Origin of the sequence: Kistimonas scapharcae, assembly GCF_039540975.1 — a bacterium.
GTDB lineage: Bacteria > Pseudomonadota > Gammaproteobacteria > Pseudomonadales > Endozoicomonadaceae > Kistimonas > Kistimonas scapharcae.
The window spans coordinates 1-52,205 of the sequence record NZ_BAABFL010000471.1 but is presented as its reverse complement, the minus strand read 5'-3'; the positions used below and the strand labels follow the sequence as shown (position 1 = coordinate 52,205).

Sequence of the window (52,205 nt, the reverse complement as noted above, 5' to 3'; positions counted from 1 at the left end):
TCATCTCGTTCTCCGTTTGACTCAGTGTAAGTCGGAGAACTCTAATTCGAAATGCCCCTAGTTTAGGGGATGATTACAATATTAGGAGTAGGAATGGCCGTTGCAGCAGGTGGGCGCATTCCTGACAAGGAAATAGAAGGCGTATTCAACTGCCCTACTATATTCACGCCTGAATTAGGATTGGGAAGCAAAACAAAACATATAACCTGATTATTTTGTGCTGGAAAATTGATTATATTCATCATAAACATCCTTATTACGAATCAATTAAGCTATAGATACAAAAGCATAAAATGATTACAAGTAGATACCAGCAGACAAAAGTAGTCACTAACAGTCCTGTTAATAACAACAACATTGCAAAAATAGAGGGGGGGGGGAATCCCCCCCCTACAACAGCGAAGGTAGCCTTAATATAATTCATTGACTACAGAGACAACAGAAACCGCCTCAACATCATCCACATCATAAACTGCCATGAGGCCCAAACATTTCATAGTGAATTCTGTCATTTCCAATCCCCCAGTCAGTCAATGTTTCGTTGACCATTTTCATGAAAGGCATTGGACCACAACAATAGAAATGAGCACCAGGCACATTAATCAACTCACGGACTTTATCCAGCGACATTAATCCACTGAAATCATAATCTTCTGCTGGCCTGTCAACGGTTGAGGGATGGTTATACCAAATCCACGACTTCAACCGTTCATGTTGCTTTTCCTTAGCTCGGATATCATCAGAAAATGCATGTACCTGACCATTTTCACAGGCGTGCAACCAAAACAATGATCCATGATGGCCATTCTGCAACTGTGTGTTCAGCATTGACAGCATGGGCGTTAACCCAACACCAGCGCTGATCAGAATAACAGGCGATTCCTCTTCAACACTCAGGAAGAAGTCACCAGCAGGCGGCATCACTTCCACCACATCACCTTCACTGACGGCATCATGCAACCAATTGGAAACAACGCCATCAACGTCACCGGTTTCACGCTTGACGCTGATACGGTAATCGCGTCCATTCGGCGCATCAGACAAGGAATACTGACGAATCTCTGCATAGCAGCTGGTCGTCGGCCTTAGCTTAATGCCCAAGTACTGCCCAGGCTTGAATGCCATGACCGGCTTGCCATCAACCGGCTCAAGATAAAATGAAGTAATCAGCTCACTCTCGCGGGATTTACGCACAACCCGGAAAGGTCGCAGCCCACGCCACCCCCCCTCAGCATCTTCATTGATCTGGTAAATCGCTTCTTCCCGCTCAATAAAGACATTGGCCAGCAGCTGGTATGCTTCTGTCCAGGCCTGCAGCACCTCATCTGTCGCCGCTTCGCCCGCAAGCTCACGAATGGTTTCAATCAGGTGATGACCAACGATCTGGTACTGATCTGGCGTGATCAGGAAGCTGGTGTGCTTCTGGGCAATACGTTCAACAACAGCACTCAATACCGAGAGATTATCAATATTTCTGGCATATCCGAGAACGGCTTCAAACAGTGCAGCCGGTTGTCCACCGGAGTGCTGATGACTCAGGTTGAACACATCTTTCAGTTCCGGGTTGTGGGAAAACATCCGCTGGTAAAAATGGCGAGTCAGTTCCGTACCGGCAGACTCAAGCAGGGGAATCGTCGACTGAACAATCCTGATGGTTTCTGAAGATAACATAACAACCTTAACATGCATTTTAAATACCTCTTTATAATCTTGTATTTTTAATGCATGTTCAAGTTAAAATACCCATGTTTTCTCAACCTGTACAAAGCGGTGCCCGATGCGTCTTACCACATTCACCGATATTGGCCTGCGTGCCCTGATGTACCTGGCCACTCGTCCTGAGGGGTATAAATCCAGCATTACGGAAGTGACCGAGGCTTACGATCTCTCACGCAACCATGTGGTCAAGGTGGTTCACCAACTGGCGCGTGCCGGCCTGATACACAGTATTCGAGGTAAAGGGGGTGGCATCATGCTCGGGAAACCGGCGGATGAAATACGCATTGGCCAGGTCGTGATGGCGCTGGAAGAATCCCTGCAGGTGGTGGACTGCACCAAACCGGTCTGCAAAATTCTGCCGGCCTGTCGGCTCAAAGGTGTTTTAAAGGAAGGGGTGGATGCATTTATTGGTGTGCTGGATCAGTATACCCTGGCGGATCTTATCGGTAACAAGAAAGACCTGATTCCACTACTTATACAGAACTGAGCGCTCACTGGCAGTAGCTCATGCTGATCCACAACCACAATCGGTTATCAGACTCGGCCTTATTCACTGTTGGATTTAGAAACTGACATAATAAAACGCTGCATGTATCACGCCACAGCTACAGGTGAAGCCATTGTAGGCAAGTGTTTTTGCCACCATTAACCACCAAGTTTTCTCAACGAACCGAGCTAACCGTATTCACACAACGTCTCGTACTGTCAGCTCGGTAGTTAGAATAAACTACATCAAGTTCCCTTTTTGCCGGGCTTCCTCATCCCATTTCGGTAGCACATTTTCCTTAAACGCTTCTTTGTCTGCCTTGAGCTTCTCCACATTCAGACCAATATACGTCTGGGCTTTTTCCTTGGTTGACAGGTCCGGCATGGCCACGGGATCGGTCACACCATGTTTCGCCAGCACGCGGGCAATTTCCAGCCGGGCCTCACCGGCTTTCTCAACCGCCGTTCCCAGCACCCGCAATGACTCTTCCGGCGCGTGGAAGGACGCGCCATGGGATGCAATGGCATAATCCCAGCGCCATTGTGCATGACGGATCAGAGTCAGAGCCTTTTGCATTTCCTGTTCGCCCGCACCGGCTTTCCAGGCAGCACCAGCCTCAATGTGCGCCTTGACCAGCACGTCTTCGGCCCGGATCTTCATCTCACCGATTTTTTCCTGATAGCTTGTCACCATACCGACCAGATATTCCTTCGACTGGGTATGACAGCTTTGACAGGTGCCCTCAATATTGGCCAGTGGACTCATTACCCGGTGATCGGTAAAGGTAATGCCTTTGTCGCGCTTCTTGGGCATGTGGCAGTCTACGCAGGCCACATTGTACCGTGTACCCCTTCCTGCCAGGTTTCCCAGCCCGGATGCTGGGCTTTCAGCATCGGCGCACGGGAAATCGCATGGGTCCAGTCACTGAACGCGCGATGATCAAAATACTGTTCCATCTCTTCCGCTTTTGTACCTTCCGCCCATGGGAATACCACTTCCTTATTCGGGCCGGCAAAGTAGTACTCTACATGGCACTGGGCACACACCAGCGATTTCATATCCTGCTGTGACGCATTCGCGTGGTCGTAGCCCAATGCTGCCAGACCATCCTCCAGATAGGGACGGGAAATGGCCAGTTTCATGTCATCACTGTTAGTGTCATGACAGTCGGCACAACCAATCGGGTTGACGATCTCAGAGCCTTTGGACGCCCATTTGCCGGCAAAATAGTCATCTTTGCCCTGTTCATCAATCATCCGTGCGACATCCGGGCTCTTGCAGCTCCAGCAGGCATTCGGCATCGGTCCGTCATCCGGGCCGGAAGGCGAGCCGGTTCGCAGGGTGTTACGCACATCGGTCACGGCATACATATGCCCCCGCGGCGCATTGTAATCCTTGGAAAAGCCGTAACCTGCCCATAACACGACCAGGCGCGGATCTTTTTCCAGCATGTCCTCAAACTGGTTGCCATTATGCGCGCTTTTGAAATCCATTTTTTCCGTAGCTTTCCAGGACTCGTATTGCCTGGGAAAGCCGTCTTTAAACATTTCGTTCCTGGCCTCAACGCGACTCTCATCGGCCTGCAGCCCCGCCGTCGCAAACAGTAATAGTGTCAACAGGCCAGTACGGCAGGCCGTCAGCCCATACGGTTTTGACACAGAACCCTGATTCTTCATAACTCCCCCCATTCATCAGACCGCCAGACCGGATTGACCGGAAGCCCGTAGACTTTCTGTCCCCTGCCTATAGCGCCACATTCTCGAACCCACTGCCCAGAATCCTGCCAACACCATCAACCCTCCCCCCAACCAGAGCAGGCTGATAAACGGTTTGACCTGCAAACGGACGGACCAGGCCCCCTGTGCCAACGGTTCTCCCAGCGTGATGTAGAGATCCCGTCGCCAGGTACTGTCCACTGCGGCTTCCGTCATCACCACATCAGGCCGGGCATACCATCGTTTTTCCGGATGCATGTCGGTACGTCGTCCGGCATCGTCAGTGACCGAGAAAAAGGCGTAATCTGCCAGGTAATTCGGTCCACGCACCGGCGTCGTTCCCATAAAGACAAATTGATAACCGCCCAGGGTTTCCTGTTGTCCCGGACGCAGGCCAATCTCTTTTTGCACGAGCCCGGCATCCGACAGGCAGGCACCGGCCATTGCCAGCACCAACCCAATGTGCGCCATTACCGCACCCGCCTTATTAGGCTGATGTCGTACGTAACAGAGCTGTGACCACACGGTCCACAGCATCATGGTGAGCACCAGCCACGTCATCCAGCCAATCCCCGCAACCAACCAGGACAACACCAGGCCAGCCAACACAAACAGCGTCGCTTCACCGACGATCGCGATAAGACTGACCTGACGTATATGGACCGAAAAGCCCGTCAGAATAGCTGCCAGCAGTAGCGCTAGAGGAATAAAAAACGCATTGAAGTAAGGCGCCCCTACAGAGATCCGCCCAGATCCAAAGGCTTCAAAGCCGATAGGGTATAAAGTCCCCAAAAGAATGCTGCCGCAGGCCACCAGCAACAGCATCACAACGCTCAGCAATACCAGAGACTGGCCAGACAGTTTGCCTGTGGCATTAGCTGGCGCCCGCAAGGCATACAGAACCAGCGAAAAACCAGCGACAACGACAATAAAACCGAGTATCGCCACACCCGTTGCCGGCTGCATGGCAAACGCATGCACCGACGTCAGCACACCGGATCGCACCAGGAAGGTACCCACCAGAATCAGTGCCTGCGTTGCTATCGCCAGCAATACCAGGCTACCGGAGCAATGATTGCGAGCTCGCACACGCCATAACTGATGGAGCATTGCGGTAGCCGTCAACCACGGCATCAGTGACGCATTCTCCACGGGATCCCAGAACCACCAGCCTCCCCAACCCAGCTCGGTATAGGCCCACCGGCTGCCAAGCACAATCCCCAGTGTCAGCCATGACCAGGCCACCAGCAGCCAGGGGCGACAGGCAAACAGTTTCCCCCCATCCGAAGACAGTAACGATGACATCACCATGCCAAACACGACAGTTAAACCGCCGTAGCCCAGGCACAACGCCGGAGGATGGAAAATCAGACCGGCATCCTGCAGCATCGGGTTTAATCCTGAACAATCAGGCGACAAGGCTGAGGCCACTGGCGCAAATGGAGAAGACACCAGTAACAGACCGACCAACCCGGAGCTGATCATCGCCATAAACGACAACGCGATGTTTTTTTGAGCCACGGAAAACGGGCGGCAAAACCGGTAAAACAGCCCCATCCAACCCGCCTGAAGCATCACCCAGAACAACAGAGAACTACCATGTCCGCCCCAAGCCGCACTGATTTTATAAATGAGAGGGAGGCTCGTTTCGGAGTGCGACACCACGTAACTGACCGAAAAATCATCCGTGACAAGGGCGTAAACAAGGATCAGAAAGGCAGCCTGTAAACTGGCTCCATGGGTGATGAGCCACAGGCTGGCCGGTATACGACGCAAACCACTCAGCACCGGATAAAAAACCAGTCCCAGCCCTGTCATCAGCGCCAGCATGGCCAGACTGTTTCCGGCATTCAGCATGAAGTAACCCTTAGTCAACCAGCGGCTTCTTCATCAGCCGGGTTTCCGGCAGCTTATGGGCGATTCCCTGGTGACAGTCGATACAGGTCTGTCCGTTCTCGATCGCCTTTTCATGGTTCATGCGCGCCCACTGATACTGCTGATCCAGCGATGTCTCGATATTCATGTGACAGGCCCGGCAGGCGGCCGAGTCATCTTCACGCATATCTGCCCAGACCCGTTCCGCCATGACCAGACGATGGGCTTCGTATTTTTCCGGCGTATCGATAATACCGGTGAACTTGCCGTAGACTTCCCGCAGCGCCTCGATTTTTCGGGCCACCTTACCGGGTAAGTCATGGGGAACATGGCAGTCGGCACAGGTCGCACGGGTGCCGGTACGGTTGCTGTAATGAATAGTGTCCTGCAATTCAACATAAGCATTGTCACTCATTTCATGACAGCCGATGCAGAAGGACTCGGTACTGGTGGCCTCCAGGGTATAACTGGCCGCTCCCCAACCCAACAGGCCAACGACAATGCCAGCCAGTAATAAAACACCGGCAGAGTACTTGACGGACGGTCTGGAAAGAAACCGGAGAATTGCGGTCACTGCGTTCATAACACCTGCCACATGCCTGTTGTTTTTTATCTGCAAGTCCAACAAATAAAACCTAACAGGAAGGCGACGTGCGGCTTGTGACATGCATCAATGATCAACCGGAGTCTTATATTTCTTATCGTTATTCCGACAAAAATCCCTTGATTACAGAGACAAAGATCGGGAGTGGACGACCTATAACGTCAATCAATCCGACCGGGACAGGATGATGACATCATTACCGCAGCATTCCATGGCAAAGTCATAAGTTGAAGCCAGCCACCGGAATGTTTCTTCAGAATAAAAACAGATATGGGTTGGATCCCGGATATAGTGCCAACGGGCAAAGGCCTGGCGATCCTGCACCCTCTTGGTCATAACACCAAGACAGCCCCCCGGCCTGAGCAACCCGATCAGCTGCTTCAATACCGTACCAGGGCAGGCCAAGTGCTCTATCACTTCTGTTGCCGTCACAAAATCATAGGTTTGTTCCAACACTTCGGGCTTATGTGCGTAATAGATATCGTAAACCGCCATCCTGTGACCCGCTTCACTGAACATGGCAGCAAGCGCAGGACCGGGGCCACACCCGAAATCCAGCCCTTCTCCCTGACTCAGCCCCTGCTGGGCCAGATGCTCAACGACAGGGTCAAACACCCGGGAAAGAAAACGGCGGTATCCGGCATCATCGACGCGATTATCATGTTGATCGTAAACCGCTTTCTCCTCCTCATTGGATAAGTGAAAGGAAGACGGCACAAACACCAGCAGGCAGTTATTGCAATGAAGGTAATCCCTCACTTTGTCCCGATGGTAGTGGCGCGTATCAAAACTGCCACAAAGCGGGCATATGTCGTCAGTCAGCATGGTGTACGATGTCCCGAAAACAAAGAACGCGGCTTGTGCCGCGTTCAGAGTGTACCGGAAAATCGGTGAATTACAGCTGGGGACCCGCCGCAACCAGTGCCTTGCCGGCGTCATTATCGGTGTATTGTGCGAAGTTCTTCACAAAACGCGCCGCCAGATCCTGCGCACGGCGCTCCCAGGCCTCGGGATCATCATAGGTATTACGGGGATCCAGGATGGACACATCATCGACACCGGGTACCGCCACCGGCACTGCCAGATTGAAGTACGGCAACATCACGGTATCCGCCTCATCAATGGAACCATTCAGAATTGCATCAATAATGGCACGAGTCGCCTTGATGGAAATGCGCTTGCCCGTACCATTCCAGCCGGTGTTAACCAGATAGGCTGTCGCACCGGATGCCTGCATTCGCTTGACCAACGTCTGGGCGTATTGCGTCGGATGCAGCATCAGGAAAGCTGCACCAAAGGCCGCGGAGAAAGTCGGTGTCGGTTCAGTGATGCCACGCTCAGTACCCGCCAGTTTAGAGGTATAACCTGACAGGAAGTGGTATTGAGTCTGTTCAGGTGTCAGCCTGGAAACCGGTGGCAAGACACCAAAGGCGTCTGCTGTCAGGAAGATAACCCGTGTCGCATGACCGCCACGAGAGACCGGTTTGACGATATTTTCAATATGGTAAATCGGGTAAGACACCCGGGTGTTTTCTGTCTTACTGCCATCGTCGTAATCAATCTTGCCTTCCGCATCAACAGCCACATTTTCCAGCAGGGCATCGCGACGAATGGCATTGAAGATATCGGGTTCGTTTTCCTGGCTCAGGTTGATGCACTTGGCGTAACAACCACCTTCGAAGTTGAACACGCCATCATCATCCCAGCCGTGCTCATCGTCACCGATCAGTTCCCGGTTAGGGTCAGTGGATAAGGTCGTTTTACCCGTTCCGGATAAACCAAAGAAAACGGCCACATCACCTTCTTTACCGATATTGGCAGAGCAATGCATGGAAGCAATGCCTTTCAGCGGCAAAAGGTAGTTCATGACGGAGAACAGCCCTTTCTTCATTTCACCGCCGTACCAGGTACCGCCGATCAGCTGCATGCGCTCGGTCAGGTTGAACGCAACAAAATTTTCGGAATTCAGTCCCTGCGCCTGCCAGTCCGGATTGGTGGTCTTGGCGCCGTTCATGACAATAAAGTCAGGCTCAAACGTTTTCAGTTCCTCGGCAGAAGGCCGGATGAACATATTCGTGACAAAGTGCGCCTGCCAGGCCACTTCGGTAATGAACCGAACACAGAGACGGGTATCCGGATTGGCTCCACAATAAGCATCAACAACGAACAGGCGTTTACCGGATAGCTGCCGTGTGACAACGCCTTTCAGGTCGTTCCAGACGGATTGATCAATCGGCTTGTTATCATTACGTCCCTGGTCAGCCCACCAGAGCGTATCCCGGGTCGTATCATCGCGGACAATGTACTTATCTTTTGGCGAACGGCCAGTGAATATGCCGGTATCCACAGCCACCGCACCGGATTCAGTGACCACGCCGCACTCATAACCATTCAGGTCGTCACGGGTTTCTTCTTCGTAAAGGAGGTCGTAGGAAGGGTTTCGCAGGATGTCGACGGCGCCGGCAATGCCGTAGGGGGTCAGGTCAAGGGTATCAGTCTTGGCACTCACGTTTTTTGTCTCTCACTTCTGGCGTTTATCCAGGTGCTGAAGGCCGCCCCCTCCCCATGGATGCATGTTCGGAGCCGGCTGTTCTCCCTGACAGTTGAATTCATTGGTATCAGGGCCTTCATCCAGGCACTCATCCTTCGAGGCTGAATTGACGATACGGAGGGGCATTTTCCCTGAAGATGGAAACAATTACCACACCACGATACGTATATTTACCAATTCGAACGCTCTATAACCGGACCTGGTAATGATTAGAGTCAACATACCCAATAAGGTTCACTCGTTTCCCATAGGTACCAGGTGACTGGTGGCCACCAGGTGTTGCAGCGGTTTCCGTTGATTGACCGCCCGGAGTATCTGTTGCCACTGGGTACGTGAAAAACTGTGGACCCCCCGCAGACGGACACCATCATTCACAGGGCTTTCATCCATCAATAGCCGCTCATGAATAACCGCTGAATTCTTGTACCGGCAGGCCACACAGCACACACTCGAGGCAACCTGTATAGGTCTCCCGCCCTGTTCCAGCCGCAGGTCATGTGCCAGCTGACGAACAGTGTCCGCCAGCCGGTGGCAACTACCCGCCCGGGAGCAGCGAACACCGCTGCAGACCACGATCTGGTGGCTGCCCACCTGATCGGGCTGATGTCGTCCGGCATACCCTGGCTCAGACGACGCCATTGCATGATGTTCAGGAATTCTGCAAATCACCATGCTCACCGTAGGCCCACCCGCCTGCAGGCAAAAGGTCGATTCCGGCACCAGAATCGTCGTAGCGCCACTGCTATGGCGGGCAGCTGCTTCGGCCACGGAAAAGCGACCGCACTCCCACAAACGCTTCATCTCATCAACCGGACGTTCGGGGTCCGCTCCCAACAATTCTTCAATACTGTAAGTCAGCAGGGGAATGTCATGGATGATCCCGAAGTCATTCAGGGCAGGATGATGGCGCTGCAGGTCCAGACCCGCCAGGTAGCGCACACTGTCAATCGACAAGCCGTTATCATCCAGAAACTGCACCAGCCCCTGCCCGACCACTTCCAACGGAGTATCGCGATGACAGTACACGCCTACAACCAGGCTCTTGGGCCGCCAGATAAGGGTCTTGTCACTGTGCAGGGCCAGTTTTTCGCTGCTACCACGATGCTGGTCTGAAACCAGCACCAATGCCTGAAAAGCATCAGGATTGATGGTATCCAACGTGTCATGGCAAACAACACTCTCGGACAATGCCCCTTCCCTCAGCCAAACCGGCATGGAGCCTGATGACTGCACCCAGGCCACCGGCTGTTTCTGAAACAACGCGGTTGAGACGCGCTGGATTGCTGCACCTGATGCAGACTCCAGCACCCAGCCATGACGCAGTCCCAGTGATAACAGATATTGCCGTACCTCATCCTTCGAGCCGGGAAATGATAAGACGGGTTGAAGCCCCAGTAGCCAGGCAACCTGCTCCGTTAACTGATGCTGCCGTCCAACCTCGTGTTCAACATAAACCGGCAGACAGATACCGGCCGACATATCCACCGCAATCACTACAACCCGATGCGGCTGAGCATTTAATGGGAACATGCCGGTCAATTGCTCCCCGCTTTGGCCGGATTGCAGAAAGATAATATGGCATTCGTAATGATTCAGATGCGCGCTAAGGAGGGTCTGTACAGGACGCTGAAAGGAGCAGACAAAATCAGGCAAGGGTATACGGACACCAGCTTCGACAAACAGGTCAACCTGATCCAGGTACCGCTCCAGTTCTATCGCGCGTCTGGCCCCCAGACTGTCCGTGGCATACAACGCGAAACGCCCGCTCACTGCGCCCATTCACACTCCCCAACCTGTAATAGTAGAATTACCCCGTCACACCGAAGACAGTTCTGCCCGGATAAAGGGTAATCATGGCAGCATCAAAGATAGCTAACCCTCCATGATGGAACGGGCTTTTTGATAATCGGGATAAGTTTGTGAATGAATGGTTAACGACTCAGGAACAGCCACAGAACACATCAGGCATCCAGCCTGAAAACAACCGGTACCCGCACACGGCTGGCCAGCGCCACACCATCACGCACCAGCGGCCGGAAAGACCACCTGCGCACGGCTTTTTCCGCCGCACGATCCAGTAGGCTGAAACCGGAAGAATCCACCAACGTCACCGACTCAATATGTCCGCGTTTATCCAGGAAAACCTCCAGGAGTACCGTTCCCTGTTGTCCGCGCTTGCGTGCTTGGTAAGGATAAGCCGGTTTGCGCTGGGCACCATTAAACAGGGGCTCCGTCACCAGGGGGCGTTGATCCGTCAAACCGGCCACATCAGCAGTACGGCTCATATCCTGGGCTGTATTTCCCTTTGAGACTTCCGTAACGGGCCGTTGGGATTCGGTGGTTTCCTTTTTTGCTACCAACTTTTCAGGTGGCAATGTGTCAGGCTTCTTCTCAGGTTCTGGCGGCTTGGGCTTCCTGACCGGCCTGGGGCGTTCATCGTCGGTTTTTACAACCGTTTTATTGGGCGAGTCACCGCGGGTCGTGACGACAGACTCCGGCTTTTTAACCACTTGTGGTTCTGGCTCATCAGCGGGTTTGTTTTGATCATCCTTCTCCGGCTCAGCCTTCGAGCTTGATGGGCTCGCCAGGGTGACATTCACCTGCAAGGTCTGCCCACCCTGGGGCAACGCCAGCATATCCAGACGGGTTTCAGGTTTTCCAACAAAGCCGACAATCGCGGCATGAATCGCCAGCGAAATCACGATTGTCACCAGGATGTCAGAATGCATCATCAGACAGGCACACTCACCATTAGCAAAGACCTGACCAGGACCGGGCACCAATCAGGCATAAGGGGGTCTAATCATACGGCATAGGTCTGTAAACGCTAATCCGTACAGGACGAAAGGCCTCGCAGGGATTATTCAGGCATATTGCCGGACAAAAAACCGGGTTATTGCCTGCTCCCGCACATATACGGATTGACCCGACTAAACTGCAATTGATACTTTGCGCGCGTTTTTGATGTCGGCCTCACCCACTTGAGGCCCTCAGTTACTGAGTAAAACCAGCCTAAACGGAAGCCCCATGACCCAAGAAAACATCCTGATCATCAACTGCGGCAGCTCTTCACTGAAGTTTGCAGTGATCAACCCACAGGACGGTGACGAGAAAATCAGCGGTGTTGCTGAGCGTCTGTCCACTCCGGAAGCTTTTGTCCGCTGGAAGTTCCAGGGCAACAAGGACATGGTCGAAATGCCGGCTGCCGGCCACTTCGAAGTCTTTGGCAAGCTACTGGACGTCCTGAAAGAAACCAACCTGTTCGACACCATCGGCGGCATCGGTCACCGCGTGGTTCACGGTGGTGAAACCTTCAAAGAATCCTGCCTGGTCACTGACGAAGTGGTTCAGGGCATCGAAGACTGCATCCACCTGGCACCGCTGCACAACCCGGCTCACCTGGTCGGCATCCGTGCTGCCATCGAATACTTCCCCGGCCTGAAGCAAGCCACTGTATTCGACACCGCGTTCCACCAGACCATGCCTGAGCGCGCCTACATCTACGCCGTACCTTACGAGTACTACGAAGAGCAGCGCCTGCGTCGTTACGGCATGCACGGCACCAGCTACCGTTACGTCAGCGCCAAGGCCGCTGAAATGCTGGGTCTGGACCTGAGCAACAGCGCCATCCTGGTGGCTCACCTGGGTAACGGCGCCAGCGCCGCGGCCGTCCTGAACGGTGAATCCGTGGACACCACTATGGGTCTGACCCCGCTGGAAGGTCTGGTAATGGGCACCCGTTCCGGCAGTCTGGATCCGAACGTATTCAGCTTCCTGAACAAGACCTACGGTTACACCCTGGAAGAAATCACCGACATTCTGAACAAGAAGTCCGGTCTGCTGGGTATTTCCGGTCTGAGCAACGACTGCCGCGCCATCGAAGAAGCGGCTGCTGAAGGCAACCGTCGTGCGCAGCTGGCCCTGGACGTATTCTGCTACGTTCTGGCCAAGCAGCTGGCCGGTCTGGCTGTTGCCCTGGGTCGCATCGACGCACTGGCGTTCACCGGTGGTATCGGTGAAAACTCCGACCTGATCCGTAAGAAGGTTCTGGAGCTGATGGGCGTATTCGGCTTCGACATGAGCGACGAACTGAACGAGAAGTTCCGTTTCGGCAACGAAGGCGTTATCACCAACGAAGGCAGCACCGTTGCCATGGTGGTTGCGACCAACGAAGAGCTGATGATCGCTCAGGATACTGCCGCCCTGATCGGCTAATCCTCATCCGGCCTGCAGCACCCGCTGCAGGCCGCCTTGATTTCTTCCCCAATTCTTGCCTTTTTTCCTGTTCCCGAACCCCAAAGTTCGCTAGCATGGAAACCCTCACCTGCCATAAATTCCCTAAGGTTATCTGATGACAATCTCTGACCAGAAAGCGGTACTGATCCACTACACCCTGAAAAATGATCAAGGCGAAGTCCTGGACAGCTCCGCAGGTCATCCGCCCCTGGCTTACCTGCACGGCGCAGGCAATATCATTGAAGGTCTGGAAAACGCTCTGGTCGGCAAACAGGCCGGTGACAAGCTTCAGGTAACCGTTGAACCCGCCGAAGCTTACGGCGAATACGATGAAAACCTGGTGCAGGAAGTCCCTATGGAATCTTTCGCCGGTATCGAGACCATTGAGCCCGGCATGCAGTTCCACGCGGAAGGCCCCTTTGGTCCCCAGATCGTGACCGTCACTGCCGTCACCGAAGAGAGCGTTGTTGTTGACGCCAACGCTCCGCTGGCCGGTGAAACCCTGCACTTTGACGTAGAAGTCGTAGAAGTCCGCGATGCCACCAAGGATGAGCTGGAACACGGCCACATCCACGGTGAAGGCTGCAACCACGGCCACGAAGAAGCGCACGCACACGAAGAGTAATAGCCTCTGGGTCGGGGTTGTATACCCGACCCATTCCTTTTAAGCCGTTCTCCCTTCCCGCCTGAAACTCCCCCTGCTTTTTTCTGTCTAAACTGCATGCGCTGCTGAAAAGAACGCGGTTGGTATCATCCGGTTCGCAGAAAGACTTTGGGTGGAATAAGGGGTAGCTGACGTGAAGTACTGGTTATATATTGCCATTGCTGGCTTGTTTGAATGCGTATGGGCTGTGGGCCTGAAATATACCGAAGGATTGACCCGGTTACTGCCCACCGCCGGTACCGCGGTCGCCATCATTATCAGTTTCTACTTTATGGCACTGGCCCTGCAGAAACTGCCCATGGGAACCGCTTACGCAGTCTGGACAGGCATTGGCGCCGTTGGTGTCGCCACCTTCGGCATGCTGTTTCTGGGTGAATCCCGGGATATCCTGCGAATTTTCTGCATTCTTTTGATTGTCGCCGGGATTATTGGTTTAAAGCTGGTTTCTGGCGCTGTTGAATAATCATAACAATCGCTATTTCAGAGCCATTGTTCAGGCTGCTGCACGTGGGGGTTCATCATGATGTTCATCATTGATCGGTGTCCGATTGACAACCTTCCGGTCTTTCACCAGCATCACTGACAGGACAGAACATAACCCACAACCTGCAATGAGTGCCGCCATGGGAACCGCTGTGCCATTGTGAAATACACCGGCAAGCCCTGCGGTAATGCCACCAATCCCAAAACGCAGGATCCCTGCCGCTGCATTAGCCGTACCCGCAATACCCGGAAAATAAGACAATGCCAATGCATTGGAGTTGGGACCAGTGAAGCCCAGCATACCGACAAATAAAACGACGGGGATCACGATACCCAGTAAGCCACCGGCGCCCGTCACGGCCATGAATAACAGAGTAAGGCCCGAAAGGGCGGCAAACACCGTTCCAAAACGCAACATATTCAGTAACGGAAAACGCCCGATCAGGCGCATGTTAATGATATTGCATGCGCCCATCGCCACGATGTTGGCCGCAAAGAGAAAGCCGTAATACTCCGGCGCTATACCGTAGAGTTGGATATAGACGAACGGTGACGCACTGATAAACGCAAACAGGCCACCAAAGAAAAAACCATGGCCCAGAATACAGCCCATGGCATTACGATGGGTAATCACTGACACGTAATTTTTGGCCAGCTGTTTTGCCGTAAGAGCCTGACGGTGCTCTTCCGGCAGGGACTCTTTCAACATAAACAACGCCAGCACCAGCGCCGCACAGCCAAAAAGTGCCAGAGTTATAAACAGAGAACGCCAGCCACCTAACAGAAGCAACTGCCCACCCAGCAAGGGAGCAATCAGCGGCGCTACCGTCATCACCAGCAGAATGGACGACATGATCCGGGCGCAGTCTTCCCGATCAAACATGTCACGCACCATCGCGGGAATCGTGACCATCACGGCAGCCCCGGACATGGCCTGCAGAATACGGGCTACGATGAGTTCATTGGCAGTATTGGTAAAGGCTGAGAGCAGAGTGGTGGCGATATAAAACACCAGGCCGGGCACCATTACCCGTAGCCGCCCGAAACGATCGGCCAGCGGCCCAAAGATCAGCTGGCCCAGGGCAAAGCCCAGCGTATAGGCGCTTAGCGTCAGCTGGATGCTACCCAGAGGTTCGTTCATGCTCTCGGCAATGGCAGGCATGGCAGGCAAATAAAGATCAATTGCCAGTGGCCCCAGGCAGGTCAGGATCCCCAGAACAAGTATGAGTAACTGCTTATCCCTGCCAGACATAGAATGCGTATTATTCATTGATGCGACTGCTGTTAAAGCGTAAGTGCCCCCTAAATTGCGGGGGAAGAAACACGATGAACGGTTAGGCTGTGTAATGGATATACATCGCCCGGACAGGCACTTCCTGAAGGGTCACAAGCACCAGTCGATTACTGTGCCATTGTCTGACAGTAAGTGAAATACGCTTTACTAACAGTTTTCAGAGCATCTTCCCTATTTTCCTGTACTCTGGCAGCACTCAACTGAGGGATCAGGGGAAGAGGTTGTCGTCAGCCTGCGCCGTATATTTACGCATCAGTTGTACGCAGGCAATAATTGACGTCAATAACCCGACAAAACCAACCCCCAGCGCTACGGTGATAACCTCCAGCCGCTCACTGCTGTTGAAACTGCTCTCAAGCCGCATAAACAGCATGGCGTAGAAATTCCCCACAACGAACGCCCAACCTACTGGCAACAATACAATGCTGATTTCGTTACGTGCCATCCGCGCCACCAGTAGCATAAAGGCTACGGCAATGTAATCGTCGAAGGTCAACGGCCAGTATTTATCGGTGGTAACAAAAACAAATGTTTCACCAATGCCCAGTACCCAGGCAAATGCCAATGCAAGATAACGACTGAAAAGCAACATGTTTCGATCCCTCGCTTTCCCCTGTATTGTTCTATCAGAAACCTGATGGTATCGGGGCCAGTATTTCTCTCCCTGTTTCAGTCTAATCACTTGGCGTCTAAACTTCCGCCCTTCACAGGGTCTCTCTTTGTATTAGTACAATCAGCCGCGACTAAATTCTGTCCTCGACTGGCGACGTCGGCCTGCGTGGGCCACACTATTTACGTTATATAAAAAACTTCAACAATTCGAAATCGCCTAGGACAAGCCATGCCACAACAACCTGTTATTAAAGACATTGCCTCCGTTGCCGAAGGGATACCTGAATCAGAATTGCTGATGCCAGAGACGGAGATGACAATGTCCTACGATGACGCCCCTGAACATGTGAAGTTGGCTGTTGAAATTATCCGACAGGTTGAGTTGCTGCATTTTGAAGACGATACCGTCATGGAAGCCGCCCTGCTGGTGATCCAGGATACCCTGAGAAAACTGCCCCAGCATGAGCGCCTCTCCTGGCGTCAGCGTCTCTGTGAAATATTGAAAGTGCCAAATGGTTCCGGTCGCCTGAAGTCTGATCAGGAAGCCATCTGATTCCCCTTTCGTCGTCTCGGCATAGCATAAAAAGGGCAGGTACTACCTGCCCTTTTTGATTACTGGCTGACAGGAAAATGCATCACTGCAAAGGTATCAGGCAAATACCATTTAGCGTCGTCTGCCTGAACCGTTTCGAGCCGCTGAATAAAATCATCAATACTGGTCAGCCGAATACCTTGTTGATCCCCTGTTGGATCATTACCAAAAAAATCTTCCCAGTGGCCCAGGATACTGTTCCTTGGCTGTATATCCGTCACCAATCCTTCCGGATAATTGTCGACCTGTTCAAACGCACCGACGCAATGAAAGGCAAGATCAACCCGGCGCTCATCTGCTGCCGCCAGTTCCGGTACAAAACCCAGCGGCGGTGTACTGGCAGCATCCTGGTAATGTACCCGGTAAACGGACTTACCTTTGTCATCAAGAAAATCAATCAAATACGCAAAGGTCTTCCCCTCTTTCCAGCCAAACGAATGCCACGGCAAAGCGGGAAGATCTTCTTCATAACGCCCCTGCATAAACGTAATCCCCATCACATGGGGCGCATGTTCTGACTCGATGGCCATAATCCGGAGTTTACCGCTAGGCGCATACAACCACTCACCGACATCGTCCCCTTTGGCAGCCTTACCATTCACCACCACAATACGATCTTCCGAAACAGAACCGGCAATTGAGTGCTTCATGGTTTGTGAACCATAAACATTGGCTTTTAAGGCATGTTTTTCCATGACTCTGGGAACATCCATCAGGTGGTCATAGTGCGCATGGCCGACGAGGATCATCTCCACATCGTCAACTTGAGGCATCAGTGCATCAATACGTTCATTGTCAGGTGCTATTGGTTGAAAAGGCCCCGGAGGCAAACCGAGCAATGCCGGGTTACTGAAAGACGGCGCAGTCAGCAAGGCGGTGTCGCCATAACGAATCAACAGACCACCAACGCCCAGGTATTGCACGGTGACCTGATTCGATTGTGAGCCCGTTTGTTCGGTTGTACCCGTTGTCACCGGTAAGTGATCAACCGAGGTTGCACAGGCAACCAGCATAGAGACCAGCACAATCAATGAAAGCGAATGTCTGACACGCATTATTCGTTTCAACCCCCTGTCTTATTGTTCTTGTTTAGTGCACAGTATCCACGGCAGCCGCTTCATTGATGACAAGATATTCCCTGATCAGCTGCATAATACGTTCACGGTTAAAAGGCTTGCCCACATGCTCGTCCATGCCGGCATCAAGACACCTCTGCCGGGCTGCTGCGGATATATGGGCCGTCAGCGCAATAACTGGAATACGTTGCTTACCATGTTCACGCTCATACGTGCGTATACGACGGGTAGCCTCGAAACCGTCCATGCCCGGCATTTCACAATCCATTAATACCATGGCTACCGGATGGTTCTGATGATCCTGCTGACAATAAATCTCTACGGCCTCTTTACCATTGCGTGCATGAATTGGCACCAGACCAACCTGCTTGAGAAATTCCGAAACTACCATCCAGTTGGTGTTATTGTCTTCTGCCACCAGCACCCGCTGCCCACTGTCTGACAGCGCCGCAATCGGTTTCGTCACTGACTGAAAAATGGGTTTCTCATCCGACAGGCTTGTGGCCAGATTTGCTGTAAACCAGAAACAACTGCCTCGCCCCGGCTCACTGATGACACCAATCTCTCCCCCCATCAACTCAGCCAGTTGTTTGCTTATGGTCAGTCCCAGCCCGGAGCCGCCATACTGGCGGTTGGTCGCAGCATCCGCCTGCACGAATGACTAAAACAGACGCTCATGGAGTGAGGTCGGTATGCCAATACCGGTATCCTTTACAGAGAAATAAAGCGTCAGCTGTCCATTTTCATCTTCATGGTCAAGCCTCACCCTTACCGAAACAGCGCCTTTATCCGTAAATTTAAATGCGTTACCCAGAAGGTTCACCAGAATCTGACGAAGCCGGGTCGGATCTCCTGTCACCTGTCGTGGAATATCTGGAGCGATTTCCAGAGAAAGATCGATATTGCGTAGATGCGCTTCTGACTGAAACACGTTCAAGGTTCGCGCCATCAGATCCTGCAGGTCAAAAGCGATGCTTTCCAGCTCCATGCGCCCGGCATTAATACGGGTATGGTCAAGAATATCGTTGATAATCGTGAGCAGGGACTGCCCCGAGTCGTTGATGGTATCCGTATACTTTTCCTGCAACCGGTTAAGAGGCGTCTGCCGCATTAATTCAGTTACACCCAGAATACCGTTGAGCGGCGTCCGGATTTCGTGACTGATTTTCGCCAGAATTTCACTCTTGGCTTTACTTTCCGCCTGAGCGATCACAGCCAGTTCGCGACTTCGCACCTGCTCCCGCCCCAGCAGGTAAAGCCGGTAACCCAAGCCAATCATTAACACGAAAAACTCACTGACAAAGGCGAGCTTAAGGCCATAGATAGAGTCAGCGTAGTCGTGAACAATCCCCAGGTTCGCCACCGCCACAAACACACACACGGAAATAAACAGTGTCCAGCCCGCCGTAAAGATCATGGCGGGTCTATCACCCTGGATGGAACGCACCATCGCCTGGCCGAAGATCCAGAAAACCAGTAAAAAATCGGGAATCACTACCGAGAAAGACGCCATGCTATACGGCAGGAAAGGCGAACTCACCATAGCCAGCAACATGTACCAGATCATGATGCGATTCAGCCGATCAGCCCGCGGCAGAAATTCCGGAAGATGCAGATAGCTACGGGCAAATAACATGGCAAAGATGGAATTCAGGCACTGGAAAACCACTACCGAGATTTCCTGAAATTTCAATGCGTCCGGCCAGAAAGGAAAACCACTGCCGTCCAGCGCCATCATCGCTAGTGTGGTAAACACCGCATGCATGAAATAGTAAAAATAAATCCGTTCCCGAATCGCAAGGAATATCAGCAATGCGGCGAGAATCACCGTCAGACAAATCCCGTAGAACAAACCATCCGCGGTATAGCGAAATTCAGACGTTTCAATGAGTGTCTTGAGACCCGCAACATAAAGCGGTATGTGAAGTGAGCTGGTGCTCTGCACTTCAATATAAAAGGTTTGTGTCACCTGTGGCGGCAATTCAAGGGGGAATGTCAGCTGCCGGGTACGAAAAGGTCTCTCTTCAAACGGTTGTGCGTCACCGCCCTGCACCACCCGGTATGGTTCTTCAGCCAACAGTGAAGCACTGGATGGCGCATACAGATTCACATGATCCAGACGGGAAAAGCTGGACTCAAGAAAAACACGGACAACCTTAGAGGAGGGGTTCTGCAGTGAAAATCTCAGCCAGACCGCGTCATCGCTATACGCCAGGTTCAGCTGCTGAACCCTGACCGGCTGAAAATAGAGGGTTTGGTTACCAATAATGTTGTCTGCTGTCATACCACTGGAGGAAGTGGTGCGATACATTTCAAGATAGGGTGCCAGGGATTGGAAGGGCATGGTTTCATCAACCACTAACACACCCGCCGACGTCTTCTGCCAGGGCAGGCAGAGAGCCATCAACAACAATGTACACCATATCGACAGACAACTGCGGTACGCCCCATGTACCCTGCCTGCAAAATTGCACGACAACATTTTTATATTCTTGTTATGTGACAAGGCGACTACGTTACCGTGTCGCCTTTATTCCAGCAAGGTTTGATCCGTCACTGCGATCAGGTATTTCAGGTCAGCAGCGCCAGCAGCGCCAGCAGCCTTTCAGGATCATCCGTTTCGATCCAGTCCACGCCCAGTGCCGCCAACCGATGCGCTTCCTGCTCATGATCCACATCCGGGTTATCCACGTAACGGGTATCCAATGGGAACAGGGTATATGCACCAACCAGCATATTGCGCTGGTGAAATTTCTGGACGGTATCACTGTCGATCAAAGTATGCTCTGCATCCACCACTGTTGAGTGCACAAATCGCCCAATAGCATTGGCTTCCAGTAGCAGGTTCAACAGGTTGAGCGCATTCTGGTTACCGGCCCGGCGACTCAGCTCGGTATCCAGCTCTGGCAACGCATTAAGCAGCGTGTCCAGCCAGTCTCCCATGCCTTCCAGCATGCCGCCATCATAAGCAAAGCCGCTATGGATTCCCGGCAGTGCTTTCTCCAGTTTACGCAGCATGAAGAAATCAAATGAGGTACTGATGACATTGTCCTGCTTGCCCGATGCTTTGATGACACGAGCCACTTCCGTACCGGTATGACGGCGTGACCAGTTTGGCGCATAGGCTTTCATCTCGATATTGATCAGCAAGCTGTCGCCACATTCATCCAGCACTTCTTCCAGCAAGGGAATCCGTTCCTCCGAAGGGTATTCAACGACGGTGCCGTCTCCCCGATCAATCCGCCGCTGGATGCGCAGTTGTGACACTTCATCCCACGTCATCTCCGCGATTGAGCCAGCGACACCGGTCAGACGTTCTGTCTGCTCATCATGAAACACCACAATCCGGTCATCCCGGGTTTTAAACACATCCAGCTCAATGCCATCGACGCCCAGTTCAATGGCCTTGCGAAATCCAGCCAGCGTATTCTCCTGATGCGCCAGCGGTACGCCACGGTGCCCCAATACCAGCGGTCGGTTTTTATCGGCAAAAAATCCATTTGTCATTGTTCTTACTTCCGCACTCTAATCGGTCAACCGATCATACGGCAGTGGAGCACCGTTTAGCCAGAATCCTGCCCCGGTCAGAAAAAGCCCAGTGGCGATGTTCCGTAACTGACCATCAGGTTTTTGACCTGCTGGTAATGCTCAAGTGTCATTTTATGCCCCTCCCGACCGACACCGGACTTTTTGAAGCCCCCGAAGGCGGCATGGGCAGGGTAGACATGGTAGCAGTTGATCCAGATACGACCGGCCTGAATCGCACGCCCCATATGCTGTGCCCGGTTGATATCACGGGTCCAGACACCGGCGCCAAGGCCATAGATGGAATCATTGGCGAGCGCAATCGCTTCCTCTTCATCCCTGAAGGTGGTTACTGCGAGCGTCGGGCCGAAAATTTCCTCCTGGAACACCCGCATCCGGTTTTCCCCTTTCAGGATGGTGGGCTGGATATAGTAGCCACTGGCCATGGCTTCCGGCATCGTCGCCAGCTCTCCGCCCAGCAGGAAGCTGGCACCTTCATCCCGGGCAATTTTCATATAACTGAGCACCTTGTCGAACTGCTCCTGGCTGGCCTGGGCGCCAATCATCGTATCCGTATCCAACGGGTTCCCCTGCCGAATCTCACGGGCACGACTGATGGTGCGATCCATCAGGTCATCAAAAATGGATTCATGCACCAGCGCCCGGGAGGGACAGGTACAGACCTCGCCCTGATTCAGGAACGTCATCAGCATGCCCTCAACCGCCTTGTTAATGAACGTATCTTCCTGCGCCATGACATCCGGAAAAAAGATATTGGGTGATTTTCCCCCCAGCTCCACTGTGCAGGGAATGATGCTCTCTGCCGCACAGTGCAGGATTTTGCTACCCACCGGCGTAGAACCAGTAAACGCCAACTTGTTGATGCGTGGGTTGCTGGCCAGAGCTTGACCGGCTTCTTCACCATAACCATTGACGATGTTCACTACGCCGGGTGGAAGCAGGTCAGCAATCAATTCCATCAACAGCAGGATCGTCACCGGCGTCTGTTCCGCCGGCTTCAGCACCGTGCAGCAACCAGCGGCCAGGGCTGGCGCCAGTTTCCAGGCGGCCATCAGTAACGGGAAATTCCAGGGAATAATTTGTCCTACGACCCCAACGGGTTCATGGAAGTGATAAGCAACCGTGCTGCTGTCGATATCACTGAGCGAACCTTCCTGGGCCCGGAGACAACCGGCAAAATAGCGGAAATGATCCACCGCCAGCGGCAAGTCCGCCGCCAGGGATTCCCGAATCGGCTTGCCATTATCCCAGCTCTCGGCAACCGCCAGGGATTCCAGATTCTGTTCAATCCGATCCGCAATTTTCAGCAAAATGCCGGCACGCTCCACGACAGGCGTTGCCGCCCATGCAGGGAACGCCCGATGCGCATGATCCAGCGCCAGTTCAATATCCGCGCTGCCGGAGCGAGGGACTTCGCAGACGGGTTGTCCTGTAACCGGCGTCGTATCCGTAAAATACCGTCCCTCCTTCGGCGGCACCCATTCGCCACCGATAAAATTTTCATAACGGGGTTTGAAACTGACTACTGCATCGGGATCGCATGGTTGTGCATAAATCATTACAACCTCTCCATCACGGTTTTGCTCATGACTGTTCACACAGCCCCTGATAAACCCTCCTATTGATAGTCGAAATTCCGGTTGCTGCCATTTACGGCAATGTCTGGAGATACGACTAGACTCCAGAGCCTGTTGGCATGATCGATAGTCCCATTAATGACATGAATACCCTACAGCGACACCGCCCTGTCTTTATCATCTGCAGCGGCGCCATCGCAGAATGGCTGGAATTTTCCGCTTACCTGTATCTGGCACCGCGCCTGTCACAGCTGTTCTTTCCGGAGCAATCGCCGTCAGCCGCCATGGTGTCGGTATTTGGTCTGTTTGCCATTGCCTATGTGATACGCCCCCTGGGCGGCTTTCTTTTTGGGTATCTGGGGGACCGTTATGGCCGCCGCCTGACGCTGACCCTGTCCGTCCTGATCATGGCCCTCGCCACAACAGGCATTGGCCTGCTGCCCACCTGGCACAGTATCGGATTGCTGGCACCAGTGCTGTTGCTGCTCTGTCGGGTGTTACAAGGTGTCGCGATTGCCGGAGAATTCACCAATGCGGCGGTTTTCATGATTGAGCAGGGACGCGGCAATCCGTGTCTGGCGGGCTCCTGGGCTAACTGGGGGGCAAACCTGGGCGTCGCTTTTGGAGCTCTGATCGCCGCCCTGGTCAGCCTGCCCATCATGTCGGACTGGGCCTGGCGTATTCCCTTCCTTCTCAGCTGTTTGACCAGCCTGCTCGCACTCGTGATCAGGCGACACTTACAGGAATCACCGGTATTTGATGCGGCAAAAGCCCAGTCTCTCACACCGGCGGCAGTGCTCCGTGAACTGATCAGTCAACATAAGCGCAGCAGTCTGGCCGTTATCCTGGTGAGTGCCTGTGCCGGCGTCACCCTGTATGTCGGCAACATGTTCTGGTGTAGTTATGTGGCCAATCAAGGCTACTTCAGCACCAGCCAGGCGAATGTGATTGCGTCAGTGGATATGGGAATTGAATTCATCGCACTGCCGTTGATGGCAATACTGGCTTATCGTATCGGATCCGAAAAGTCATGGCGGCAGGTTTACTGATAACAGCGGTTGGCGCGGGATTGAATTTTTACCTGGCAGAACAAGGGAGCGTAATGACCAGCATGCTCACAATGACGGTGTTCGCTCTCGGCATCGCCACATTTGAAGCGCCCATGTTCAAGTTTCTGTTTGATTTTTTCCCGGCACGGATTCGTTGCACCGGTATTGCGCTGGCCTGGGGCGTTGGAGGACTGTTTTCCAGCGTTTCCCCTGTCCTCGCGCAGCGGATCAGCGACCACCATGGATGGCTGGGGGGCGTCTTATGTATATTACTGGTTTGCACCTGTGCACTGTTTGCGCTATCGATTCAGGCAAGGTTGCCTAAAACGCAGAGCGCCATGGCAATCGATATTGCATCACCCTGAAAATCAGCTATATCACACCTGCAACCTCCCACAGCACATACCATCATGACGGATTTTCACGTGACTAAGCATCACCCTCGCCTTGGCGTTGAGGTCTGTAAGGGTAACAACCTCAATCATCTCAACGATGATCAGCGCAGGGAACTGAGAAACGCCCTCTGGCAGCATGGTGTGATTGTTGTCCGGAATCAGCACCTGACAGCCAATGAGCTGGAGTGCTTTGCGCGAGCGACATTCGGGAATCAAATTCTGGGGGGATCTGTCAATCACCGTCTGCCACAGACACTTCAAAACGAACATGTTGCAGTACTGGGCAACCCGGAAGGCCCGGTGGAAAAACCTGTTGAGCATGTCGCCTGCCAATGGCACCACGACAAGGATGCATTGCCCCGGATGGATGGGCTGCCGATGAATGCGCTGTATGTAGTCATGCTTCACGTCCATGATGTTCCGTACAAAGGGCTGGACGGACATCCCCACACCACGGAGTTTCTTGATCAACTGGAAGCCTGGCGCAAACTCAGCCCCGAGCGCAAAGCGGAGCTGGAACCGATTCATTTACTCCACCAACCACCGGTTTTCAATCCATCCAGTAAACCATTACCCACCAAGTCGCATCCCTTGGTGAGCGAGCATGAACTGATTGCCCGTAAAGGACTCTACATGGGGTCTGATACCGCAATTCCCACCGGCATGGAAAATGACCCCGTTGCAGCCCGTACGTTCTGGTATGCCCTGCTCGATGAAATTCTGGCGCTCTGTCAGGTATACAGCCACCGGTGGCAAACGGGCGATGTCGTGTTATGGGATAATTCCCAGGTAATGCACTGCGGAAAACCCTACGATGCCATGCACTGTCGCCGCACAGGCCTCAGGCTCGGGGTTATTGCCCGTGAGGAAGCCAGTCTTCGTAACGACGCCGTAGCACAACAACACACCTGACCCAAACCGAAACAACCACACAGCACGGCATGACAATCATGAAAACAACCCTGCTGTAATGCCTATTTCATCCAGACAATGCACGCATTCTGTCATGGGTTTTATGCTGTAATTATGGATTGACACACGTCGTGTGATAATTTCTTATCGCGCGTCTTTTTTTATTGCCAGTTTTTCATGCTGGCATCCTGATTGAATGAACAACCGTTACCTCGGCTGGCAGAAGGTTTACATCACGTGACGACACGGATCTGGCTTTGCCCGGAATGCGACCTGGCAATGACACCACCCAGGCTGGCCGCCGGTACCCGGGCGCAATGTCCACGCTGTAACCACATACTGGCCGATGCCAAGCATGGCTCACTCAGCCAACTCATGGCGCTGATCGTTACCGGGCTGCTGTTTTATATTCCGGCCAATACGTTTCCGATTCTCAGCCTGTCCCTGATGGGCGATGAACAACACAATACGGTGCTTGCCGGCGTCCGCGCCCTGTATGAAGAAGGCTACCTGTTTGTGGCATTTGTCGTCTTTCTGTGCGCCATGCTCATTCCATTGATTCGGCTCGCGGCCCTGTTTTTCATCATCATGGCGATCAAACTGCGAAAACAGCTGATGATGGCCCGTACCCTGTTCCGTCTCTATCATCGCCTGGGCGAGTGGGGAATGCTGGAGATTTATCTCCTGGGTATTCTGGTGGCTATCGTCAAACTGGTGGACATTGCCAGTGTGCATCCCGGAATGGGTATGGTGTGTTTTATTGGCTTGATGCTGTCAGAGATTGGCATATCGATCCTGCTGAATGAGCACCATATCTGGGGACTACTGGAGGATCAGCAATGACCACCGGCAAGCGCCTTGGCCTGCAGCAGTGTCTCGACTGCCATGAGGTTTGTCATAGTGATCTGCATCACTGCCCCCGCTGTGGTGCCACGGTGTCTATCAGACGCCGTAACAGTATCCAGCGTACCTGGGCCCTGCTAATCACCGCAGCGATCCTGTTTATTCCCGCCAACCTGCTGCCTATCATGACGGTCAGCCAGTTCGGCAAAGGCACACCGGATACCATTATGTCAGGCGTCATCGAACTGATGCGTCATGACATGGTGCCTATTGCCCTGCTGGTTTTCACCGCCAGCATCCTGGTCCCTCTGTTCAAACTGATCGGTATGGTGATCCTGTTGCTTGCCGTACGGAAAGGGAAACCGGCTCAGATCCGTCGGCATATTCAGCTCTATCGTTTTATTGAGTGGATCGGGCGTTGGTCCATGCTGGATATTTTCATGATCTCGATTCTGGTAGCACTGGTCAGCTTTGGCCGTCTCGGCACCATCGAGGCCGGCCCTGGCGCCGTGGCCTTTTCCAGTGTGGTGGTACTGACCATGCTGGCGGCCATCAGTTTTGACCCACGTCTGCTGTGGGATGCCATTGAACCACCGGCCCGTAGTAAACTGCCAGCAGCGGCAGTCAGTACAACCGACGACAAATAACGTTCATTCACGGAAAACACATCGTATGACTGATATCGACAAGCCCATACTGCAGGAGCCGGATATCATTACCCCGAAGCGTCGGCTATCCACCATATGGCTGTTGCCGCTGATTGCCCTGATGATCGGCCTGTGGCTGGCATGGCGTGCCTTTATGGAGGGTGGCGTTATTATCACTGTCCAGTTTCCTGATGCAGAGGGTCTTGAGTCCGGCAAGACACAGGTCGTCTATAACGGGCTGGCTGTCGGTAAGGTCAAGGATCTTGTCCTGATGCCTGACCTGAAAGGCGTTAACGTCCATATCGAGATGAGTCGGCAAATGATGCCCTATCTCACCACAACTGCCGAGTTCTGGATGGTTAAGCCAACTGTATCGATGGCAGGCATCAGTGGGCTGGATACCCTTTTCTCCGGCAACTACATCGGCTTTTTACCGGGTAAAAGCACAGAAAAAAGCAAAAAGGTTTACGTCGCTGAAGAGGAACCACCCGCCATTCAGGATCCTGATGGCCTGCGCATTACCTTGCGTACCAGTAGCCTGAACTCCGTGACCCAGGGCAGCCCGGTTTACTACCGTCGTTTACAGGTTGGCGAAGTGATCGGTTACAACCTGAGCGCCGATAACCAGCATGTCGATATTCAGGTATTTGTCCGACCGGCCTATGCCCATCTGGTTCGAATGAATACCCGCTTCTGGAATGCCGGCGGGGTTGAAGTGTCCGGCGGACTTTCAAGTCTCAAGGTAAGAACCCAATCGGTACTCAGCATTATCAAGGGCGGTATTGCCTTCAGCACCCCTGACCATGAGCCTGAACAACCACCGAGTCATAATGGTGCGCTGTTTACCCTCTACGATGACTACGACAATGCCCGTACCGGCATTCCGGTTGAAATCACCTTCCCCACCGGTGTTCACCTTGAGGAAGGAAGCACCAAGGTGATGTTCATGGGTTTTGAAATCGGCAGGGTGGAATCTGTCGATATTTCCGATAACCTGAGCCAGATTACCGCACGCGTATACATGGATCCTCGCGCTGAACCGGCACTGGTGGAAGGCACCCGGTTCTGGGTTGTGGAACCGCAACTGTCGATGGAAGGCGTATCAGGACTCGATGCCTTGCTCAGCGGCCCCTACATCAGCATGGACGTCAATCTCAAGGATGTGGAAGCCAACAAACAACGTCGTACATTCGTCGGGCTCGACAAACGTCCTCCGGTCAGCCCCAACGCACCCGGCCTGCACCTGACACTGGAAGCCCCTACCCTGGCGGGTGTCAGTGTAGGAAGCCCGGTTTTGTACCGTCAGATTCAGATCGGTTCCGTGCAGCAATATTCACTGGCATCCGATAACAGCAGCATCCGGATTAACGTTTTCATTCGTCCCGAGTTTGCTCACCTGGTCAATCAAGACAGCCGGTTCTGGAACCTGAGTGGCATTCACATCAAAGGCGACCTGTCCGGTTTGAGCATTAATACAGGCACACTGGCCACACTGATGAATGGTGGCATCGGATTGGCTACCCCCTCAGTGAAAGCGCCGGCTGTCAAAAACGGTCACAGTTTCACGCTTTACAACACCGAACAGGCAGCCATGGAAACGGGGCTCATGGTCCGCATCCGGTTTGATTCCGGCGAGGGTTTGAAAGCCGGTACGCCCTTGAAATTCCGGGGCATGGAAGTGGGTGAGGTGAAGCGGGTCAAACTGGATCATGACATCGCCGATCCCGATCATTCCACGATTATCGCGGACACCCTGATCTACAACGACAACCGCTGGCTGGCTCGTGAAGGCGCACGGTTCTGGCTGGTCAAACCTGAACTGGGGCTGGCCCGAACGGCCAATCTGGATACACTGATCAAAGGCCAGTACATTCAGGTAGACCCTGCTGATAAGGTCACACCGGAAAAAACGGCGTTCATTGCCCGTAACCGTCCTCCCGCACAAGGGAATGGCCTGACAGGCCTGAAGGTCAGACTGGTATCAGACCGTCTGGGCTCCATCGCCAAGGGCAATCCGGTGTATTATCGGGAGATTCAGGTGGGCGAAGTCTCCGGCTATCGTCTCGGTAATCCAGCCGATCATGTCATTATTTTCCTGACAATAGACGACCATTACGCTCCCTTGATCACACCGGATACACGGTTCTGGAATGCCAGTGGTATAGACGTTGACGTCGGTTTATTCAGTGGCGCAAAAATTCGTACCGAGTCACTGGAAAGTCTTCTCGCAGGTGGCATTGCCTTCGCGACACCAGCAGCGGCTACACCGGTTAAACCCGGTATGCGCTTCAAACTGTACGACAAGGCAGATCCAAAGTGGCTGGAATGGAAACCGGCTATCAAGCTGGCCAAACGCCGTAAACAGAAAGGGCAAGATACGTCTGTCCATGCCCAGGAAAGTGAATCTATCGACACGCCGGGCACGTGATCCCCTGCGATCAGGCGTCTGATGACGCCTGATCCAATAATTCCTCAATACTGGTTCCATTCACCAATCGTACAAACTGGTGCCCCCTTTCAGCATCCGTTTCAAATGCACCGCAGGCACGAATCAGACGCGAAAGATTACGAAACCGATAACCTGTTCCTCTGAGAGGGATACGTGCGTGCTGACCCAAACGGGAAAGGGAAATCCAACCATTACTGGGGTCTAACTGTTCACAGGCCTGCACCAGTTCACGCGTGACCGGCACAGGAATCGTATTACCTTCCTGCTCGAGCTCCATGGGCCCTAAACTGTCACCCGGTATAAATGAAAAGGTGTCACAGGCACGAACCAGCTCATTCTTGACCTTTCCCCGGTCAGCAAAGCCATGCACATAACCACCGGACTGACGAATCAACTGAATGGGCGTTAAAAAATCCCCATCATTAGTGACCACCAGAAAAATCCCGACTTTGCCACTGTGCAATAACTTAAATGCGTCGTACATCATCAGGAAGTCACTGCTACTGTTGCCAGATCGATAGCTGAATTGATGAATTGTCCGGATACCGTATTTCAGGGCGGGTTGCTCCCAACCTTTGGTATGCCCACGGGAAAAGTCTGCATAAGCGCGAAGAATCGGTTTTACGCCGTATTGCCTGGCCTGCTCAACAACCAGCGAGGTACTGCGGGGGGATATATTTTCCGCATCAAACAGAACGGCAACACCATCATTCTCTACAGGAACCCGGCGCTCCTTGCCTGTGGTTTTCATCGTGCTCTCCACTGCATGTTAACCATTTCAGACTGGCAAAGAACGGCGCCAGTTTCAATGTACAAATACGATGAATTCAGGAAAGTCCCGTTTCACGGTGAGGACAACAGATGTAAGAACCACTTTAAAACCTGAGCAGACAATGACAACCGATAAAGTACGTTTTTACCGCTTGTCATTGTCAACGTGGCGAGTATTTACTGATATATGCGCACCTTACGCGCCATCAAAGGTTAGCTTGAACTTCTGCAGGGTGAACCGTCCGTTGGTACACCAGATGTTGATGACCGTATCACCCGCCTCAAAATACTCACGGGCGTCATCGCTAGTAATGGCCTCGTACCGCGGGGAGAAAATGCTGTCAGAGGTTCTGGGCAAACGTGTACTGTAGAACGTCCGGTTATTCTCATCCTGTACATTAATGCTGGCACCGACATCATAGGTAGAAATAATGTACTCAGTCCGGTAATAACCACTTCTCGGAATCGTCACCTTATACGACGCATCGCCAATTTTTCCTTCATACAGGCTTTCACCGATAAAAAGCGCTTCATTGCCGCGCAGTTTGACATAGTCATTACTACTGACCACATCCGCACCCTGAATCAGAATTTCAGTATCATCCGGGTACTGATCATAGTCTCGCTGTGCTTTTGCTATGTGGTCTTCAAGCTGCTTTACAAAGCGACGAACCTCCTGCATCAAGGGCTCTGACGGTGAGTATTCCCTGGCTTTGAGATCCTCATAACGCCGCTTGACCAGATGTTTCAGGGTAAAACGGGCAGACTCGATACTGTCCCCAATTTCATCACGGGTCGTCGTATGCTCTTCCATATAGGCGATCGCACTGACCACCTCACGTCGAATCAGGTCACGCTGTGTTTCAAGGTATTCGTACCGTTCCTCCTCACGGTTGCCGACATAGCTCAGCAACATATAGTGGTAATCAAGATCACTTCCCTCAACACTGACATACAGAAGGCCCTGCTGGAGATCAATTTCCCTCGGCACAGAGACCTTGAGATGCTTCAGGCCGTCCTCTGGAGCCGGCGCTTCGGTACTGAAGATGATGCTTTTATCAAGCGCACTGCGAACCGTTAGCGCCGCCGCCGCTTCATGACTGAAAGCCAGCGTCAGTTCATACTGACCATTGCGGGGAACATACACCTGGTAATAGGCTTTTCCCTCACCACCAAACCGGATGCCCTGATTCGGTTTTTTATAGCCATGTTCATCGGTTTCAACAATAACCTGGCTGTTTTGAGCAAAATCGTTGTAGTAGTTATTGCCATAAACAAACATATGATCAGAACGCAGTAGCCATTCCGGATTACGCCAGAGTTTCAGCTGGTAATCCGGATCCATCGGGCTGATTTCAGACTTGCTGATGGGAATGGTGTTCTGCCACATCATTGGACCGTAATAGGCACGCTGATCATCCGTCATGCTTTCCCAGGTCTGATGCGTAAAACTGGTATTGAAGGATGTCTTGGGCCAAAGGGGATCAATGACATTCAGCAATACCCAGCTGTTGGATACCGCACAGTTTGGCGCACGGTTATTCCAGGTACAGCGAGTCTTGTGACTTCCCGGCTCCCGAGCGTAGCTGTAGGGATGCTGTTTTTGATAATTGATATAGCTGCGACCTTTGGCCTTGGTGAGGCAAGCACCAAACTGATCATTCGCCATTCTTGCAGGCAGATGTAATTTATCGACCAGTGTTTCGTCATTTGCCGTGTAAAACTCAATGATCATATTTTGCGACGTTGGTTTTGAACTTAGCCTTAATACCTCCAGGTTTTTCAACATAAATTCAGAGGCTTCGTCCGCCGCAAATTCAGGATACATTTTCACCCGGAATAAAGGTGCATCCGTGGTAGAAACCGGGTTAGGAGATAACCTATCCTTGGTAGAATAAGGATCATAGGCAATGATTTCAAAAGCTCCCTTACCAAACGTCACTGGAAGCATATTACTGTATTCAGTCACATTGTTATGTTCGATATCATACTCTTCAAGAATCGGCCCCAGAAAACTGTATATTTTTTCAAGTACCGTTTTCAGACCTGATGCAATCGAAATGGGTTTCGAGCTAAACGTAAAAGGAACTTTTGTTTGTATTGTTTCCCAAATTCCTTCAATGGTCTTTTCTGTAATTTCCTCAGCCGGGTGCTGCCAGGGCGTTATGTCGGCGGAATCCAAGTCGGGAGACAAACCTGTGATAATCTCTTCGTAGGTCTGCTGAGGGCTGACATAAGGCAGGTCAGCTCTGACGGCTGCAGAAAACACCATTATTAAACTGTATACATAGAGCCATCGGAAAGAGAAACATCTCATCGCGAACCCTCCTGAAAAGGAGTACAGAGTTAAAAGAAGCAGCGATAATCGTGCGGGATTAAAGACTGTTCACACAATGTCTGATTTTCATGACCATAATCATAAGACAGTGTTTTTATAGTAAATTTATTGGCATGCCGTTATGACAATATTTTTTATCAATCCAACATTTCTTATATTTCTCGAACAACCATTTTAACGACTATGATTATTCGATAGCATTGGAGAAAGAGTATAAAAACACATTTCGATAAAAAATAATGAATAACGTAAAATTTGAACGTATTGATTTTGACAAACTCACTAAAACTTATAAGCGACAATATAATCACCTAAAAGTGTCTGCCGCATTAGCCAACTATGGTTTCTTCAGTCAAGGACTGCTGGCTGACAACGAACCTTTGGATTTTATTGCCAACCACTATAGCGGAACCCCCCAACTCTCCATTTTGCTGCAATCTCGCCTGACGCTTGCCTCACACCTTGAACATCAAAATCTGTCAATTGCCTTTTATGAGCGAGGCTACTGGTATGTTTATCCCCACGACGATGTACTGGCTTTTGCCTGCCAAACCTCCGCGATCACAAATACAACCTCTTGGCAGCAGAAAGGTATGTACACATTCCCTCAGCTCACGGATAAATATCGCCAATTCCTCAAGCCATGGCGGCTCTGAACCTATGAAGACTCGCAGAACGCTGTCATTTATGCTGATATAAATTGAGAAGACAAGCCGCCAGGAAGGCACTGATAAGGAGTGGGACACATGATGAAAACCTACCGGATGGAACTTTCCCTTGGTTCACTCTGCTCGCTTAGTTTCATCGTCGGCTTTGGCAGCGGGATTTTCCTGGGACTTCTCGGGGTATTCACCTCCAAGGCAGTGGCCAATCCTGCGGCCTGGTTGGTTGTCATGTTTTTCACACCATTCCTCAGTGGTATTGGCGGGGTAATGTCCGCACTGATCGCCTATCCCTTTTACAACTGGTACTGCAACCGGGTCAAAGGGCAGGTGGTAACAGGGAAATTTCTCGAAGTGGAGGAGAATGAACTCGATAACATGGAATGAATACAGTCACATCCTATCAGTCTATGATTTTCAGCGCCCAAAAAGTGTTATAACATAACAGTTCCATTTCCCAGCAGATCAATCGCGTTCGATGTACGTATCAGGCACGATCACGCCCAGTTCCAGGCACACCGCCATCATCATGATGCTCGTGGGTATACTTCTGTGCTGGTCTGTTCTGGGTAATGCCCACGCACACGATGGCGACCTTGTGCCTGAATGGCATACGGACTGCAGCCTCTGTCATCATGCATCAGCTCCCTCGCTACTTAACTGTTCGAGCGCGCCGCAGCATGTCTTCACCTACATCGTCATTCATCAGCCTGAAATACGTCGACTCGCTGAACAACCTAAAACTCTGCGCCGTATTCGAGCACCTCCTGTCGTTCTTGAGTGAAACAATCATCACATAACTGACACAATTTCACTTCAGTATGCGCATCAGATAACCGCGCGACTGTACGACAGGAAAGTACCATGAATCAGCGAACGATTTGCCGCAGCCTGGCTGTCATTTTCTTTATGTCAACGCCTGTAATGGCCGAAACATCACGTCACCATGCAGCTCACGTGCATGGTGCCGGACAACTGAACCTGGCGGTGGAAGGCAAACTGCTGCATATTGAAATGACTATCCCCGGACACGACATTGTCGGCTTCGAAAGCATTACCAGTCCGGAGCGTGAGCAACAGGTTGATCAGGCTATTGAACGCCTGCAACAAGCTTCCATGTGGCATCTGCCAACCTCCGCCCAATGCACGCTGCTCAGTACCAAGGCAGGCCATAGTGCTGAATCGCATCACGACGATGATCATGGTCACCACCATGACCATGGCAGCCATCTGGACTTCACCGTCAGCCAGGTCTTTGAGTGCAACAACCCGAAAGCCCTGACCGAGATCGAAGCCCGGTTATTTGAACGCTTTGCCAACAGTGAATCGCTGAAAGTGCAGGCGCTGACCGATAAAGGTCAGATGTCGGCAACCCTCAAACGCGGCAAACCCGTGTTCCGGTTCTGAACCAATGGCAGTCTTACCAACGACACCGCCAGTCCAGCTGGATGATCTCCTGTTCAGCTGGCAACCCGTGCAGCCGGTGCTGGATATTCCGACATTGACCATCACACCAGGAGAAAAGGTCTTCCTTAAGGGTCCCAGCGGCAGTGGTAAAACCACGCTGCTGGGGCTGATTGGCGGCGTGCTGGTGCCTGAGCGGGGACATGTTTCCCTGCTCGGCACGCCGATCAACCAGCTCTCACCTGCGGCGAGGGATCGCTTCCGAGCCAACCATGTCGGCTTCATCTTCCAGATGTTCAACCTGATTCCCTATCTGTCTGTACTGGAAAATGTGCTGCTGCCCCTCGGTTTTTCGCCGGAACGCAGACAAAAACTGGCCGCAGCAGGTCAATCCGGTAACGAAGAAGCTGTACGGCTGCTGGCACAGCTGGGGCTGTCTGACCCGGCATTACTGGCTCGTCCGGTCACTGCACTTAGTATCGGACAGCAACAACGGGTCGCCGCCGCACGCGCGCTGATTGGTCGTCCGGAAATCCTGATTGCCGATGAACCAACGTCGGCACTGGATTCCGATACCCGGGAAGCGTTCATCCGCTTGCTGTTCAAGGAGTGTGAAGCGGCCGGCAGCACCCTGCTGTTTGTCAGCCACGACGCCGGACTGGAACACTTGTTCGATCGCAGCCTGTCACTGGCAGAGCTCAACCACGCGGCCGTGACAGAGGCTGCCGCCATGCAGGAGGACGCCGTATGTCACTGCTGAAGCTTGCCTGTCGCAGTATTCTCAACCGTCGTATCACCGCACTACTGACCGTGGTTTCCATTGCCATCAGTGTTGCTTTGCTGCTGGGTGTCGAACGCATACGGGTTGAAGCCAAGAACAGCTTCACCAACACCATATCCGGTACCGACCTGATCGTGGGTGCCCGCAGCAGCGGCATTAACCTGCTACTGTATTCGGTGTTCCATATTGGCGATGCGACCAACAATATCTCCCGGGAAACCTGGGAGGACATCGCCAGCGATCCAACCGTTGACTGGACGATTCCAGTGTCACTGGGTGACTCTCATCGCGGTTACCGGGTCGTGGGTACCAATACTGCGATGTTCGAGCATTTTCGCCATGCCGGTGATCAGCCGCTTGTCTTTGCCAACGGCAAGGCCTTTTCCGATCTTTACGACGCTGTCATAGGGGCCGATGTCGCCACCGAGCTGGGTTATACGACAGGACAGAGCATCACGCTTGCCCATGGCGTTGAAATGGTCAGCCTTCAGAGCCATGACGATAAACCTTTCCGGATTAGCGGTATCCTGCAACGAACCGGTACCCCGATGGATCGTGCCATTCTGATTTCACTGCAGGGAATAGAAGCGCTGCATGTGGACTGGCACAATGGCGCTCCGCCCATTCCTGGCCTGACCGTATCGGCAGACAAGGCGCGCAACCTGTCGCTGGAGCCTGAAGCGATCACCGCCTTTTATGTGGGTTTGAAATCCCGGATGGCCACCTTCCGGCTTCAACGGCTGATCAATGAGTATCCACAGGAAGCCCTGCTGGCGGTGCTGCCGGGAGTCGCCCTTCAACAGCTCTGGCAACTGGTTGGCGTCGCGGAAAAGGCGCTACTCGGTGTTGCCGCTTTGGTCGTATTGGCCGGGCTGACCGGCATGCTGACTGCTATATTAACGTCCCTGAATGAACGACGACGGGAGATGGCTATCCTGCGTTCTGTCGGCGCCCGCCCCGGCCATATTTTTTTCCTGTTGATGTTCGAGTCGCTGTTCTATGCACTGGCCGGCTGTCTACTCGGCAACCTGTTGCTGTACGGGCTTCTGTTCGTTGCCCAGCCTCTGGCCCAGGGCTGGCTGGGACTGCATCTCACCATCAGCCTGCCAGGACTGTTCGAGCTGGGGCTGATGATAGCGATCATCACAGCGGCACTGTTACTAGGCTTGTTCCCGGCACTGCGTGCTTACCGGAACTCCCTGGCTGATGGTCTGACGATCCGGGTATAAAAAAGGAAAATAACGATGCCACACACCCTGATACCCTTACGCCAACTCAAAAAAGCCTGTCTGATGGTCAGTTTGCTGTGTCTGTCGCCAGCTTTGCTGGCCGCCACAGAGAAAGAGCCGGCGAAGACGCAGGAAACTGTCCGGAAAGTGATCTGGAATGATCTGATGCCGCCATTTGATGAAAAGATTCTCGAACGCTATGAGCGCGACGAGATTCCATTCGGCGAAATGCAGATCTACATGACAGAACATGGCAGCAAGGTGGTTGATAAGCTCAATAATGTTTATGCCAAAGTGCCGGGCTACCTGGTGCCTCTGAACATGAATAAAAAGCAGATGGCGACTGAGTTCCTGCTGGTTCCCACCATGGGTGCCTGCATCCATGTGCCGCCACCGCCGCCTAACCAGATTGTCTATGTGACGTTTCCGGAAGGCCTCAAATATCAGGAAACCGCTTATACCCCCTATTGGGTATACGGAAAGCTGAAAACGGAGAAGAAAACCTCGGAATACAGTGATGCCATGTATTCGATGAAAGCTGACAGGATGGATGAATATCAGTAAAAGACGCTCTGCCTGAGCATGACGGGGGAGCCATTAGTCTCCCCCTATTGATTGGTATTCAGGTTGAATAGCAGGTAATTGTCGTTTAGATATCCGATTCCCACTGTACCTGATCATTACGCATCTCCGACACTTTGTCGGTGTAACGCTTATCCAGCACCTGACGTTTGATTTTCAACGTCGGCGTCAGTACATCATTTTCCACCGTCCAGGGTTCCTGCACCACCAGAATACCACCGAGGGTCGCATGACTTTCCATTTGCGCACTGACCGCCCTGCAGGTTTCCTGAAGGGATTGTGTCACCTGTTCCTTCGGCATACCGGAAGCGCCTTCCGACAACTGCACCAGCGCGACCGGATAAGGCAGGCCGGAGCCAATCACGCAGACCAGTTCAATGAGCGGGTTTTGCACCAGTTTACGCTCCAGGGGAACCGGGGTGACGTACTTACCCTTGGCGGTTTTAAAGGTATCCTTCACCCGCCCGATGATGGTGACATAGTTATCCGCATCTATTTCAGCCTGATCGCCTGTACGGAAAAAACCGTCATCGGTAAAGGTTGCCGCAGTCGCTTCCGGATCCTGATAATACGCCTTAAACAATCCCGGGCTTTTAAACAGCAGTTCCTGATTCTCACCAACCTTGACTTCGCAGTCGATGCCGGGTCGACCAACAGTGCCCACCTTGTCAGACCGGAAAGGGTAATTCAGCGTGGCATAGGCGCCGTTCTCCGTCATGCCCCAGGCTTCCGTGATCGGCATACCCACTTGCTCATACCAGCGCAGTAATACCGGTGAGACAGGGGCTGAACCACAACCCAGTATCCGTGCATCCTGAAGTCCGAGACCCGCACGAATTTTGCCCGCTACGATTTTCCCGATGAAGGGCAATCGCAGGAGCAGGTTTAGCTTGTTATGCCCGATTTTATCGATGATATTTTTCTGGAACAGCGTCCACAGACGAGGTACGGAAATAAACAAGGTAGGACTGGCTGCCTGTACATCCTCAATGAAGGTATCCAAGCTTTCAGCAAAATAGACAACCAGTCCACTGTACAGGCTGGCGCCTTCGATATACACCCGCTCAGTGATATGAGCCAGCGGCAGGTAGGAGATCACCCGGTCATCGGTGCCAGCCTGCAGATCCTGGGCAACCGCCTGTGCCGCCCAGCTGTAGCTGCGGTAAGTCAGCACCGCCCCCTTGGGATTTCCCGTCGAACCGGAGGTATAGATAATACTCATCACATCATCGGGTTCCGGATAGCTCGGTTCAAGGGGCGGCGCCATTTCCATCAACTGTTGCCAGTGATATTGGGCCGGCATTGTTTCGTAGGGCATGCCAAGGCGTACCAGATCTCCCGGCACGCCGGCTTCCTGCGCCGGCCAGTCATCCAGCTTGCCTACAAAGATCGCCTTGGCCCCACTGTGCTTAAGCACATAGCGAATCGTATCCGCATTAGCCGTGGGATAGATAGGCACACTGATATAACCACCCGACATCAGCGCCAGGTCAGTAATAAACCACTCGGCACAATTTTTTGACAACACCGCAATGCGATCACCGGGACAAAAACCGAGTTGACGTAGGCTACCCGCCAGCAGGCGGGTCATCTTGCTGACCGCCTCCCAGCTGAAATCACACAACTCCCGATTAACGGGCTGTCGCAGGAAAACCCGTTTCCCCTGCTGCTTTGCCTGTTCTTCCAGCATTTGCACAGGGGTTTTCTGCGCTATCGGCATTGAGCGTCTCCATGTCGTCACGTTGCTGATGTGATCAGTTTACTATCCATTGAATATGACAATACCCGAGTCTTACCCAGAGAAAAAACCGGATGCATGCAAAATAGCAGGAGATGTTCAAAAATGATCAATGATTCGGCGTCAATCTGCAGAAAAATGACACCTAGCCGGCTTTTGGTGGTTCACCTGCCGTAAGGCTTCCCTCCCTCTCACAGACCGAACTAACCTGAATATATGGGCAAACAACAGGAGCGTTGGGTCTGATATGGAGCATCCCCTGCCTGAACGCCGGTTTAGCAAGCATTCCCCCCTGTCAGAGGCTGACTGGCGGCAATTCTTTGAAGAGGGATACTGTACGATCCGTCATCTGCTGTCCGCCGATGAAGTGACGTTGGTCGAGGCGTCCCTCCATCATCTCATTGAGATCGCTGAACAACGCGCGGGCTTTATGGGGCGTCACTTCGATGGGTACTTCTATTACCGTGGCGCCCAGTTTGTCGTAGCCAATGATGCCTACGGACACCTTGAAAAGCTTTGTCGCGTATGTGGCTGCGGCAGTGCTGACCCCACACTGCTGCAAATGTCCCGACACCCAAAGCTGTTACAGGCATTCGCCGATATTTTGATGTCGGAGCAATTTGAACACCTGATCTGCCAGTTCCACCCCAAGTTGCCGGGTGACAATGTCATTTTCCCGCCACATCGCGATGTCGAACACCGCCTGAATGCCGACCCTAACTGGTCAGACATGAATCACTGGGGGAGTTATGTGGTAGCCGTGATCGCCATTGATCCAGCCGGTCCGGACAATGGTGGGCTAAGAGTAGTACCGGGTTCACACAGAAATGTTGGCCTGACGGGGTTACAACCTGCCAGAAGCCAGCCTGATCCTCAATGGTCAGAGCAAGCTGTCTGTCCTGAACTGGCGCCAGGCGATGTATTGCTGATGCATCCCTACCTGGTGCATTGGTCAGATGCCAATACCGGCAATCATCCTCGATTCAGCCTGTTAAGCGGGGTCAGTTCACCGGGCGCCAATCACAACAGTTACCCCGGTGAGTGCACCAACCGGATGCTCACCGCACCCGGTTTCTAACGGTCTTCATCGCGGCTCAACGCAGTTTTCGTACTTTGAAGGAACGTCCTTTGATTTTACCGGCTGCCAGATGTTTCAGCGCTCGGTTCGCTACCGCACGTTTGACCGCTACGTAAGCACAAAAATCGAAAATATCGATTTTACCGACCTCACTGCCTGCAATGCCGTCCTTACCCGTCAATGCCCCGAGGAGGTCACCTGGACGAACCTTGTTTTTTCGCCCCCCGTCGATGCAGAGCGTCACCATGGGCGCCTTGAAGACTATCGAACCGTCCACCTTCAATGTGTCGGTACGGTCTATGGTCAGGGGGTGCGGCTGATTGGCCTCGATAGCCAGCAGCTTATAGTGTTCTGACCCACTGAAGAGGCTCAATGCCAGACCAGTCTGGCCTGCACGCCCCGTCCGACCGATACGGTGGACATGCACCTCCGGATCACGTGACAGTTCCAGGTTGATCACCGCTTCCAGCTCCCTGATATCGAGCCCGCGGGCCGCCACATCCGTGGCGACCAGTACGGAACAGCTCCTGTTGGCAAAACGGACCAGCACCTGATCCCGGGCCCGCTGTTCCAGGTCACCGTGAAGCGCCTGCGCCTGAAACCCCCGCTGTTGAAGATCGTCCGCCACTTCCTGGCAAAGCCGCTTGGTATTGCAGAAAACCACTGTCGATGACGGTTGGTAGTGACTCAACAGCTTTGCCAGCACCGGCAAGCGCTGAGCATTCTCCACTTCATAGAAACGCTGTTCGATGTCCGCATCACTGTGGTGAGACTCCACCGTGATCGCTACCGGATTAGACTGGATTGAACCACTGATCCGTCGAATCCCATCGGAGTAAGTGGCGGAGAACAGCAGGGTCTGTCGATCCGAGGGGGCTTGTTCAATGATAGTGTTGATACTGTCCAGAAAGCCCATATCCAGCATCCTGTCAGCTTCATCAAGCACCAGCGTTTTTAACGATGACAGTGAGAGTGTGCCTTTACGCAGGTGTTCCATAATACGCCCGGGTGTCCCCACCACAATATGGGCACCATGTTCCAGCGACCCAATTTGCGGTCCAAGCGGCATTCCGCCACAGAGCGTTAGCACTTTGACGTTATGGGTAAACCGCGCCAGCCGGCGAATCTCTTTGCCGACCTGGTCCGCCAGCTCGCGGGTAGGACACAGTACCAGTGCCTGCACCTGGAAATGCCGGACATTGAGCCTGGCCAGCAGACCAATCCCGAATGCCGCCGTTTTGCCGCTGCCGGTCTTGGCTTGGGCGATGAGATCCTGCGGTTTCAGGATCACCGGCAGACTGGCCGCCTGAATAGGGGTCATCTCCCGGTAACCCAGGGTTTTGAGGTTTGCCAGCATCGCCGGCTTGAGTGGGAGTGAGGAAAAATCCGTCGTAGTCACAGGCACCTGGAGGGTCACGTCAAAAAACCTGCAATACTAGCACTAACTCTCCGGCCTGCAGACATCGGATAGACCGGCGAAAAACCGTACTTATACCGCTGTCACAAGACTGACATCACCAGGCATGTCAGATACACTGGAAAATCCTTTCTTTCCGGTGGATAACAACCAGACCACTGTATGGAATCCTTTTCCTGGTTCAGCCTGCTGGCTGGCGGCGCCTACCTGGCCCTGATCATCGGGTTTGCGCTAACGATCATGTTTCAACGGCGGCCGGTCGGTGTTTCCCTGGCATGGCTGGTGCTGCTGTTCGCCCTGCCATTAGCCGGAATCATCCTGTTCCTGATGTTTGGCACCCGTCGGCTCGGCACCAAGCGGGTCAAACGGGCGGAAGCGCTTTACCCGACCTATGAGCAGTGGTCACGCCACCTGAAAGAAGTGATTTGCCTGCAAGGTACCAACAGCTCTCATCGTCATAACCGGGTCTATAACCTGGCAGAACAGGCCATGAATATTCCGGCGCTGCCCGGCAACCACCTGACGCTTTACCATGACAGCGACAGCATCATTAATGGCTTGCTGGCCGATATCCATAACGCCGAATCCAGTATTTACCTTGAATTTTACATCTGGGAATCCGGGGGGCGTATCGACGAGATTGAAGCTGCCCTGCTGGCGGCACAAACCCGTGGTGTACATTGTCTGGTATTGCTGGATGCAGTCGGGAGCAGCAGCTTCCTCAAGAGCCAGGCCGCCAAACGCCTGAAAAAATCGGGTATCCGACTGTCCGAGGCCATGCCGGTGGGACCGTTCAGAATGCTGTTTGAACGGATGGATATCCGCAACCATCGGAAAATTGCTGTTATCGACGATACCGTTGCCTGGAGCGGCAGTTTCAACCTGATGGATCCCCGCCTGTTCAAGCAGAATGCCGGGGTTGGCCAGTGGGTGGATGCCATGACACGCATCGAAGGGCCTTCTGCCCATGTCCTGGCATCCATCATCCTGTGGGACTGGGAACTGGAAACCGGTGACGGCCTCAGCGTTTTTCGGAGCGCCTACCAGCCACCTCAGTCCATTGCGATGAACCTGCACCGGGCAGACATGCACGTTTTACCTTCGGGTCCGGGCATTGACCGTACCCTGCTCCACCAGGTGCTACTGGCAGCAATATATGAAAGCAGTGAAGAGCTGGTGATCACAACCCCCTACTTCATTCCCGATGACGCCTTGCTGACCGCACTGGTGTCAGCCGCGATTCGTGGTGTAAAGGTCAAACTGATCGTACCTGAGCGAAACGACTCACGCCTGGTGCATTATGCCAGTCGCTATTACTACGAGGAGTTACTGGAAGCGGGGGTCGAAATCCAGCAGTTCAACGCCGGCCTGCTGCACACCAAGTGCGTACTGGTAGATCGCTCTACCGTGTTGTTCGGCACGGTTAACCTGGATATGCGCAGTGTCTGGCTCAACTTCGAGGTCACCCTGATGGTTTATGACGATAATTTCGGCCAGGAAATGGGTAGGCTGACCGACAACTATATCCGTCAATCCGACCGGGTCTTTCTGGATACATGGAACCGGCGTGGATTCCCCAAACGACTCGCCGAAGGCGTCTTCCACCTGATGAGTCCCCTGCTGTAACCCGCTTTATCCGTCATCGTTCTCATCCACCGATTCGCTGATATACCAGATTAACAATGGCACCACAGGCACCATCAGCAGGGTGGCAAAGCGCCATAAATCATCAAACTGGTCATAAACGCCAATTTGATAACCCCATGTCACCAGCGCCAGCATAAACAGGCCAAACAGTCCGCCAATGATCAGTACTGATAAGAAAAGGGTTATCAATAATTTTTTCATGGTTACCCAACCCGTCGCAGTCACCTCTCTTTTTAGTGAAGCCGACAGAGGGATAAAGGAAAGTCCGGGTAGCTATTGAGATCTGGATTCCATAAAAAAGGCTCCTTCAAGGAGCCTTTCTGGGCTTACAGGACATTCTTCCGGATGTCGGGATCCTTGCGATCAAGGTAGTGAATGGACTGAATCCGGCGAATGGTGCGGGATTTACCCCTAATCAACAACGTTTCCGTTGTCGCCACATTGCCTTTGCGATGGATACCGGCTAACAGGTCACCTTTAGTGATACCGGTGGCGGAAAAAATAATATTATCGGAGCTGACCAGTCGCTCCAGCGGCAAGACCACCCCGGGTTCAATGCCCATTTCATGACAGCGGCTGATTTCCAGTTCGCCCGCCGCGCGGTTCTCCGGAGTATCCCCCTTGGCTTCATGGCGTGGTACCAAACGCCCCTGGAAATCTCCATCCAGCGCCCGGATGACGGCGGCAGAAACAACACCTTCCGGGGCACCACCAATGCAGTACATCACATCCACTTCGCTGTCAGGCATACAGGTCAGGATAGAGGCAGCCACATCACCATCGGGAATCGCAAACACTTTCACGCCCATTTGCTGCATGTCACGAATCACGTCATCGTGGCGCGGCTTGGCCAGTGTGATAACCGTCAATTCTTCGATAGATTTGTCCAGTGCGGCAGCCACATTACGCAGGTTTTCAGCCAGCGGTTTTTCCAGGCCAATCACACCACGGGCTCCCGGACCAACAGCCAGCTTTTCCATATACATGTCCGGCGCCTTGAGAAAACAGCCCTTTTCACCGACAGCCAGCACAGAGATAGCATTAGATTGCCCCATGGCCGTCATGCGGGTGCCTTCGATAGGATCAACGGCAATATCGACCGCATCCCCGACGCCTTGCCCTACACGCTCACCGATAAACAGCATCGGCGCGTCATCAATCTCACCTTCCCCGATGACGATCTCGCCATCAATCTGCACCTGGTTCAGCAGGGTGCGCATGGTCTCAACGGCAGCGCCATCCGCCGCATTCTTGTCACCACGCCCCAGCCACTTATACCCTGCCAGAGCGGCGGCTTCAGTCACCCGGGAAAATTCAATCGCCAGTTCGCGTTTCATGTCGCTGCTTTCCGTTTAACAGTTTGGCCGGCACTCTACAGGATAGGCACATCCGGGTGAAGCGCAGTATCAGCGCTTTTTCATTCTGTCAGGCGGCCTCATCTTCGGCTTTGAAGGCGTGATGTTGTGTTATCACTGCCACCATTATCGTTTTTCCATCGAATGATATGCCATCGCTGGCAAATACGGGTCATTAGAATCGCAAACGCCCCATTGCCGGTAACATTGATAGCTGTACCAAACGGATCAAAAATCATGTAAACCGCTGTAATCAGCCCCAGCATGTCATCAGAAAAACCCAGTAAAGACTGCAACAACGGCCCGGCAATCAGAATAACGCCTCCCGGCACGGCAACGACCGAAAACTTGGCCAGTGCAAAGTAAAAGGCAAATCCCATAAATACGGAAAATGGGGGTAACGCCATCCCGAAAGTGCGCATCGTTGCCAGTGTCAGTATGGTCAGGCCAATGGCACTGCCTACAGTATGGATGTTAATCGTTGTCGGGATAATACTGCGGATCAGGACAGGCTCATCGGTGTTTTTTTCCGAGCAGACTATCAACACCGACATGCTGGCAGCACTGGAAATAGTCCCCAACCCAGTCAGCGTCGCCGGAAAGACATTTTTGATATATTGCCAGCAACATCGCAACGAACCACTCCCGGCCAACAAAAATAAAACCAATAGCCATAGCAGCTGGGTGAAAATCACCAGAATGAACACTTTCCCATAAATTTGAAGAGCACTGTGCAATATGCCATCACTATGCAGTTTGAAGGCAAAGCCAAGTACAAAAAGAGGCAATATCGGAATAAATAACCGCTTTAAAAAGAAAAAAGACAGATCACTCATCCAGAACATCAGGGATTTCAGTCGGGTATGATGTCCAAGATTCAGTATTAAACCGACAACAAGCCCCATCACCAGTGCCTGACTGTTGGTCACTAGCGTAGGCAACGAGACATACAAAGCACTCGCCAGATGACTTTCACACTCTACTCCCCCCAGTGGCAGGGATAACATCGGTACAGTCCAAACCCCCACCATGTATCCCATACTGATCGCCGTCAGGTTCGACGTGAATACACAGACAACCAATACTAGGGTAAAGAACAGGGCACCACGCCCTATACGAACGATGCTGGCAGAAATAAAACTGAAAACAATAAAAGGCAATACAAGAATCAATAATTCTTTCAGTACAAGGCTGAATGTATAGGAAGCAACACGTAGCCCCGGCACTGCCCAGGATTCCAATAAAAAAGGCAGCATAAGCGCAAAAACGAGAGAAGCAGGCAACCTTGCTCTCTTTAACAATGCCCCCACAAGCATGTCCTCGAAACTACTAATCGGATAATAGTTCCGATTTAAAATAGCGCCATAACCCGCGGTAACTTATTCGTAATGGTGCTTTCGCCTTATGAGAATACACGGTTATCACTATCTAACCCTCCACGTAATCAGCATTCTGTGCATACACTGAAAAAGGTATTCACAGGCAAGTTAATGCTTTCGTCTCTGGGTTAAATAACGAGCATGACATTCCTTTTCAGGACTGGACAGAATATGCCAACGCAAACACAGGCGTGAAAACAGAATGGCAAATGCGCCATTAATGGTCACATTCACTGCCGTCGAAAAGGGGTCAAAGATGACGTACATCACAGTGACAAGCCCAAGCATCCCATCAGAAAAGCCCATTGTTGCCTGCAAAATAGGGCCTGCTATTAAAATAATACCTCCAGGAACATTCACTACCGTCAATTTTGCCAAGGCATAACACAACGAAAACAGAATAAAATCCGATGGCTTGGGTAATGGCATGCCAAACCGTCGCATCACATCAAAGACAAGAATACTCAACACCAATGCGCTACCCACATTATGCACATACAGTATGGCCGGTATCACCGCCCGAGCCAGCACCGGACAACGACCACACCGTTCCGTACAAACCATCAATACCGGCATGGAATAAAGACTGGAAGAGGTACCGATAGCACTGACAGCCGCCGGAAATAACTGCCACAGAAATAGCCTGGCTTTCCTCCATGAAAATCCTGCAGCCATCAAGAAATAGAGCCAAATGACGACCATTTGCAGCAGCATGATCAACCAGAACGTTGGACCAAGGATAAAGGGCACATCCTGCTGAACAAAATCTGCGTGCAGCTTGAACGAAAAACCAAGCACCAGAAATGGAAATAAAGGAATACAGATATAACGGAGAAAAAATGCGGAGACATCCTCTGCCAATAACACCAGATATCGCAGTGTTGGGGGACAGCGTATATTCAGAACAATCCCGGCAATAAATCCGACCACAAGCGCCTGCTTATGCGTCAGCAACACCGGCAGATGTATGCGCCACAAACCACACAACGTGCCCTCTTGCCCCGGCGCATTACCATCCCAAGGGTATTCAATGACCGGCATAAATAAAGTGCTGACAGCATATCCAAGCCACAAGGCCACCATGTTGGATATAACAACAGCCCCCATTAGCAAGATAAGGCATACCAGAGCCCGCCATCGAAGCAACATAATGCAGGCAGTGACAAAGCTCATCACCACGAACGGCAGGCAAAAAACCAGTACATCCTTAATCGCTATACTGATTGTATAAACCTGTGCCTGACAGTTGATAGTGATCCATTGTCCCAAACAGAAAGGTATCAGCAGCGCTATTACAACGCTCAATGGAAACTTCACATTCATCACAATGGATGGCAATGACATTCTGCATTACACCTCACGCACCGGTTTTCGACCAAGGGCGGTTCGGCGACATGTCAACATTGAAGTCTACTCCCCCTGACACAGTAAGGCCCAGTCTTCAGAATGATGGACTGGCGGGAAGACATCAGGCGTAAGCCATTCTTAAAACAGGAAGCCTGAGAACAGGACAGAGAACAGAATAGACGAGAATTCCGTCATACTGACTGGGATTTATCCATGTTCGCTACTGCATTGAGATACAATGCGACGGGGGGGGGGAGGAATCGAGTGGAGCCCTCTAGACAGAAACAGACATTAACAACAGAAACATCAATGACACACACCAAACCTTTTGCAGGACAGGAGGCCACCACTGTATCCAGCAATGACCATTCCCCTCAGGCCAGCAGTTATGGCGTCACCGCAACATCCTGCCCAACGGCAACTTCCGCCACGATTTTCCGCATACCAAAATGCTGGATACTGTAGGCTACACGATCATCAACGGACATTTTTACATTCCCCAAGGCTTCAATCTGCTGTAGACGCGGCAATAGACCAACCCCGTTCGCAATCTGTATAGCCAAGCCGGGTCTGGCGTTTAGCTCAAGGATCAGTGGACCATGATCCTTGTCCAGTACCATATCCACACCAAGGTAGCCCAATCCTGCCATATCATAACAGGCCGCTGCCAACTCAAGGTTGCGATGCCAGTGTGGAACGGACAACCCTGCGAAAGCATGCCCTGTATCCGGATGATGTGTCACGGGACGATCAAACTGAACGGCCCGCAATCCCTGCCCCGTGGCGATATCCAGCCCAACTCCGACAGCTCCCTGGTGAAGGTTGGCTTTGCCGTCTGACGCACGTGTCGCCAGTCGCAGCATGGCCATCACCGGAAACCCCTTGAATACGATCGTGCGAATATCCGGTACCCCTTCACAGCTGTAGTCATCGAACACATTATCCACACGGATTAATGCCTCGATCATGGCAACATCACTGTTGCCACCCAGACTGTACAGCCCCCCCAGAATATTCGACATGTGACGCTCAATATCATTGAACGTCAGACGCTCACCACTGGCCTTGACGTAATGCTCGCCATCCTTGCCGACAATCACAAGAATACCCTTGCCACCACTGCCTTTGGCCGGCTTGATCACAAAATCGCCCAACCGATCCAGCTCCGGTTTCAGCCGGACGATATCATGCTGTGTTGTCACCACGTCGATTAATCGCGGCACTGCCACCCCGGCCTTGATGGCCAGCGTTTTGCTTGACAGCTTGTTATCCACCAGCGGGAAACGGGAACGCGGGTTGTATCGACCGATATAGGCATGGTTACGCTGGTTCATCCCCAGTATGCCGAGTTCACGTAACGCCTTTCGCCGCTTGAGAAACGCTAGCACACCCATGGCTCAGTTCTCGATCAGGGGTTTGAAACGACGCAATTCGAGCAACCGGTAACCGGTGTACTGTCCCAGCAACAGGGTCACGCCCAGTACGACAAGCAGCAATTCCGGGAAGTTGAACGTCAGATGTTCAATAAACCGGTTGGTCATGGCGAAATAGCTGATAATCGCCACCAGCAGGCTGCCACCGCCACTGACCAAAACATCCCGAGGCCCCTGTTCCTCCCACAGAATGGACATCCGCTCGATGGTCCAGGCCAGGATGATCATCGGGAAGAAGGTGACCGACATCGCCTGCCGTATACCCATCTTGTAACTCAGGATGCTCATGCCGGCCATGATGCCCACCACCACGATCACCACAGCCGATATTCGCGCCACCAGCAGCAGGTTAAGTCGACTGAGAATAAAGCGTATCCACAGGCCTATCGAGACAATCGTGAGGAAAATCACCAGCCCTGGCAGCAGCTTGGTTTGCAGGAACGCCAACGCCATCAAAACTGGCATGAAGGTACCACTGGTCTTCAGGCCGACCAGAATACGCATCAACACAACAATCAACGTACCAATCGGTACCAGCAGGATATAGCGATAAGCATTCTGCTCTTCAATCGGAAGGCTGTAGAGGGAGAAATCCACCAGTGCGGCATGCTCCATTTTGCCTTCCCGGATCGCCATATCGCTGACCGGCACCGTACGGGAGATCACTGAGAAGTTGACCCGGGAATCATAACCACCAGTGACATCCAGCAGGGAAACCCCACCTCGCTGCCAGGGCAGGAAGTTATTCGGTACCCCCACATGGCCAGACTCCGGATCAATCATGATCCAGCCTTTGGTGGTCAGGACTTCCACCATTTCCACAAGTGGCTGCTTACGACGACCACTTTCCAAGTAAACGCCCCGTACCAGACGGACCGGCTTGTCCATCAGACGCAGCAACTGCATTAGCAGCACTGCCCGGGACTCACCATGCCGAACCGAATCCAGCAGGATTTTCACGTTAGGGTTGGCATCCGGTTGATTCAACTGCTGCACCAGCAGGCTGGCCATGCTTGTATCATTCGAGGAGTGCTGCTTGACATCTTTCAGCAAGCCGATTGCTGCAACACGGCTGGCGCCTTCAAGTTCCGGCAGATAAAGCTCCGGAGGCTCTGCTACCATATGGCCAGGGGCGGACTCATTCACATCGACATCGTTCTTTCGACCGTTGTCATGCACCTTGATTTTGTAATAAAGCACCTGCTTGCCGGATGCTTCACGACGGGTCCATTCCGCCCGCTCAATGCCGCCATCTTCCACTTTTCGGAAGCCATAGCCCGGCGAGGCAAAAAAGTCATTCACCACCGAAAAACGGGAATGCGGTTCCGGCATGGCCAAAGAAACCGTAACCGGCCCGTCCTCGGCTTTGAATTCAATCTGGGCTTCAACCTCCCAGACTTTGGTTCGCTCACCCGGAAATATCGGAAAGCCCAGCGACACATGTTTATACACTGCCGTGCCGAGACCGATAGCAATCAATATCAGCACGACAAGCCGCATCTGCATTTTATTACTCATGGCTGCTTACCATCGGCAATCTTCTTTTTGGACACCAGGTACTCATGACTGACATCCACAATGGCCATATCGGTCAGGATATTGCGCCCCACAAGCACCGGGAATTCAAACTGGCTGCGATCCGTCAGGGTAAATTCAGCCATCTGCTCAATCTTGCCAATGCGCACCTTGAGCCTGACCACCGGCCGCTGCTGTGACTCCTTGCCATGCCGCTTGATCATCACATTACGAACCACCTGACGTTCTACCACCAGACTGTCTTTATCCTTCTGTTCGCCGTTCAGGCGGAAGCTGACCCATTGTCGACCATCCCGCTCAAACAGGCGGATATCCGTTGCCCCCAGAGATGACGTTGTTGCACCAGTATCAATACGGGCTTCCATGCTCAAACCCAGGTTTTCAAACGTGGCTTGCTCAATGGCGCCGATGACAAGCTTGTTGCCAATTTCAACAGGCTTGTAAACAACCTCTGTACGGGTAATGACACGAGGATCGCACTTCGGTGCTTCCTGCTTTTTTTCCAGAACCTTTGCTGAAGGATGTTGCTGTTCACTGCTCGCAGTGGTACCGGTACTGTGGCTACCGGTTTGCAGCGCCTGGCAGCCACCAAGCAGGAAAACGGTTGAAAGGAAACAAACCAGCGCGCACCGGCTCAGACTGCGGGCAGACATAAATGATTTCCAGGATATCGACGGGATTCAAACCAACCTGAAGCATAGCCCAGGTCACCAATATAAGAATTTGGGGACAAGAGTCTACCAGAAAGCCCGCGTATCAAAACATCCACAAGGCATGCTTTTACTAAAATCTGACAGGTTAAATGCTTAATCTCACGGATATCGGGGGTCAAGCTGATTGAGGAAAAGCACTGATTGTGGGAATACCATATTATCAATACTAACCTCCTTGTTAGGGCAGCTAACGTTTTTCACCATGGCGCTTACTGAACAAGCGGTGCCTGTGTCTTAAATAGTCCGTGTACTCTTTATTTGACCCGCAACCGGAACGATAGTTCTGGATATTCCAGTGTCGGCTTCAGCAATCGGGTAATAGTGAGGAGCATCCTTATAGCGTCCTGACAGCACCCTCTCTAGAATGACCGAAATATTTCCAATATCTTCACTATCCATCACACACGACCTACGGATCATGAACAGGCATATCAGCAGCAACCTCAATCGCCTGGTGCATCGTGCCACCATGCTTGCTGCGCTTGTCTGTACCGGATGGCCCCAGCCTACCATCTATTAGCCAGCCTGCATTCGTTGCATAACGTCCGGAACCAAACGCCGGATACCCCATTTCCATAAACACGTTAATGCAGAGGTTCTTCTGAGCCTGCAGGTTGCTATTTCATGCAAAAAACCTTTTCTATGGTATGGCTTGAAGCCCGTGCCCTTTTACGTCTGGCGCTGCCTCTGGCAGCAGCTCAGCTGGTCATGTGCCTGGCCGGCCTGGTTGATACCCTGATGGCTGGTCATTACAGTGCGGCCGATCTCGCGGCAGTCGCCGTCGGCTTTACTGTCTGGATTCCAATCAATGTCTTTTTGGTCGGCCTACTGATGTGCATGACAGCGTTTGTCGCACACCTGGTCGGAGCCGGGCAGTTCAGTAAAATTCCTGATCTTATACACCAGGGATTTCGTCTGTCGCTACTCTTCGGTGTGCCAGGGCTGGTGTTGGTATACCTTAGCCCCCTACTGCTGACTTACACAGGCCTGAATCCCGAAACCCGGGAGATTGCCACCGCTTACCTGTACGCTGTTGCCTGGGGTATGCCCGGCGTTGCCCTTAATCAACTACTGCGAGGCTACCTGGAAGGACAGGCATACTCCCGTCCGGTCATGGTTATCCAGCTTCTCAGTCTGGTGCTGAACATTCCATTCAACTACGTCATGATTTACGGCAAGCTCGGTCTGCCTGCCTTGGGCGGTATCGGCTGCGGCTATGCTACGGCATTGATCATGTGGCTGGCGCCATTATTTATGCTGATATACATCATGTTGAACCCTCAACTGCAGCAGACCAGCCCTTTACGCCGTCTCGCACCACTGCACAGGGATACACTTTATTCGTTATTCAAGGTCGGCACGCCGGTCGGCTGCATGCTGCTTTTTCGGTCATGAATCAGATCCGTTGATTACGTATATATAACAGTCAACGATCATGGTTAGGCTATGCATTTTGGATTATGGCTGTT

The 52,205-nt window shown here is 52.5% G+C and carries 46 protein-coding genes and 2 pseudogenes; 20 read left to right on the top strand and 28 right to left on the bottom strand.

Annotated elements, in window-relative coordinates; translation table 11 throughout:
• Positions 1-62: 62 nt before the first annotated feature.
• Positions 63-242: a hypothetical protein gene (locus tag ABD892_RS23780; RefSeq protein WP_345198745.1), complete on the bottom strand. Its 180-nt coding sequence runs from the start codon at positions 240-242 to the stop codon at positions 63-65.
• A gap of 223 nt (positions 243-465) precedes the next feature.
• Positions 466-1,689, bottom strand: coding sequence for an NO-inducible flavohemoprotein (gene hmpA, locus ABD892_RS23775; RefSeq protein WP_345198744.1), 1,224 nt, complete (start codon positions 1,687-1,689; stop codon positions 466-468).
• A gap of 88 nt (positions 1,690-1,777) precedes the next feature.
• Between hmpA and ABD892_RS23770 the strand changes: the two genes are divergently transcribed.
• The gene (locus ABD892_RS23770; protein WP_345198742.1) at positions 1,778-2,206 is read left to right on the top strand and encodes an Rrf2 family transcriptional regulator; all 429 of its coding nucleotides are present in this window, start codon (positions 1,778-1,780) and stop codon (positions 2,204-2,206) included.
• Between the two features lie 240 nt (positions 2,207-2,446).
• Here ABD892_RS23770 and nrfA read toward each other — a convergent pair.
• The 7 genes and pseudogenes from nrfA to ABD892_RS23735 all read right to left on the bottom strand — a co-directional run bounded on the left by nrfA (position 2,447) and on the right by ABD892_RS23735 (position 11,683).
• Positions 2,447-3,699: pseudogene (gene nrfA / locus ABD892_RS23765) on the bottom strand (ammonia-forming cytochrome c nitrite reductase).
• A gap of 198 nt (positions 3,700-3,897) precedes the next feature.
• Positions 3,898-5,778, bottom strand: a complete 1,881-nt coding sequence (locus ABD892_RS23760; protein WP_345198741.1) for a heme lyase CcmF/NrfE family subunit — start codon at positions 5,776-5,778, stop codon at positions 3,898-3,900.
• Between the two features lie 10 nt (positions 5,779-5,788).
• Entirely contained in the window at positions 5,789-6,379 is a 591-nt protein-coding gene (locus ABD892_RS23755; RefSeq protein WP_345198740.1) for a NapC/NirT family cytochrome c, read from the bottom strand.
• 186 nt (positions 6,380-6,565) lie between these two features.
• Positions 6,566-7,225 (bottom strand): class I SAM-dependent methyltransferase, encoded by a 660-nt coding sequence (locus ABD892_RS23750; protein ID WP_345198739.1) that lies wholly within the window; start codon positions 7,223-7,225, stop codon positions 6,566-6,568.
• 70 nt (positions 7,226-7,295) lie between these two features.
• Entirely contained in the window at positions 7,296-8,909 is a 1,614-nt protein-coding gene (gene pckA, locus ABD892_RS23745) for a phosphoenolpyruvate carboxykinase (ATP) (protein WP_345198738.1), read from the bottom strand.
• 276 nt (positions 8,910-9,185) lie between these two features.
• Positions 9,186-10,730 carry a cobalamin biosynthesis protein gene (locus ABD892_RS23740; RefSeq protein ID WP_345198736.1) on the bottom strand — a complete coding sequence of 515 codons (1,545 nt, stop codon included), beginning with the start codon at positions 10,728-10,730 and terminating at the stop codon, positions 9,186-9,188.
• Positions 10,731-10,912: 182 nt separating this feature from the next.
• Complete coding sequence (locus ABD892_RS23735) at positions 10,913-11,683, bottom strand: energy transducer TonB (protein WP_345198735.1); 771 nt, start codon at positions 11,681-11,683, stop codon at positions 10,913-10,915.
• A 295-nt stretch (positions 11,684-11,978) separates the two neighbouring features.
• Here ABD892_RS23735 and ABD892_RS23730 point away from each other — a divergent pair, with 295 nt between their 5' ends.
• From ABD892_RS23730 to sugE, 3 genes are all read left to right on the top strand, one after another.
• A complete protein-coding gene (locus tag ABD892_RS23730) occupies positions 11,979-13,166 on the top strand; it encodes an acetate kinase (RefSeq protein ID WP_345198734.1) in 1,188 nt (395 codons plus the stop codon).
• Positions 13,167-13,302: 136 nt separating this feature from the next.
• A complete protein-coding gene (locus ABD892_RS23725) occupies positions 13,303-13,812 on the top strand; it encodes an FKBP-type peptidyl-prolyl cis-trans isomerase (protein ID WP_345198733.1) in 510 nt (169 codons plus the stop codon).
• A 172-nt stretch (positions 13,813-13,984) separates the two neighbouring features.
• Positions 13,985-14,314 carry a quaternary ammonium compound efflux SMR transporter SugE gene (gene sugE / locus ABD892_RS23720; RefSeq protein WP_345198732.1) on the top strand — a complete coding sequence of 110 codons (330 nt, stop codon included), beginning with the start codon at positions 13,985-13,987 and terminating at the stop codon, positions 14,312-14,314.
• A 30-nt stretch (positions 14,315-14,344) separates the two neighbouring features.
• On the opposite strand, the gene ABD892_RS23715 is transcribed toward sugE, so the two are convergent.
• Together ABD892_RS23715 and ABD892_RS23710 are read right to left on the bottom strand one after the other, a co-directional pair.
• Positions 14,345-15,604, bottom strand: coding sequence for a Bcr/CflA family multidrug efflux MFS transporter (locus ABD892_RS23715; RefSeq protein WP_345198731.1), 1,260 nt, complete (start codon positions 15,602-15,604; stop codon positions 14,345-14,347).
• 232 nt (positions 15,605-15,836) lie between these two features.
• The gene (locus tag ABD892_RS23710) at positions 15,837-16,220 is read right to left on the bottom strand and encodes a hypothetical protein (RefSeq protein WP_345198730.1); all 384 of its coding nucleotides are present in this window, start codon (positions 16,218-16,220) and stop codon (positions 15,837-15,839) included.
• A 249-nt stretch (positions 16,221-16,469) separates the two neighbouring features.
• Between ABD892_RS23710 and ABD892_RS23705 the strand changes: the two genes are divergently transcribed.
• Positions 16,470-16,793, top strand: coding sequence for a hypothetical protein (locus ABD892_RS23705; protein WP_345198729.1), 324 nt, complete (start codon positions 16,470-16,472; stop codon positions 16,791-16,793).
• Positions 16,794-16,852: 59 nt separating this feature from the next.
• Here ABD892_RS23705 and ABD892_RS23700 read toward each other — a convergent pair whose 3' ends face one another.
• The 4 genes and pseudogenes from ABD892_RS23700 to exaC form a co-directional block, all read right to left on the bottom strand.
• Positions 16,853-17,887, bottom strand: coding sequence for an MBL fold metallo-hydrolase (locus ABD892_RS23700; RefSeq protein ID WP_345198728.1), 1,035 nt, complete (start codon positions 17,885-17,887; stop codon positions 16,853-16,855).
• 34 nt (positions 17,888-17,921) lie between these two features.
• Positions 17,922-20,219: pseudogene (locus ABD892_RS23695) on the bottom strand (hybrid sensor histidine kinase/response regulator).
• 260 nt (positions 20,220-20,479) lie between these two features.
• On the bottom strand, positions 20,480-21,415 hold the full coding sequence (locus ABD892_RS23690) for a glycerophosphodiester phosphodiesterase (protein ID WP_345198727.1): 936 nt from the start codon (positions 21,413-21,415) through the stop codon (positions 20,480-20,482).
• Positions 21,416-21,492: 77 nt separating this feature from the next.
• Positions 21,493-23,013 (bottom strand): acetaldehyde dehydrogenase ExaC, encoded by a 1,521-nt coding sequence (gene exaC, locus ABD892_RS23685; RefSeq protein WP_345198725.1) that lies wholly within the window; start codon positions 23,011-23,013, stop codon positions 21,493-21,495.
• 137 nt (positions 23,014-23,150) lie between these two features.
• On the opposite strand from exaC, the gene ABD892_RS23680 reads away from it, so the two are divergent.
• The 6 genes from ABD892_RS23680 to ABD892_RS23655 all read left to right on the top strand — a co-directional run bounded on the left by ABD892_RS23680 (position 23,151) and on the right by ABD892_RS23655 (position 29,305).
• Positions 23,151-24,080, top strand: coding sequence for an MFS transporter (locus ABD892_RS23680; RefSeq protein WP_345198724.1), 930 nt, complete (start codon positions 23,151-23,153; stop codon positions 24,078-24,080).
• Between the two features lie 53 nt (positions 24,081-24,133).
• Positions 24,134-24,445, top strand: coding sequence for a hypothetical protein (locus ABD892_RS23675; protein WP_345198722.1), 312 nt, complete (start codon positions 24,134-24,136; stop codon positions 24,443-24,445).
• A 60-nt stretch (positions 24,446-24,505) separates the two neighbouring features.
• Positions 24,506-25,387, top strand: a complete 882-nt coding sequence (locus ABD892_RS23670; RefSeq protein WP_345198721.1) for a TauD/TfdA dioxygenase family protein — start codon at positions 24,506-24,508, stop codon at positions 25,385-25,387.
• 237 nt (positions 25,388-25,624) lie between these two features.
• Positions 25,625-26,230: a paraquat-inducible protein A gene (locus ABD892_RS23665; protein WP_345198720.1), complete on the top strand. Its 606-nt coding sequence runs from the start codon at positions 25,625-25,627 to the stop codon at positions 26,228-26,230.
• Complete coding sequence (locus ABD892_RS23660) at positions 26,227-26,877, top strand: paraquat-inducible protein A (RefSeq protein ID WP_345198718.1); 651 nt, start codon at positions 26,227-26,229, stop codon at positions 26,875-26,877. Before ABD892_RS23665 ends, ABD892_RS23660 begins: the two co-directional genes overlap by 4 nt.
• A 25-nt stretch (positions 26,878-26,902) precedes the next feature.
• Positions 26,903-29,305 carry a PqiB family protein gene (locus tag ABD892_RS23655; protein WP_345198717.1) on the top strand — a complete coding sequence of 801 codons (2,403 nt, stop codon included), beginning with the start codon at positions 26,903-26,905 and terminating at the stop codon, positions 29,303-29,305.
• Positions 29,306-29,315: 10 nt separating this feature from the next.
• On the opposite strand, the gene ABD892_RS23650 is transcribed toward ABD892_RS23655, so the two are convergent.
• The gene (locus ABD892_RS23650) at positions 29,316-30,077 is read right to left on the bottom strand and encodes an NYN domain-containing protein (RefSeq protein WP_345198716.1); all 762 of its coding nucleotides are present in this window, start codon (positions 30,075-30,077) and stop codon (positions 29,316-29,318) included.
• 216 nt (positions 30,078-30,293) lie between these two features.
• On the bottom strand, positions 30,294-32,369 hold the full coding sequence (locus ABD892_RS23645; RefSeq protein WP_345198715.1) for a hypothetical protein: 2,076 nt from the start codon (positions 32,367-32,369) through the stop codon (positions 30,294-30,296).
• A 305-nt stretch (positions 32,370-32,674) separates the two neighbouring features.
• Here ABD892_RS23645 and ABD892_RS23640 point away from each other — a divergent pair, with 305 nt between their 5' ends.
• Complete coding sequence (locus ABD892_RS23640) at positions 32,675-33,091, top strand: hypothetical protein (protein WP_345198714.1); 417 nt, start codon at positions 32,675-32,677, stop codon at positions 33,089-33,091.
• Between the two features lie 90 nt (positions 33,092-33,181).
• Positions 33,182-33,484 (top strand): hypothetical protein, encoded by a 303-nt coding sequence (locus ABD892_RS23635; RefSeq protein ID WP_345198713.1) that lies wholly within the window; start codon positions 33,182-33,184, stop codon positions 33,482-33,484.
• Positions 33,485-33,584: 100 nt separating this feature from the next.
• Here the strand turns inward: ABD892_RS23635 and ABD892_RS23630 are convergent, their stop codons facing one another.
• Complete coding sequence (locus tag ABD892_RS23630; protein ID WP_345198712.1) at positions 33,585-33,734, bottom strand: hypothetical protein; 150 nt, start codon at positions 33,732-33,734, stop codon at positions 33,585-33,587.
• Positions 33,735-33,961: 227 nt separating this feature from the next.
• On the opposite strand from ABD892_RS23630, the gene ABD892_RS23625 reads away from it, so the two are divergent.
• The 4 genes from ABD892_RS23625 to ABD892_RS23610 are packed head-to-tail and all read left to right on the top strand — an operon-like array spanning position 33,962 to position 37,075.
• A complete protein-coding gene (locus tag ABD892_RS23625) occupies positions 33,962-34,504 on the top strand; it encodes a ZrgA family zinc uptake protein (RefSeq protein ID WP_345198711.1) in 543 nt (180 codons plus the stop codon).
• Between the two features lie 4 nt (positions 34,505-34,508).
• Positions 34,509-35,261: an ABC transporter ATP-binding protein gene (locus tag ABD892_RS23620; protein ID WP_345198710.1), complete on the top strand. Its 753-nt coding sequence runs from the start codon at positions 34,509-34,511 to the stop codon at positions 35,259-35,261.
• Positions 35,249-36,511 (top strand): ABC transporter permease, encoded by a 1,263-nt coding sequence (locus ABD892_RS23615; protein WP_345198709.1) that lies wholly within the window; start codon positions 35,249-35,251, stop codon positions 36,509-36,511. Before ABD892_RS23620 ends, ABD892_RS23615 begins: the two co-directional genes overlap by 13 nt.
• 15 nt (positions 36,512-36,526) lie before the next feature.
• A complete protein-coding gene (locus ABD892_RS23610) occupies positions 36,527-37,075 on the top strand; it encodes a DUF3299 domain-containing protein (protein WP_345198708.1) in 549 nt (182 codons plus the stop codon).
• 85 nt (positions 37,076-37,160) lie between these two features.
• Here the strand turns inward: ABD892_RS23610 and ABD892_RS23605 are convergent, their stop codons facing one another.
• Positions 37,161-38,813 (bottom strand): AMP-binding protein, encoded by a 1,653-nt coding sequence (locus tag ABD892_RS23605; RefSeq protein ID WP_345198707.1) that lies wholly within the window; start codon positions 38,811-38,813, stop codon positions 37,161-37,163.
• A 265-nt stretch (positions 38,814-39,078) separates the two neighbouring features.
• On the opposite strand from ABD892_RS23605, the gene ABD892_RS23600 reads away from it, so the two are divergent.
• On the top strand, positions 39,079-39,909 hold the full coding sequence (locus ABD892_RS23600) for a phytanoyl-CoA dioxygenase family protein (protein ID WP_345198706.1): 831 nt from the start codon (positions 39,079-39,081) through the stop codon (positions 39,907-39,909).
• A 16-nt stretch (positions 39,910-39,925) separates the two neighbouring features.
• On the opposite strand, the gene dbpA is transcribed toward ABD892_RS23600, so the two are convergent.
• Complete coding sequence (dbpA, locus tag ABD892_RS23595; RefSeq protein ID WP_345198704.1) at positions 39,926-41,326, bottom strand: ATP-dependent RNA helicase DbpA; 1,401 nt, start codon at positions 41,324-41,326, stop codon at positions 39,926-39,928.
• Positions 41,327-41,488: 162 nt separating this feature from the next.
• On the opposite strand from dbpA, the gene cls reads away from it, so the two are divergent.
• Positions 41,489-42,952: a cardiolipin synthase gene (gene cls / locus ABD892_RS23590; RefSeq protein WP_345198703.1), complete on the top strand. Its 1,464-nt coding sequence runs from the start codon at positions 41,489-41,491 to the stop codon at positions 42,950-42,952.
• Between the two features lie 6 nt (positions 42,953-42,958).
• On the opposite strand, the gene ABD892_RS23585 is transcribed toward cls, so the two are convergent.
• From ABD892_RS23585 to ABD892_RS23550, 8 genes are all read right to left on the bottom strand, one after another.
• On the bottom strand, positions 42,959-43,174 hold the full coding sequence (locus ABD892_RS23585; RefSeq protein ID WP_345198702.1) for a hypothetical protein: 216 nt from the start codon (positions 43,172-43,174) through the stop codon (positions 42,959-42,961).
• 125 nt (positions 43,175-43,299) lie between these two features.
• Positions 43,300-44,310, bottom strand: a complete 1,011-nt coding sequence (gene glpX, locus ABD892_RS23580; RefSeq protein ID WP_345198701.1) for a class II fructose-bisphosphatase — start codon at positions 44,308-44,310, stop codon at positions 43,300-43,302.
• Positions 44,311-44,408: 98 nt separating this feature from the next.
• Positions 44,409-45,611 carry a cation:dicarboxylate symporter family transporter gene (locus tag ABD892_RS23575; protein ID WP_345198700.1) on the bottom strand — a complete coding sequence of 401 codons (1,203 nt, stop codon included), beginning with the start codon at positions 45,609-45,611 and terminating at the stop codon, positions 44,409-44,411.
• Positions 45,612-45,815: 204 nt separating this feature from the next.
• Positions 45,816-47,051: a cation:dicarboxylate symporter family transporter gene (locus ABD892_RS23570; protein WP_345198699.1), complete on the bottom strand. Its 1,236-nt coding sequence runs from the start codon at positions 47,049-47,051 to the stop codon at positions 45,816-45,818.
• 389 nt (positions 47,052-47,440) lie between these two features.
• The gene (locus ABD892_RS23565) at positions 47,441-48,448 is read right to left on the bottom strand and encodes an alpha-L-glutamate ligase-like protein (protein WP_345198698.1); all 1,008 of its coding nucleotides are present in this window, start codon (positions 48,446-48,448) and stop codon (positions 47,441-47,443) included.
• A 3-nt stretch (positions 48,449-48,451) separates the two neighbouring features.
• The gene (locus ABD892_RS23560) at positions 48,452-50,005 is read right to left on the bottom strand and encodes an inactive transglutaminase family protein (RefSeq protein WP_345198697.1); all 1,554 of its coding nucleotides are present in this window, start codon (positions 50,003-50,005) and stop codon (positions 48,452-48,454) included.
• Entirely contained in the window at positions 50,002-50,676 is a 675-nt protein-coding gene (locus ABD892_RS23555; protein ID WP_345198696.1) for an ATP-dependent zinc protease family protein, read from the bottom strand. The genes ABD892_RS23560 and ABD892_RS23555 overlap by 4 nt, the downstream gene beginning before the upstream one ends.
• A 469-nt stretch (positions 50,677-51,145) precedes the next feature.
• Positions 51,146-51,313: a hypothetical protein gene (locus tag ABD892_RS23550; protein ID WP_345198695.1), complete on the bottom strand. Its 168-nt coding sequence runs from the start codon at positions 51,311-51,313 to the stop codon at positions 51,146-51,148.
• 47 nt (positions 51,314-51,360) lie between these two features.
• Here ABD892_RS23550 and ABD892_RS23545 point away from each other — a divergent pair, with 47 nt between their 5' ends.
• Positions 51,361-52,131 (top strand): MATE family efflux transporter, encoded by a 771-nt coding sequence (locus tag ABD892_RS23545; RefSeq protein ID WP_345198694.1) that lies wholly within the window; start codon positions 51,361-51,363, stop codon positions 52,129-52,131.
• Positions 52,132-52,205 lie beyond the last annotated feature (74 nt).

Coding starts and splice junctions, on each gene's coding strand:
- glpX (WP_345198701.1), bottom strand. CDS start 44,310: ATGAAACGCGAACTGGCGATTGAATTTTCCCGGGTGACTGAAGCCGCC.
- cls (WP_345198703.1), top strand. CDS start 41,489: ATGGAATCCTTTTCCTGGTTCAGCCTGCTGGCTGGCGGCGCCTACCTG.
- ABD892_RS23715 (WP_345198731.1), bottom strand. CDS start 15,604: ATGAATAATACGCATTCTATGTCTGGCAGGGATAAGCAGTTACTCATA.
- ABD892_RS23675 (WP_345198722.1), top strand. CDS start 24,134: ATGACCAGCATGCTCACAATGACGGTGTTCGCTCTCGGCATCGCCACA.
- hmpA (WP_345198744.1), bottom strand. CDS start 1,689: ATGCATGTTAAGGTTGTTATGTTATCTTCAGAAACCATCAGGATTGTT.
- ABD892_RS23570 (WP_345198699.1), bottom strand. CDS start 47,051: ATGTCATTGCCATCCATTGTGATGAATGTGAAGTTTCCATTGAGCGTT.
- ABD892_RS23690 (WP_345198727.1), bottom strand. CDS start 21,415: ATGACAAATGGATTTTTTGCCGATAAAAACCGACCGCTGGTATTGGGG.
- ABD892_RS23700 (WP_345198728.1), bottom strand. CDS start 17,887: ATGCGTGTCAGACATTCGCTTTCATTGATTGTGCTGGTCTCTATGCTG.
- ABD892_RS23730 (WP_345198734.1), top strand. CDS start 11,979: ATGACCCAAGAAAACATCCTGATCATCAACTGCGGCAGCTCTTCACTG.
- ABD892_RS23635 (WP_345198713.1), top strand. CDS start 33,182: ATGATGAAAACCTACCGGATGGAACTTTCCCTTGGTTCACTCTGCTCG.
- ABD892_RS23650 (WP_345198716.1), bottom strand. CDS start 30,077: ATGAAAACCACAGGCAAGGAGCGCCGGGTTCCTGTAGAGAATGATGGT.
- ABD892_RS23710 (WP_345198730.1), bottom strand. CDS start 16,220: ATGTTGCTTTTCAGTCGTTATCTTGCATTGGCATTTGCCTGGGTACTG.
- exaC (WP_345198725.1), bottom strand. CDS start 23,013: ATGATTTATGCACAACCATGCGATCCCGATGCAGTAGTCAGTTTCAAA.
- ABD892_RS23780 (WP_345198745.1), bottom strand. CDS start 242: ATGAATATAATCAATTTTCCAGCACAAAATAATCAGGTTATATGTTTT.
- ABD892_RS23545 (WP_345198694.1), top strand. CDS start 51,361: ATGCAAAAAACCTTTTCTATGGTATGGCTTGAAGCCCGTGCCCTTTTA.
- ABD892_RS23565 (WP_345198698.1), bottom strand. CDS start 48,448: ATGGGTGTGCTAGCGTTTCTCAAGCGGCGAAAGGCGTTACGTGAACTC.
- ABD892_RS23640 (WP_345198714.1), top strand. CDS start 32,675: ATGAATAACGTAAAATTTGAACGTATTGATTTTGACAAACTCACTAAA.
- ABD892_RS23660 (WP_345198718.1), top strand. CDS start 26,227: ATGACCACCGGCAAGCGCCTTGGCCTGCAGCAGTGTCTCGACTGCCAT.
- ABD892_RS23740 (WP_345198736.1), bottom strand. CDS start 10,730: ATGGGCGCAGTGAGCGGGCGTTTCGCGTTGTATGCCACGGACAGTCTG.
- ABD892_RS23680 (WP_345198724.1), top strand. CDS start 23,151: ATGATCGATAGTCCCATTAATGACATGAATACCCTACAGCGACACCGC.
- ABD892_RS23625 (WP_345198711.1), top strand. CDS start 33,962: ATGAATCAGCGAACGATTTGCCGCAGCCTGGCTGTCATTTTCTTTATG.
- ABD892_RS23630 (WP_345198712.1), bottom strand. CDS start 33,734: ATGATGACAGAGGCTGCAGTCCGTATGCCATTCAGGCACAAGGTCGCC.
- ABD892_RS23560 (WP_345198697.1), bottom strand. CDS start 50,005: ATGAGTAATAAAATGCAGATGCGGCTTGTCGTGCTGATATTGATTGCT.
- ABD892_RS23755 (WP_345198740.1), bottom strand. CDS start 6,379: ATGAACGCAGTGACCGCAATTCTCCGGTTTCTTTCCAGACCGTCCGTC.
- ABD892_RS23645 (WP_345198715.1), bottom strand. CDS start 32,369: ATGGTGTTTTCTGCAGCCGTCAGAGCTGACCTGCCTTATGTCAGCCCT.
- ABD892_RS23725 (WP_345198733.1), top strand. CDS start 13,303: ATGACAATCTCTGACCAGAAAGCGGTACTGATCCACTACACCCTGAAA.
- ABD892_RS23585 (WP_345198702.1), bottom strand. CDS start 43,174: ATGAAAAAATTATTGATAACCCTTTTCTTATCAGTACTGATCATTGGC.
- ABD892_RS23770 (WP_345198742.1), top strand. CDS start 1,778: ATGCGTCTTACCACATTCACCGATATTGGCCTGCGTGCCCTGATGTAC.
- ABD892_RS23705 (WP_345198729.1), top strand. CDS start 16,470: ATGCCACAACAACCTGTTATTAAAGACATTGCCTCCGTTGCCGAAGGG.
- ABD892_RS23550 (WP_345198695.1), bottom strand. CDS start 51,313: ATGGAAATGGGGTATCCGGCGTTTGGTTCCGGACGTTATGCAACGAAT.
- ABD892_RS23760 (WP_345198741.1), bottom strand. CDS start 5,778: ATGCTGAATGCCGGAAACAGTCTGGCCATGCTGGCGCTGATGACAGGG.
- ABD892_RS23750 (WP_345198739.1), bottom strand. CDS start 7,225: ATGCTGACTGACGACATATGCCCGCTTTGTGGCAGTTTTGATACGCGC.
- ABD892_RS23555 (WP_345198696.1), bottom strand. CDS start 50,676: ATGTCTGCCCGCAGTCTGAGCCGGTGCGCGCTGGTTTGTTTCCTTTCA.
- ABD892_RS23605 (WP_345198707.1), bottom strand. CDS start 38,813: ATGCCGATAGCGCAGAAAACCCCTGTGCAAATGCTGGAAGAACAGGCA.
- ABD892_RS23735 (WP_345198735.1), bottom strand. CDS start 11,683: ATGATGCATTCTGACATCCTGGTGACAATCGTGATTTCGCTGGCGATT.
- ABD892_RS23600 (WP_345198706.1), top strand. CDS start 39,079: ATGGAGCATCCCCTGCCTGAACGCCGGTTTAGCAAGCATTCCCCCCTG.
- ABD892_RS23620 (WP_345198710.1), top strand. CDS start 34,509: ATGGCAGTCTTACCAACGACACCGCCAGTCCAGCTGGATGATCTCCTG.
- ABD892_RS23655 (WP_345198717.1), top strand. CDS start 26,903: ATGACTGATATCGACAAGCCCATACTGCAGGAGCCGGATATCATTACC.
- ABD892_RS23615 (WP_345198709.1), top strand. CDS start 35,249: ATGTCACTGCTGAAGCTTGCCTGTCGCAGTATTCTCAACCGTCGTATC.
- ABD892_RS23610 (WP_345198708.1), top strand. CDS start 36,527: ATGCCACACACCCTGATACCCTTACGCCAACTCAAAAAAGCCTGTCTG.